Source organism: Streptomyces sp. NPDC041191, from assembly GCF_055591945.1.
This window is the reverse complement of the sequence record NZ_JBVIZC010000013.1, coordinates 1-56,342: the sequence shown is the minus strand read 5'-3', so window position 1 is coordinate 56,342 and position 56,342 is coordinate 1. Positions and strand designations below refer to the sequence as shown.

The 56,342-nt window shown below is 74.4% G+C and carries 51 protein-coding genes (1 of these 51 running past the window's edge); 26 read left to right on the top strand and 25 right to left on the bottom strand.

The window, feature by feature from the left end:
• Together ACZ6AQ_RS24835 and mltG are read left to right on the top strand one after the other, a co-directional pair.
• On the top strand, positions 1-24 hold the 3' end of the coding sequence (locus ACZ6AQ_RS24835) for an ABC transporter ATP-binding protein (RefSeq protein WP_468762420.1). 1,836 nt of this gene lie to the left of the window's left edge; the window shows 24 of its 1,860 coding nt (coding positions 1,837-1,860); the start codon falls outside the window, past its left edge; it ends in the stop codon at positions 22-24.
• 78 nt (positions 25-102) lie between these two features.
• A complete protein-coding gene (mltG, locus tag ACZ6AQ_RS24830) occupies positions 103-978 on the top strand; it encodes an endolytic transglycosylase MltG (protein WP_468762418.1) in 876 nt (291 codons plus the stop codon).
• A gap of 197 nt (positions 979-1,175) precedes the next feature.
• On the opposite strand, the gene ACZ6AQ_RS24825 is transcribed toward mltG, so the two are convergent.
• Together ACZ6AQ_RS24825 and ACZ6AQ_RS24820 are read right to left on the bottom strand one after the other, a co-directional pair.
• Positions 1,176-2,303 carry an NAD(P)-binding domain-containing protein gene (locus ACZ6AQ_RS24825; protein ID WP_468762416.1) on the bottom strand — a complete coding sequence of 376 codons (1,128 nt, stop codon included), beginning with the start codon at positions 2,301-2,303 and terminating at the stop codon, positions 1,176-1,178.
• A 78-nt stretch (positions 2,304-2,381) separates the two neighbouring features.
• The gene (locus ACZ6AQ_RS24820) at positions 2,382-3,350 is read right to left on the bottom strand and encodes a dimethylarginine dimethylaminohydrolase family protein (protein WP_468762414.1); all 969 of its coding nucleotides are present in this window, start codon (positions 3,348-3,350) and stop codon (positions 2,382-2,384) included.
• A gap of 169 nt (positions 3,351-3,519) precedes the next feature.
• On the opposite strand from ACZ6AQ_RS24820, the gene ACZ6AQ_RS24815 reads away from it, so the two are divergent.
• Positions 3,520-5,652, top strand: coding sequence for a prolyl oligopeptidase family serine peptidase (locus ACZ6AQ_RS24815; RefSeq protein ID WP_468762412.1), 2,133 nt, complete (start codon positions 3,520-3,522; stop codon positions 5,650-5,652).
• Here the strand turns inward: ACZ6AQ_RS24815 and ACZ6AQ_RS24810 are convergent.
• Positions 5,546-6,529, bottom strand: a complete 984-nt coding sequence (locus ACZ6AQ_RS24810) for a LuxR family transcriptional regulator (RefSeq protein ID WP_468762410.1) — start codon at positions 6,527-6,529, stop codon at positions 5,546-5,548. The genes ACZ6AQ_RS24815 and ACZ6AQ_RS24810 overlap by 107 nt on opposite strands.
• Before the next feature lie 196 nt (positions 6,530-6,725).
• Here ACZ6AQ_RS24810 and ACZ6AQ_RS24805 point away from each other — a divergent pair, with 196 nt between their 5' ends.
• The 3 genes from ACZ6AQ_RS24805 (at position 6,726) to ACZ6AQ_RS24795 (ending at position 9,396) form a co-directional block, all read left to right on the top strand.
• Positions 6,726-8,138: an aminopeptidase P family protein gene (locus ACZ6AQ_RS24805; RefSeq protein WP_468762408.1), complete on the top strand. Its 1,413-nt coding sequence runs from the start codon at positions 6,726-6,728 to the stop codon at positions 8,136-8,138.
• Positions 8,139-8,306: 168 nt separating this feature from the next.
• Entirely contained in the window at positions 8,307-8,717 is a 411-nt protein-coding gene (locus ACZ6AQ_RS24800) for a nuclear transport factor 2 family protein (protein ID WP_468762406.1), read from the top strand.
• Between the two features lie 100 nt (positions 8,718-8,817).
• Positions 8,818-9,396 (top strand): isochorismatase family protein, encoded by a 579-nt coding sequence (locus ACZ6AQ_RS24795; protein WP_468762404.1) that lies wholly within the window; start codon positions 8,818-8,820, stop codon positions 9,394-9,396.
• Between the two features lie 95 nt (positions 9,397-9,491).
• Here the strand turns inward: ACZ6AQ_RS24795 and ACZ6AQ_RS24790 are convergent, their stop codons facing one another.
• Positions 9,492-11,198: a serine/threonine-protein kinase gene (locus ACZ6AQ_RS24790; RefSeq protein WP_468762402.1), complete on the bottom strand. Its 1,707-nt coding sequence runs from the start codon at positions 11,196-11,198 to the stop codon at positions 9,492-9,494.
• 364 nt (positions 11,199-11,562) lie between these two features.
• On the opposite strand from ACZ6AQ_RS24790, the gene ACZ6AQ_RS24785 reads away from it, so the two are divergent.
• The gene (locus ACZ6AQ_RS24785; protein WP_468762400.1) at positions 11,563-13,572 is read left to right on the top strand and encodes a SpoIIE family protein phosphatase; all 2,010 of its coding nucleotides are present in this window, start codon (positions 11,563-11,565) and stop codon (positions 13,570-13,572) included.
• Positions 13,573-13,781: 209 nt separating this feature from the next.
• Here ACZ6AQ_RS24785 and ACZ6AQ_RS24780 read toward each other — a convergent pair whose 3' ends face one another.
• From ACZ6AQ_RS24780 to ACZ6AQ_RS24770, 3 genes are all read right to left on the bottom strand, one after another.
• Positions 13,782-14,177, bottom strand: a complete 396-nt coding sequence (locus tag ACZ6AQ_RS24780; protein WP_468762398.1) for a TOBE domain-containing protein — start codon at positions 14,175-14,177, stop codon at positions 13,782-13,784.
• Between the two features lie 84 nt (positions 14,178-14,261).
• Positions 14,262-14,741 (bottom strand): Lrp/AsnC family transcriptional regulator, encoded by a 480-nt coding sequence (locus ACZ6AQ_RS24775; protein ID WP_468762396.1) that lies wholly within the window; start codon positions 14,739-14,741, stop codon positions 14,262-14,264.
• Between the two features lie 51 nt (positions 14,742-14,792).
• Positions 14,793-15,194: a DoxX family protein gene (locus tag ACZ6AQ_RS24770; RefSeq protein ID WP_468762394.1), complete on the bottom strand. Its 402-nt coding sequence runs from the start codon at positions 15,192-15,194 to the stop codon at positions 14,793-14,795.
• Between the two features lie 450 nt (positions 15,195-15,644).
• On the opposite strand from ACZ6AQ_RS24770, the gene ACZ6AQ_RS24765 reads away from it, so the two are divergent.
• Both ACZ6AQ_RS24765 and ACZ6AQ_RS24760 read left to right on the top strand, forming a co-directional pair.
• Entirely contained in the window at positions 15,645-17,144 is a 1,500-nt protein-coding gene (locus ACZ6AQ_RS24765; RefSeq protein WP_468762641.1) for an FUSC family protein, read from the top strand.
• Between the two features lie 194 nt (positions 17,145-17,338).
• Complete coding sequence (locus ACZ6AQ_RS24760) at positions 17,339-18,346, top strand: lactonase family protein (protein ID WP_468762639.1); 1,008 nt, start codon at positions 17,339-17,341, stop codon at positions 18,344-18,346.
• 79 nt (positions 18,347-18,425) lie between these two features.
• Here the strand turns inward: ACZ6AQ_RS24760 and ACZ6AQ_RS24755 are convergent, their stop codons facing one another.
• Positions 18,426-19,349, bottom strand: coding sequence for a sirohydrochlorin chelatase (locus ACZ6AQ_RS24755; protein ID WP_468762392.1), 924 nt, complete (start codon positions 19,347-19,349; stop codon positions 18,426-18,428).
• A gap of 151 nt (positions 19,350-19,500) precedes the next feature.
• A complete protein-coding gene (locus ACZ6AQ_RS24750; RefSeq protein ID WP_468762637.1) occupies positions 19,501-20,526 on the bottom strand; it encodes an N-acetylglucosamine kinase in 1,026 nt (341 codons plus the stop codon).
• Positions 20,527-20,691: 165 nt separating this feature from the next.
• On the opposite strand from ACZ6AQ_RS24750, the gene ACZ6AQ_RS24745 reads away from it, so the two are divergent.
• Positions 20,692-21,369 (top strand): uracil-DNA glycosylase, encoded by a 678-nt coding sequence (locus tag ACZ6AQ_RS24745; RefSeq protein ID WP_388692040.1) that lies wholly within the window; start codon positions 20,692-20,694, stop codon positions 21,367-21,369.
• A 25-nt stretch (positions 21,370-21,394) separates the two neighbouring features.
• On the opposite strand, the gene ACZ6AQ_RS24740 is transcribed toward ACZ6AQ_RS24745, so the two are convergent.
• Positions 21,395-22,477: a WD40/YVTN/BNR-like repeat-containing protein gene (locus ACZ6AQ_RS24740; protein ID WP_468762390.1), complete on the bottom strand. Its 1,083-nt coding sequence runs from the start codon at positions 22,475-22,477 to the stop codon at positions 21,395-21,397.
• 109 nt (positions 22,478-22,586) lie between these two features.
• Positions 22,587-23,669 carry an NADH:flavin oxidoreductase/NADH oxidase gene (locus ACZ6AQ_RS24735; protein WP_468762388.1) on the bottom strand — a complete coding sequence of 361 codons (1,083 nt, stop codon included), beginning with the start codon at positions 23,667-23,669 and terminating at the stop codon, positions 22,587-22,589.
• Between the two features lie 120 nt (positions 23,670-23,789).
• On the opposite strand from ACZ6AQ_RS24735, the gene ACZ6AQ_RS24730 reads away from it, so the two are divergent.
• On the top strand, positions 23,790-24,143 hold the full coding sequence (locus ACZ6AQ_RS24730; RefSeq protein ID WP_468762386.1) for an ArsR/SmtB family transcription factor: 354 nt from the start codon (positions 23,790-23,792) through the stop codon (positions 24,141-24,143).
• Between the two features lie 67 nt (positions 24,144-24,210).
• On the opposite strand, the gene ACZ6AQ_RS24725 is transcribed toward ACZ6AQ_RS24730, so the two are convergent.
• Positions 24,211-24,861, bottom strand: a complete 651-nt coding sequence (locus ACZ6AQ_RS24725) for a DUF305 domain-containing protein (RefSeq protein WP_468762635.1) — start codon at positions 24,859-24,861, stop codon at positions 24,211-24,213.
• A 172-nt stretch (positions 24,862-25,033) separates the two neighbouring features.
• Here ACZ6AQ_RS24725 and ACZ6AQ_RS24720 point away from each other — a divergent pair, with 172 nt between their 5' ends.
• On the top strand, positions 25,034-26,560 hold the full coding sequence (locus ACZ6AQ_RS24720; protein ID WP_468762384.1) for an LVIVD repeat-containing protein: 1,527 nt from the start codon (positions 25,034-25,036) through the stop codon (positions 26,558-26,560).
• Here ACZ6AQ_RS24720 and ACZ6AQ_RS24715 read toward each other — a convergent pair.
• The 4 genes from ACZ6AQ_RS24715 to ACZ6AQ_RS24700 all read right to left on the bottom strand — a co-directional run bounded on the left by ACZ6AQ_RS24715 (position 26,526) and on the right by ACZ6AQ_RS24700 (position 29,872).
• Positions 26,526-27,203: a TetR/AcrR family transcriptional regulator gene (locus ACZ6AQ_RS24715; protein ID WP_468762383.1), complete on the bottom strand. Its 678-nt coding sequence runs from the start codon at positions 27,201-27,203 to the stop codon at positions 26,526-26,528. The genes ACZ6AQ_RS24720 and ACZ6AQ_RS24715 overlap by 35 nt on opposite strands.
• Before the next feature lie 129 nt (positions 27,204-27,332).
• Entirely contained in the window at positions 27,333-28,004 is a 672-nt protein-coding gene (locus ACZ6AQ_RS24710; RefSeq protein ID WP_468762381.1) for a phosphatase PAP2 family protein, read from the bottom strand.
• A gap of 132 nt (positions 28,005-28,136) precedes the next feature.
• The gene (locus ACZ6AQ_RS24705; RefSeq protein ID WP_468762379.1) at positions 28,137-29,072 is read right to left on the bottom strand and encodes a M56 family metallopeptidase; all 936 of its coding nucleotides are present in this window, start codon (positions 29,070-29,072) and stop codon (positions 28,137-28,139) included.
• 233 nt (positions 29,073-29,305) lie between these two features.
• Positions 29,306-29,872, bottom strand: a complete 567-nt coding sequence (locus ACZ6AQ_RS24700) for a DUF5134 domain-containing protein (protein WP_468762377.1) — start codon at positions 29,870-29,872, stop codon at positions 29,306-29,308.
• A gap of 166 nt (positions 29,873-30,038) precedes the next feature.
• On the opposite strand from ACZ6AQ_RS24700, the gene ACZ6AQ_RS24695 reads away from it, so the two are divergent.
• The 4 genes from ACZ6AQ_RS24695 (at position 30,039) to ACZ6AQ_RS24680 (ending at position 34,065) form a co-directional block, all read left to right on the top strand.
• Positions 30,039-30,590 carry a GNAT family N-acetyltransferase gene (locus ACZ6AQ_RS24695; RefSeq protein WP_468762375.1) on the top strand — a complete coding sequence of 184 codons (552 nt, stop codon included), beginning with the start codon at positions 30,039-30,041 and terminating at the stop codon, positions 30,588-30,590.
• 168 nt (positions 30,591-30,758) lie between these two features.
• A complete protein-coding gene (locus tag ACZ6AQ_RS24690; protein ID WP_468762373.1) occupies positions 30,759-32,165 on the top strand; it encodes a DUF6421 family protein in 1,407 nt (468 codons plus the stop codon).
• A gap of 53 nt (positions 32,166-32,218) precedes the next feature.
• Positions 32,219-32,980, top strand: coding sequence for an SDR family NAD(P)-dependent oxidoreductase (locus tag ACZ6AQ_RS24685; protein WP_468762371.1), 762 nt, complete (start codon positions 32,219-32,221; stop codon positions 32,978-32,980).
• Entirely contained in the window at positions 32,959-34,065 is a 1,107-nt protein-coding gene (locus ACZ6AQ_RS24680) for a threonine aldolase family protein (RefSeq protein WP_468762369.1), read from the top strand. Before ACZ6AQ_RS24685 ends, ACZ6AQ_RS24680 begins: the two co-directional genes overlap by 22 nt.
• A gap of 968 nt (positions 34,066-35,033) precedes the next feature.
• Here ACZ6AQ_RS24680 and ACZ6AQ_RS24675 read toward each other — a convergent pair.
• Positions 35,034-35,753 (bottom strand): lysophospholipid acyltransferase family protein, encoded by a 720-nt coding sequence (locus ACZ6AQ_RS24675; protein WP_468762367.1) that lies wholly within the window; start codon positions 35,751-35,753, stop codon positions 35,034-35,036.
• Between the two features lie 247 nt (positions 35,754-36,000).
• On the opposite strand from ACZ6AQ_RS24675, the gene ACZ6AQ_RS24670 reads away from it, so the two are divergent.
• The 5 genes from ACZ6AQ_RS24670 (at position 36,001) to ACZ6AQ_RS24650 (ending at position 40,524) form a co-directional block, all read left to right on the top strand.
• Positions 36,001-36,312, top strand: a complete 312-nt coding sequence (locus ACZ6AQ_RS24670) for a TlpA family protein disulfide reductase (protein ID WP_388692006.1) — start codon at positions 36,001-36,003, stop codon at positions 36,310-36,312.
• Positions 36,313-36,510: 198 nt separating this feature from the next.
• Positions 36,511-37,035 (top strand): flavin reductase family protein, encoded by a 525-nt coding sequence (locus ACZ6AQ_RS24665; protein WP_468762365.1) that lies wholly within the window; start codon positions 36,511-36,513, stop codon positions 37,033-37,035.
• A gap of 200 nt (positions 37,036-37,235) precedes the next feature.
• Positions 37,236-38,021, top strand: coding sequence for an electron transfer flavoprotein subunit beta/FixA family protein (locus tag ACZ6AQ_RS24660; RefSeq protein WP_388692002.1), 786 nt, complete (start codon positions 37,236-37,238; stop codon positions 38,019-38,021).
• A gap of 99 nt (positions 38,022-38,120) precedes the next feature.
• Entirely contained in the window at positions 38,121-39,083 is a 963-nt protein-coding gene (locus tag ACZ6AQ_RS24655) for an electron transfer flavoprotein subunit alpha/FixB family protein (protein WP_468762363.1), read from the top strand.
• Between the two features lie 151 nt (positions 39,084-39,234).
• Entirely contained in the window at positions 39,235-40,524 is a 1,290-nt protein-coding gene (locus ACZ6AQ_RS24650) for a DUF6986 family protein (protein ID WP_468762361.1), read from the top strand.
• Positions 40,525-40,616: 92 nt separating this feature from the next.
• Here ACZ6AQ_RS24650 and ACZ6AQ_RS24645 read toward each other — a convergent pair whose 3' ends face one another.
• Positions 40,617-41,651, bottom strand: a complete 1,035-nt coding sequence (locus ACZ6AQ_RS24645) for a LacI family DNA-binding transcriptional regulator (RefSeq protein ID WP_468762359.1) — start codon at positions 41,649-41,651, stop codon at positions 40,617-40,619.
• A gap of 170 nt (positions 41,652-41,821) precedes the next feature.
• On the bottom strand, positions 41,822-42,094 hold the full coding sequence (locus ACZ6AQ_RS24640) for a hypothetical protein (RefSeq protein WP_468762660.1): 273 nt from the start codon (positions 42,092-42,094) through the stop codon (positions 41,822-41,824).
• Between the two features lie 147 nt (positions 42,095-42,241).
• Between ACZ6AQ_RS24640 and ACZ6AQ_RS24635 the strand changes: the two genes are divergently transcribed.
• Complete coding sequence (locus tag ACZ6AQ_RS24635) at positions 42,242-43,276, top strand: NUDIX hydrolase (RefSeq protein ID WP_468762357.1); 1,035 nt, start codon at positions 42,242-42,244, stop codon at positions 43,274-43,276.
• Between the two features lie 26 nt (positions 43,277-43,302).
• On the opposite strand, the gene ACZ6AQ_RS24630 is transcribed toward ACZ6AQ_RS24635, so the two are convergent.
• Both ACZ6AQ_RS24630 and ACZ6AQ_RS24625 read right to left on the bottom strand, forming a co-directional pair.
• Positions 43,303-43,983 carry an MBL fold metallo-hydrolase gene (locus ACZ6AQ_RS24630; protein ID WP_468762355.1) on the bottom strand — a complete coding sequence of 227 codons (681 nt, stop codon included), beginning with the start codon at positions 43,981-43,983 and terminating at the stop codon, positions 43,303-43,305.
• 103 nt (positions 43,984-44,086) lie between these two features.
• The gene (locus ACZ6AQ_RS24625) at positions 44,087-45,451 is read right to left on the bottom strand and encodes a M20/M25/M40 family metallo-hydrolase (protein WP_468762353.1); all 1,365 of its coding nucleotides are present in this window, start codon (positions 45,449-45,451) and stop codon (positions 44,087-44,089) included.
• A gap of 415 nt (positions 45,452-45,866) precedes the next feature.
• Here ACZ6AQ_RS24625 and ACZ6AQ_RS24620 point away from each other — a divergent pair, with 415 nt between their 5' ends.
• Positions 45,867-47,177 carry a geranylgeranyl reductase family protein gene (locus ACZ6AQ_RS24620; RefSeq protein ID WP_468762633.1) on the top strand — a complete coding sequence of 437 codons (1,311 nt, stop codon included), beginning with the start codon at positions 45,867-45,869 and terminating at the stop codon, positions 47,175-47,177.
• Between the two features lie 52 nt (positions 47,178-47,229).
• On the opposite strand, the gene ACZ6AQ_RS24615 is transcribed toward ACZ6AQ_RS24620, so the two are convergent.
• Positions 47,230-47,682, bottom strand: coding sequence for a nitroreductase family deazaflavin-dependent oxidoreductase (locus ACZ6AQ_RS24615; protein WP_468762631.1), 453 nt, complete (start codon positions 47,680-47,682; stop codon positions 47,230-47,232).
• A gap of 304 nt (positions 47,683-47,986) precedes the next feature.
• Between ACZ6AQ_RS24615 and ACZ6AQ_RS24610 the strand changes: the two genes are divergently transcribed.
• The 3 genes from ACZ6AQ_RS24610 (at position 47,987) to ACZ6AQ_RS24600 (ending at position 50,790) form a co-directional block, all read left to right on the top strand.
• Entirely contained in the window at positions 47,987-48,682 is a 696-nt protein-coding gene (locus ACZ6AQ_RS24610) for a TetR/AcrR family transcriptional regulator (RefSeq protein WP_468762351.1), read from the top strand.
• A 90-nt stretch (positions 48,683-48,772) separates the two neighbouring features.
• Positions 48,773-50,050 (top strand): sensor histidine kinase, encoded by a 1,278-nt coding sequence (locus tag ACZ6AQ_RS24605; protein ID WP_468762349.1) that lies wholly within the window; start codon positions 48,773-48,775, stop codon positions 50,048-50,050.
• Positions 50,051-50,127: 77 nt separating this feature from the next.
• Entirely contained in the window at positions 50,128-50,790 is a 663-nt protein-coding gene (locus tag ACZ6AQ_RS24600) for a response regulator transcription factor (RefSeq protein ID WP_468762629.1), read from the top strand.
• A 71-nt stretch (positions 50,791-50,861) separates the two neighbouring features.
• Here the strand turns inward: ACZ6AQ_RS24600 and ACZ6AQ_RS24595 are convergent, their stop codons facing one another.
• From ACZ6AQ_RS24595 to ACZ6AQ_RS24585, 3 genes are all read right to left on the bottom strand, one after another.
• A complete protein-coding gene (locus ACZ6AQ_RS24595; protein WP_468762347.1) occupies positions 50,862-51,617 on the bottom strand; it encodes a maleylpyruvate isomerase family mycothiol-dependent enzyme in 756 nt (251 codons plus the stop codon).
• Between the two features lie 331 nt (positions 51,618-51,948).
• Positions 51,949-52,233 (bottom strand): hypothetical protein, encoded by a 285-nt coding sequence (locus ACZ6AQ_RS24590; RefSeq protein WP_468762345.1) that lies wholly within the window; start codon positions 52,231-52,233, stop codon positions 51,949-51,951.
• 131 nt (positions 52,234-52,364) lie between these two features.
• On the bottom strand, positions 52,365-56,342 hold a 3,978-nt coding region (locus ACZ6AQ_RS24585; RefSeq protein WP_468762344.1), incomplete at its 5' end, for an RHS repeat-associated core domain-containing protein.

Sequence of the window (56,342 nt, the reverse complement as noted above, 5' to 3'; positions counted from 1 at the left end):
GCGGTCGCGCGCCGGAACGGGTGATCGTCCGTCCCGGGGGCCGGTGACCGCCGCGTGCCCGGGTTCCCCCGATTTTCGTACGGGCCGGGTTAGCGTGCGCCCATGACGTACCGGTCGCCGTCCCCGTACGCGCCCCCGCGCCGTCCCTCCCTTCCCCGGCCGCCCCGCCGTCCCCGTCTCACCCGGCGCGGCCGCGTGGCCCTCCTCCTCGGAGCCGTCCTCGCCGCGGCCGTCGCGGTCGCCGTGGCGCTGCTGCTCGCACGCGGCGGACCGGCCGCCGAACGGCCCCGTCCCCTGCTCGTCCCGGAGGGCTGGCGGTCGGCCCAGGTCTACACGGCCGTCGACCGGGCGCTCGGCCTCCCCCGGGGAACCGCCCGGAAGACCGCGACCGCGGCCGCGCTCCCCCTGCCCGCCGAGGCCCGGGGCAACCCCGAGGGGTACCTCTTCCCGGCGACCTACCCGGTCCTGCCCACCACCGACCCCCGGGACCTGCTGCGCTCCATGGTGGCCACGGCGGGCGGACGGTTCGGCACCGCGAAGGTCGCCGAGGGCGCGCGGGCCCACGGACTGAGCGTGTACGAGACGGTGATCGCGGCCAGCATCGTCCAGGCCGAGGCCGACAACCCGGACGACATGGCCAAGGTCGCCCGGGTCGTCCACAACCGCCTCGCCCGGGGCATGGCCCTCCAGATGGACTCGACCCTGAACTACGCGCTGGGCCGCAGCACCGTGGACACCACGTACCGGGAGACCCGGTCGGCCAGTCCGTACAACACCTACGCGCGCAAGGGCCTGCCGCCGGCCCCCATCGGCAACCCGGGGGACCAGGCCCTGGACGCGGTGATCCGCCCGGCGGACGGGGACTGGCTCTACTTCGTCACCGTGGCGCCCGGCGACACCCGCTTCACCGCCGACTACGCGTCCCACCGGGCGAACGTGGCCGAGTTCAACGCCAACCGGAGCGCGGAGAAGGGCTGAGGCGACGGGCCGCCCCGCGGGCCGTTCGCTCCGCCGGACCGGACCGGAACGGACCGGACCGAATCGAACCGAACCGGACCGGACCGAACCGGACTGGATCGAACCGAACCGGACCGAACCGGACCGGACTGGATCGAACCGGACCTGACCGGACCGGACCGCCCTGCCGAGTCCCCGGAAGGAACCGGCGCGGCTCCTCAGCCCGCCGGGGCGGCGGCCGGTTCGCGCTCCAGGAGGCGGCGGACACCGGAGACGGCCGCCCGCCCGGCCCGGTTGGCGCCGATCGTCGAGGCCGAGGGGCCGTACCCCACGAGGTGGACGCGTTCGTCCCGCACCGCGCGCGTCCCCTCCAGCCGGACGCCGCCGCCCGGTTCCCGCAGCCGCAGCGGCGCCAGGTGGTCGATCACGGGCCGGAAACCGGTCGCCCACAGGATCACGTCCACGTCGGCCGTCCGGCCGTCGTCCCAGGCCACCCCGGTCGGGGTGATCCGGTCGAACATCGGGAGCCGGTCCAGGACCCCACGCTCGCGCGCCGCCCGGACCGCGTCGTTCAGGGGCAGGCCGGTGACCGAGACGACGCTCCGCGGGGGCAGCCCGCGCCGCACCCGCTCCTCCACGAGCGCGACGGCCGCCCGCCCCTCCGCCTCCCCGAACGGGCCCTCCCGGAAGACGGGTTCGCGCCGGGTCACCCAGAACGTCTCCGCCGCGACCTCCGCGATCTCCATCAGGTGCTGGGTTCCGGAGGCCCCGCCGCCCACCACGAGCACCCGCCGCCCGGCGAACTCCCGCGGGCCCGGGTAACCGGCGGTGTGCAGCTGACGGCCCCGGAAGGTCTCCTGGCCCGGGTAGCGGGGCCAGAAGGGCCGGTCCCAGGTGCCGGTGGCGTTGATCAGGGCCCGGGTCGCGTACACGCCTTCCGAGCTCTCGACCCGGAGCCTGCCGCCTTCGCCCTCCCGGACGGCGGTGACGTCCACGGGCCGGTGGACCCGCAGGCCGAAGGTCCGCTCGTACGCGTCGAAGTAGGCGCCGATCACCTCCGAGGAGGGGCGCCCGGGGTCCGCGCCGGTCAGCTCCATCCCCGGCAGCGCGTACATCCCGTGGACCTTCCCGTACGTCAGGGACGGCCACCGGAACTGCCACGCGCCGCCCGGGCGCGGCGCGTGGTCGAGGACGACGAAGTCCCGGTCCGGCTCCAGGCCGGCGCGCCGCAGGTGGAAGGCGGCGGAGAGCCCCGCCTGCCCGGCGCCGACCACGACGACGTCCACCGCGCGGACGTCCGCCGGCGCCGCCGTCCCGCCCGTCTTTTCGGCCTCGAAAACGTTCACGCTTCTACCAACTGTGGCGAAGGCGTGGATCTTCCCGCGCCCGCCCCGGCGGGGGACCCGGGCCGGAGGGGCCGGGGCTCAGTACGTCCTCAGGAGGGGCTGGGTGCTGCAGCGGAAGGACCCGCCCAGGGAACGGGTGACGGAGAAGTCCACGTACGCGACGTGGACGCCGTGCTTCTCGATCTCCCGCCCGAGGAACGAGAACTCGGGATCGGTGACGTACGCGTCCGGTCCCAGGGGAAGGCCGTTGACGGCCAGGGAGGAGGCACGGCCGAGCTCGACGGTGATCCTCTCCCACCCCGCGAGCGCGTCGGGGACCCCGTTCGGCAGCGCCTCCTCGCAGACGACGAGAAGCCCCTCCCGCACGAACCCGAGGGCGCAGTCCAGGTGCAGGACGCGTTCGTGCAGACGCACCGTCTCGACCGTGTAGCCGTGGGGCGCCAGGAACTTGGCCAGCCACCGGACGCCCAGCGCGTTCGAGGCGAGTCCCGAGACCCCGACGAAGACCTTCCTGCCGAGGACCAGGACGTCCCCGCCCTCCAGGAACGGTCCCGGGCCGAGGGTGGGGTCGCCGGGGGCGGCGACCTCCGGCACGGGCACCGCGACGTACGCGCAGTCGGCCGGATACACGTGGTCGCGCATCACCTCCCGCAGCGGCAGCACCTCGCGGCGCCGGTGCAGGAGGCGCATGGACCCCTCGACGACCTGGTCGCCGACGGTGAAGAACGGGTCGCGGACGAAGAAGTTGGCGTAACCGTCGCCGTCGGCCGTCTTCTCCGCCGGGGTCAGCGGACGGGGCCGGAGGACCCGGACCCCGTACCGTTCGAGAACCGCGCGGAACGCCTCCCGCTCCTTCTCCCAGCGGGCCTGCCGCTCCGGGGCGAAGTCCCTCATGTCGCCCCCGGCGGAGAGGCTGTCCCGTGCCTCCGGGGGCAGGAAACGGAGACCGTCCGACGACACCGCCGACGAGGGGATCGACACCTCGCTCCGGGCCAGCACCACCGTCCGCAGCGGAGCGAACTCGCTCTCCACGTACACCTCGTCCACGGCGCTCCTCCCGGCGTCGGGCCCGGCCGGCCCGCGGGTCTCCCGTGACGGTAACGCGCGCCCCGGCGGTCCGCCCGGCGAGCCGGTCCGCCGCCCCGCAGGCCGGGGGCGCCGGTCCCGTCCGCCCCGGCCCCTCCGCCCCCGCGCGCCGGTCCCGCACAATACGGGGATGAGCGACGACGACCCGTACCTGTGGCTGGAAGAGGTCTCCGGCGACGCCGCCCTCGCGTGGGTGGCCGAGCGGAACGCCGAGACGGCGGAGGCCCTGGCCGCCGATCCGGGCTTCGCCCCGCTGAAGGAGCGCCTGCGGGAGGTCCTCGACGCCCCGGACCGCATCCCGTACGTGACCCGCCGGGGCCCGCACCTCTACAACTTCTGGCGGGACGCCGGGCACGTCCGCGGGGTGTGGCGGCGCACCACCCCGGAGGAGTACCGCAAGGACGCGCCCGCGTGGGAGGTCCTCCTCGACCTCGACGCGCTCGCCGCCGAGGAGGACGAGAAGTGGGTGTGGGGCGGGGCGGTCGTGCGCCGGCCCGACCGCGACCGGGCCCTGGTGCGCCTCTCGCGGGACGGCGGCGACGCCGTGGTGGTCCGCGAGTTCGACCTCGCCGGCCGCCGGTTCGTCCGGGACGGCTTCCACGTGCCGGAGGCGAAGACGAGCATCGGCTGGATCGACGCCGACACCGTCTTCGTCGGCACGGACACCGGACCCGGTTCGCTGACCGACTCCGGCTACCCCCGCACGGTCCGCCGGTGGCGGCGCGGCACCCCGCTGGAGGAGTCCGAGCAGGTCTTCGAGGGCGAGAGCGGGGACGTGGCGGTCTGGGGGTACCGCGACACCACGCCCGGCTTCGAGCGGGAGTTCGTCGGCCGCTCGCCGGACTTCTTCCGGAGCGAGACGTACCTCCTGGAGCCCGGCGGGACGCCCGTACGGATCGAGGTGCCCGACGACGCCTCCGTCCACGCGCACCGCCGGCACCTGGTCGTCGAGCTCAGGTCCGAGTGGCTCGGCCGTCCCGCCGGCTCCCTCCTCGCGTTCGGCTTCGACGCCTTCCTGGCGGGCGACCGCGCCCACGAGGTCCTGTTCGCCCCCGACGCGCGGACCGCCCTCGCCGGATGCTCCTGGACCCGCCACCACCTGATCCTGCGGACGATGCGCGACGTCAGCACCCGCGTCGAGGTCCTCACCCCGGCCGCCGAAGGCCCCTGGAAGCGCGCGCCCCTCGCCGGCGTCCCGCCGTTCTCCGAGGCCGACGTCGTCGGCACGGATCCGGACGTCTCCGACGAGTACTTCCTCGACGTGTCCGGCTTCCTCCAGCCCCCCACCCTCCACCGGGGGGACGTCGGCGGCGACACGGAGGTCCTCAAGCAGGCCCCGGACCGCTTCGACACGACCGGCCTGACGGTCGGGCAGCACTTCGCGACCTCCCCGGACGGCACCCGCGTGCCGTACTTCACCGTCGGCCCCGACCACGCCGTCACCGGGCCCGGCCCCACCCTGCTCCACGGCTACGGCGGCTTCGAAATCTCCCTCACCCCCTCCTACGGCGCGGTACGGGGCCGGGCCTGGCTGGAGCGCGGCGGGACGTACGTCGTCGCCAACATCCGGGGCGGCGGCGAGTACGGCCCGGACTGGCACCGGGCCGCGCTGCGGGACGCGCGACCGCGCGCCTTCGAGGACTTCGCGGCCGTCGCCCGGGACCTCGTCGCCCGGGGCGTCACCACCCCCGCCATGCTGGGCGCGACGGGCGGCAGCAACGGCGGCCTGCTCATGGGCGCGATGCTCACCCGGTACCCGGAGCTGTTCGGCGCGATCGTCGCCCAGGTGCCGCTCCTCGACATGACCCGCTTCCACAAGCTCCTCGCGGGCGCGTCCTGGATCGCCGAGTACGGCGACCCGGACGACGGGGCCGACCTGCCGCACCTGCGCGACCTCTCCCCGTACCACCGGATCGAGGCGGACCGGACCTACCCGCCCGTCCTCCTGACGACCTCGACCCGCGACGACCGCGTCCACCCCGGCCACGCCCGCAAGACGGCCGCGCGGCTCCGGGAGCTGGGTCACCCCGTCCTGTTCCACGAGAACACCGGCGGAGGCCACGCGGGCGCCGGGGACAACGAACAGGCCGCCCACAACAGCGCCCTCGTCCACACCTTCCTGTGGCGGCACCTCGCCCGAGCAGAGGCCACCGGGGTCACAGCCACCCCGCGCGCTGCGCCTGGAGCGCCATCTGGAAGCGGCTCCCGGCACCGAGCCGGGCCATCAGGACCTGGATCCGGCGGAAGAGCGTACGGCGGCTGACCCCGATCTCCCGGGCGATGGCGTCGTCGCTCGCCCCGGCCGCGAGCAGCCGCAACAGCCTGCGGTCGGCGGGCGCCAGCCCGGCCGGCCGCACCGAACGGCCGTGCAGGGGCAGCGCGCTCCGCCACGCCTGCTCGAAGAGCGCCACGAGCGCCGAGAGCAGGCCGCAGGGCTGCACGACGAGCATGCTGTTGTGGACGTCGGCCTCCTTGATGGAGAGCGAGACCAGCGCGTACGAATCGTCGATGATCACCAGCTTCACCGGCACCGAGGGCAGCACCCGCGCCTGCTCGCCCGCCTCCACGCACGGCTCGATCGACTCCTCCAGCTGCCCCGGGTACTCCAGGGACGCCCGCGAGTAGACGACGCGCTGCGTCACCCCGCGCGCCAGGGTCGCCAGGGCGTCGTCGGTGGCGCCCGGCAGCGGGAAGTACGGCGGCGAGTCCAGCTGCCGGATCTGCTCGCGCGCCCCGGCCCAGGCGTGCCGCATGCGGAGGCCGACCGCCTCGCCGGTCACCACCTCGACCAGACCGTCGTGGTACGCGGTCAGCCGCTGCCGCCGGAAGGACTCGAACGCTCCGCCGACCGTGATCCGGGACTCGTCCAGTTCGGCCGTCCGGTGCCGCCCCAGGATCTCCAGCCCCGCCGCCGGCGGCACGGGCGCCACCGGCTCCCCGTCGTCCCCGCCGGGGCTCGCGAGCCCCGCGTCGGCCAGTTCGCCGTAGGCCGCCGCCAGCTCGGCGCCCTCCAGACCGGCCGCCGCGCCGATCGCGGACAGCGGCGCGGGACCGAGCTCCAGGAGGTGCGGATAGATCCGCCGGGCCCGTTCACCGATCCCCAGGAGCCGCAGGGCCTCACCGAGCTTCGCGTTCGCCATGGACCGCATTATCGGCCCCCGCGCCGGCCCGGACGGCCGATCCGTGCCAGTGGCACTCCCCGGCCACCGGCGGGCACCGGACGCAGTACCGTCCGGGAACCGCCGACGACCGACGACCGACGACCGACGACCGACGACCGGCGGCCGGGGGACGACGTCCCACAGGAAACGGAAGAAACGGAAGAGGGTGCGGGACATGGCGAAGGGCCGCAAGAACGGTCTCTACGAAGGCGTCTCCGAGGAGCTTTCCGCCCTGATGAGGACGGGATGGGCGGACACGGAACAGCACGGCCTCGAACCCGACGAGCAGGCCCCGTACGCGGCCCGCCGCCGTGCCGCGCTCTCCGCCCGCTTCCCCGGCGAGCGCCTGGTGATCCCCTCGGGGAACCTCAAGACCCGCTCCAACGACGACACCTACCCGTTCCGCCCGTACTCGGGCTACGTGCACATGACCGGCGACCGGGCCCGCGACAGCGCCCTCGTCCTCGAACCCCGCGCGGACGGCGGCCACGACGCCCACTGCTACCAGCTGCCCCGCGACAGCCGGAAGGACGACGAGTTCTGGACCGGCTACACGGCCGAGCTGTGGACGGGGCGGCGCCGGTCCCTCGCGGAGGCCGAGGCCGTCCTCGGCCTGCCCTGCCGCGACGTCCGCACCGCCGCCGGGGACCTGGCCGCCGGCTCCGGTGCGCCGACCCGGATCGTCCGGGGGATCGACCCGGCCCTCGAAGCCGCCGTCACCACCGACGAGGAGCGCGACGGGGAACTGGAGGAGGCGCTGAGCGAACTCCGGCTCGTGAAGGACGCCTGGGAGATCGGGGAGATGCGCAAGGCGGTCGACTCCACCGTGCGCGGCTTCACCGACTGCGTCGGGGAGCTCTCGCGGGCGGTCGCCTCGTCCGAGCGCTGGATCGAGGGCACCTTCTTCCGCCGGGCCCGCCTGGAGGGCAACTCCGTCGGCTACGGCTCGATCTGCGCCGCGGGCGAACACGCCACGATCATGCACTGGACGGAGAACGACGGACCGGTGCGGCCCGGGGACCTGCTCCTCCTCGACGCGGGCGTGGAGACCCGTTCCCTCTACACCGCCGACGTGACCCGCACCCTTCCGGTGAGCGGGACCTTCACCCCCGTCCAGCGCCGGGTGTACGAAGCCGTGTACGAGGCCCAGGAGGCCGGGATGGCGGCGGTGCGGCCGGGTGCCCCGTACCGCGCCTTCCACGAGGCGGCGCAGCGCCACCTGGCGGCCCGCCTGGTGGAGTGGGGGTTCGTCGAGGGCCCGGCGGACCGCGCGTACGCCCTCGGTCTCCAGCGCCGCTTCACCATGGCCGGGACCGGCCACATGCTCGGCCTGGACGTCCACGACTGCGCGGCCGCGCGCACCGGGGAGTACGTCGACGGCGTCCTCGTCCCGGGCATGGTCCTGACCGTCGAGCCGGGCCTGTACTTCCAGCCCGACGACCTGACCGTGCCCGAGGAGTGGCGCGGCATCGGCGTGCGGATCGAGGACGACCTGCTCGTCACCGACGACGGCCACGAGAACCTGTCGGCGGGGCTGCCGCGCTCCCCGGACGAGGTCGAGGCGTGGATGGCGAGGGTGGGGGGCTGACCGCACCGCCGCCCGCGCGCCCGCACCGCCCCCCGCGCGGGCGGCCACCGTGCCCCCGGCGGGAGGGCGGCGCGGTACGACGCGCGGCGGCCGGCCACTGGACGGGCCCCGCGTCATGCGGTTGGGTGAGGGCACGCCTATTCAACTAGTTGCCCATGGAGCCGCCCCGTGCACCCGTTCCGCACCGCCGTGGAGAACCGCGACTCCGCGGCCGTCGAGGCCCTGCTCGCCGAGGACGTCGTCTTCACCAGCCCGGTCGTCTTCCGGCCCTACTCCGGCAGGGCCGTCACCGCCACGATCCTGCGCGCGGCCCTCCGCGTCTTCTCCGACTTCCGCTACGTCCGCGAGATCGGGAGCGCGGACGGCCGCGACCACGCCTTCGTCTTCACCGCGAAGGTCGGGGACAAGGAGATCCAGGGCTGCGACTTCCTCCACTTCGACGAGGAGGGGAGGATCGACGAGTTCACCGTCATGGTCCGCCCCCTCTCCGCCGCCCAGGCGCTCTCCGCCGCCATGGGCGCCCAGTTCGACCGCATCCGGGAGGAGGCCGCCGCGACCCCCGCGGAGGGCGGACGGTGAGCACGCCCGGCTCCGGGGCCGTCGCCGCCCCGGGGCCCGCGCCCGGCGGGGCGGCCGAAAACCCGTGGTGGACGCGGGCCCGCCGGGCGAGGATGGCGGGATGACCCAGCGCGCGCGCCCCGTGGAAGCACTGATCGTCGTGGACGTGCAGTCGGCGTTCGTCACCGGGGACGGGGCCGTGCCCGCGGCGGCACGCCTCGTCGACCGCACGGCGGACCTGATCGCCCGGGCCCGCAGGAGCGGGGCGCTCGTCGTCCACCTCCAGAACGACGGGCCGCCCGGAGCGGAGGATGAACCCCACACCCCCGGCTGGGAGTTGCACCACCCCGTGGAGCCGGGCCCCGCGGAGCTGGTGATCCGCAAGTCCCACGACGACGGCTTCCGGGACACACCGCTGGGCGGTGTGCTCGCCGAAGCGGGGGTGCGGGCGGTCGCCGTCTGCGGCGTGATGTCGGAGATGTGCGTCCAGGCGACGGCCCGCACGGCCCTGGAGCGCGGTCACCGGGTCGTCGTGCCGCACGACGCCCACGCCACCCAGGACGTCCCGGCCGTGCCGGGCGTCAGCGGGGTGATCCCGGCCGCGACGGCCTCGCGGGTGGCCGCGTACGCCCTCGGGAGCGACGCGGAGGTCACCGTACCGGCCGCCGAGGTCGCCTTCACGGCCCCCGGAAGGGGCTGAGTCCGGCCCCGGCCCCGGCGCCGGCCCTGTGCCTGTTCGCCCGGCCGCCCCGGGCCCGTGCCGGGGCGGCCGGGCGGCCCGGCGGTCCGCGCGGATCAGTCCTCGCGGGGGTTGACGGTGATCACCCGGCCCCGGGCGTCGGCCGTCAGGTGGGCGGAGCCGTACGCGTCGGACAGGTAGACGCTCAGGCCGGCGTCGCCGCCCGTGAGCGTCGAGGCCGGGGTGACGACCAGATAGCGGCTGGTCGGACTGGTGATCCCCAGCTCCGTGTCGGCGCGCTTCATGAGCGCCGGCAGGGCGTCCCACGAGAAGGAGTCCAGGTCGGCCGGGACCGAGCCGGGGAAGACGGTGCCCCCGGGCCCCTCCCGGACTGCCACGTCCCCGCCCCGGTACATGTAGCGGTCGTACCGCTTCGTGCTGCCCTTGACCATCACCTGGGCCACGGCGTACTCCGGGTACACGACGAAGCTGGTGACCTTGGCGCCCCCCGAGGCCGCCTTGACGGCCGCGACGGCGGTCCGCGCCCCGGCGGGCGTCAGCAGGTCGGTCTTCCCGGAGCCCGTCTCCTTCGCGGAGCCCGTCTCCCCGGCGGGTGTCCCCGACACCGTGGGGCGCCGGGCCGCGGGACCCTGCCGCGAGGGAGCGGCGGTCGGCCCACCGTTCGGCTCGGCCGTTCCCCAGTCCCGGTTCACGGCGACGGGCACGCCCACCGCGAGGACCGCCACCACGGCCGCCGCCCCGAAGACCCGGCGCCCGCGCCGCCCGGGGGTGCCCGCCGCCGGGGCGGCCGGGGGAGAGGGGGGCGGAGGGCCGGCCGGGACCCCGGCCGGCCCTGCCCACGCCCCCGCCGGTCCCGCCGGCGCTCCCGCCGGGACCGCCGGCACCGACCGGAGCGGCATCGTCCCCGCGTCCCCGCCCCCGGCCCGCCCGTCCCCGGCGTCCGGCACCCGGTCCCGTACGGCGTCGCCGCCCCCGGGGGCCCCCGCCGCGACGGCGGCCAGTACGCGGTCCAGCTCCTCCGCGTCCGGGCGCGCGGCCGGGTCCCGCACGAGGAGGCGCGTCAGCACGCCGGTCAGCGCGCCCGCCCGGACCGGAGGGGGCACGTCGTCGGAGAGGACCGCCGCGAGGGTCGCGAGGGTGTTCTCCCGGCGCAGCGGGTGGTGGCCCTCCACCGCCACGTACAGCAGCATGGCCAGCGACCACAGGTCGGCCGCCGGGCCGCTCGCGCCGCCCCGGACGCGCTCGGGCGCCATGTAGTCGGGCGAGCCGATGATCGAGCCCGAGGCCGTCAGGGCCGTGGACTCCCGGATCGCCGCGATGCCGAAGTCGGTGAGGACCGGCCGCCCGTCGGGCCGCAGCAGGACGTTGGCGGGCTTCACGTCACGGTGTTCGATGCCCCGTTCGTGAGCGGCGCGCAGGGCCGCGAGCAGCCCGAGGCCGAGCCCGGCGGCCTCGGCGGGGGTCATCGTGCCCCGGTCGAGCCGCCCCTGGAGGGTGCCGCCGGTGACCAGCTCCATCACGAGCCACGGGTAGGTCCCCTCGCCCGCGTCCACGATGTGGTGGATCGTCACCACGTTGGGGTGGTCGATCCGGGCCAGGGCGCGGGCCTCCCGCAGCACCCTGGCGCGCAGGGTCCGGGCGCCCTCGGGGTCGTACTCGGCCATCGCGGGGTCCGGCGGGCGCACCTCCTTGAGCGCCACGTCGCGGTGGAGGGACAGGTCGCGGGCGCGCCACACCGTCCCCATGCCGCCGCCGCCCAGCCGCTCCAGCAGTTCGAAACGGCCGTCGATCACTCTGCTCACGCGCGCACCCCTGTAGTCGGATCTCTCCCGGTCCCCGAGCCGGTACCGCCCGGCGGGGCGGTCGCCCGCCGCCGTGCGCGCCCGTTCGCGGCCGCCCCCGGACGGGCCGGGGCCCGGAGGTCCTCCCGGAGCGGCCCCGCGTCCGTCCGCGTCCAGATCTTCGTCGCTCCCGGCCGTACTGTCACGCCCCGTTCCCGACCGGCCGGGGCCATCGATCGGCCGTATCGCGCAGCGCCCGCCACCGATGTCTCGGATAGGGTGATTCGGTAGGTATCGCGCCCCCCGGGGCGGGGTCGAGGCGTAGGGCGATGCGTTGGAGACACACCGGTCGTCGAACAGGGTTCCCCCACCGCCCAGGGCGGCCATGGGCGATGCCGGGGTGCTCCGCGAGCTGCTGCCGATCGCCCTGTGGCGCGAGGACGCCGAGGGCCGCGTCGTCGAGTGGTCCCTCGCCGCCCAGGACCTCCTCGGCCACCGGCCCGAGCACGTGCTGGGGCGTTTCGCCGGGCCGCTCCTCGTCCCCGACGCCAACCGCGGACTCGCCGACCGGCTCACCCGCCGCGTCCAGGCGGGCGAGACCATGGTCGGCACGCTGCCCGTCCGCCACCGCGACGGCCACACGGTCGTCATGGAGATGTGGATCGTGCCGGCCACCGATCCCGAGGGGCGGCCGGGGGCGATGCTCATCGCCGTGGAGACCTCCGAGGTCCTGCGCATGCGGGAGAGCCTGGCGGCGATGGAGAGCCTCTTCACCCAGTCGCCCATCGGCCTCGCCCTGCTCGGGCCCGACCTGCGCTTCCTGCGGGTCAACGACGCCCTGGCCCGGATGAACGGCGTCCCGGCGGCCGGACACGTGGGCCGCCGCCTCACCGAGGTCGTGCCCGGCGTCAACGCCGAATCGCTCGAATCCCTCATGCGCCGGGTCCTGCACGGCGGCACCGCCGTCGTCGACGCGCACCGGATCGGCCGCACCCCCGCCGACCCGGACCGCGACCACGTCTGGTCCTGCTCGTACGCCCCGCTCGTCGACCGCGCCGAACAGCGGCCCCTGGGGATCATCGCCTCCCTGGTCGACATCACCGAGAGCCACGAGGCGCACGCCGAGGTCGAACGGGCCCGCCGGCGCTTCGCCCTGCTCGCGGAGGCCGGCGCCCGGATCGGCACCACCCTGGACCTGGAACGGACCGCCGAGGAGACCGTCCGCTTCCTCGTGCCGCAGCTCGCCGACTCGGCCGACGTGCAGATGCTGGAGACGGTCTTCGCGCCGGACGACCCGGCCGCCTCCACCCGGGGCGTACTGCGGCGGCTCGCGGCCCGGCTCCCCGACCCGGCCGCCCCACCGTCCCTGCTCCTCCCGGGCCGGACCTTCCAGGTCCCCTTCGACTCCGTGTACGAGCGGGTCGTCGTCCAGGGCCGGCCCGTGGACCTGCGCGCGTCCGATCTCCCGGTCCTGCTCGGCGACCCGCACGCGGAGACGCTCCGCGCCTACTTCACCGGCCGCGTCGGCTCGGTGCGGCTCGTGCCCCTGGTGGCGCGGGGGAAGGTCCTCGGCGCCGTCATGGTGACCCGGCTGCGGACCCGCGAGCCCTTCGACGCCCAGGACCGGGTCCTCGTCGACGAGGTCGTCGCCCGCGCCGCCCTCAACATCGACAACGCCCGTCTCTACACCACCCAGCGGGAAGCCGCCCTCACCCTCCAGCGTTCCCTCACCAACAGCGCGCTCCCCGCCGTCACCGGTCTCGAACTCACCGGCCGCTACCTGCCCGCCAGCGCCCACGACGTCGGCGGGGACTGGTTCGACGCCATCGCCCTGCCGGGCGGCCGGACCGGTCTCGTCATCGGCGACGTCATGGGCCACGGCATCCACGCGGCGGCCGTCATGGGCCAGCTGCGCACCGCCGTGAGGACCCTGGCCCGCCACGACATCCCGCCGGCCCGGATGCTCAGCTCCCTCGACGCCGTCGTGGCCGACCTGGGCGAGGACGAGATGGCGACCTGCGTCTACGCGGTCCACGACCCCGCCACCGGCCGCTGGGTGATCGCCCGCGCGGGACACCCGCCGCCGGCCGTCGCCGCCCCGGACGGGACCGTCACCTTCCTCGACGGCCCGCCGGGGACCCCGCTGGGCACGGGGGCCCACGACTTCGGCACGGAGGAGGTCGTCCTGCCCGACGGCGGACTCCTCGTCCTCTACACCGACGGCCTCGTCGAAGCCCGCGACCGGGACCTCGACGAGGGACTGGGCCGGCTCGCGCGGGCGCTCGTCCCTCACGACCGGCCCCTGGACCGGCTGTGCGACGAGGTCCTCGCCGGGCTCCTCGCGGACTCCGCCCAGGACGACGTGGCGATGCTCGTCGCCCGCAGCACCCGCTGACACCCCCGTACGGCCCCGGCTCCCGCCCGGTGGCCGGGGCGGCTCCGCGGCCGTGGCGGCCGGATCCGGGTGGTCATGGACGGTCCGAGGGCGACGGGTTCGACGTCCCGCGCACACCGGCACCGACCGCCCGCCCCACCGCCCGACCGCCCGGGTCCGCGTCCCCGTACCGCGACGGCGCCCGGCGGTCGCGGGGCGCGTCCGCCGCGTCAGGCCACGTCGATGTGGACGCTGGTCGACTTCACGCGGGCGGTGGCCCGCATGCCGACCTCGATCCCCAGCTCCTCCACGGCCTCCCGGGTGAGGAGCGAGACGAGGCGGTGGGGTCCCGCCTGGATCTCGACCTGGGCCGCGACGTCACCGAGCTTGACCGCCGTCACGATCCCCGGGAACGCGTTGCGCGCCGAGGTGTACGGCTGGTCCTCGTCGCCGGTGGCGCCCTGCCCGGCCTCGACGGAGAAGGCGGCCAGATCGCGTCCGTCGATGAGCCGCCGGCCGTTCTCGTCGCGGTGGGTGGTGATCCGGCCCGCATCGGCCCAGCGGCGTGCGGTGTCGGGGCTCACGCCCAGGAGGCGCGCCGCCTGCCCGATGGTGTAGGACTGCATGTGCGCAAGATTAAGGTCCACAGCCTCGCATGCGCAAAGCTCATGCCCTTTTCCAGCCGCGTCTGCGAGGCCGGACGGAAGGGGTCACGTGGTTTCCTCTCCCCGCCCGACCGCCTCGACCAGCGGCAGCAGCCGGTGGGGCACCCGCTCGCGCAGGGCGATCTCGGTCCGGGTGCGGACCACTCCGGGCAGCCGGATCAGGCGCTGGATGACGTCCTCCAGGTGACCGGCGTCCCGCGCCACCACCCGGGTCAGCAGGTCGCCGCCGCCGGTGATGGAGAACGCCTCCACGATCTCCGGGACGGCCGCGAGCGCGTCCCCGACCTCGTCCAGACGGCCCTGGGTCACCTCGACGTGCACGAAGGCGAGCACCGGATGGCCCAGGGCGGTGGGGGAGAGGACCGGCCCGGTCGCCGTGATCACCCCGTCCCGCTCCATCCGGTCGATCCGGGCCTGCACGGTGCCCCGCGCGACCCCCAGGAGGCGCGCGTACTCGCGCACGCTCGTCCTCGGCCGCTCGATCAGCAGCCGCAGGATCCGGGTGTCGAGCCCGTCCACCGCCATGACCCGCCCGCCTTCTCCGCTTCCGTGCCGTGCGCGTTCCCGGTGCCGACTCTATCCGCGCGCCGGGGACCGGTCCCGCGGGCCCTGCGCGCCGCGGGCCGCGTGCCCGGCCCAGAGGATCAGGGGGAGCTGGAGGGGGACGCGGGCGCGGGCGACGGCCCTGGCGACCGGGGAGCGGTGGCGCCAGTCGTGCGCCATCTGTACGTTGGCGGGGAGGACGGCGATCAGGAAGACGGCGGTCGCGCGGGCGGCCTCCCGGCGTGTCCCCGGCACCGCGAGGCCGGCCGCGAGCGCCAGTTCGGCGGCCCCGCTGAGCCGGGTCCACGTCCTCGGGCGCCCCGGAAGGACGCGCGGCACGAGCGCGTCGAACGGCTTCGGGACGAGGAAGTGGGCGGTGCCCGCGGCGGCCATCAGGCCGGCGAGGGCGAGGGCGGAACGTGCGGACCGTGGCATGGCGCTCCTCCGGGGGTGGCGGTACGGGACCGGTGCCGGCCGGTGAGCACTGTTACCGGCCGGTAAGTACGGAGTGAGGGTGGCACGCGCGGGGGCGGGTCGTCGAGACCTGCGGCCGTTTCGGGGAGGCCGGACCGCGTTCCCCGCCGTCCCGGCGGGGAACGCGGCCCGCCGGTCTCGCCCGCGGTGGTCCGTTGGCCCACGGCCGGAGCGGTTCCGCCGCCGGAAGGTGGGCCAATGGCCCAGTCGATCGGCGATGAGTTGAGCCAATGGGGTGCGGATGCTTTCCTGTGTCACATCCACGTACTTTCGGCGCCGCGCAGCGCCGGGGCGGCGACGAGGCCGGTCCGGACCGCGGCGCCTTCGTCGTGTCCGCACGGCCCCACCACCCCCGGGCGCCGCGCGGCCGGCGAGAGGCAAGACAAGGGGGCGGCCGAAGCCGTGAAGAAGATGTTCGTGGCCCCGGATCCGGGGCTCGTCCGACTGCGCGTCTCCCTGCGGGCGGTCCTCGGCATCGGCCTCGCCGTCGCGCTGGCCGAACTCGCCGGGCTCTCGCTCACCGCCTCCGTCACCGCCGGTCTGGCCGCGCTGCTCGCCCTCTTCACCGTGGGCGATCCGACCGTGCGCCGCCAGGCCGTCACCACCGCCCTGCTCCCGGCCGCCGGCTTTCCCGTCCTCGCCCTGGCGACCGCCCTCCACGGCGTTCCCCCGCTCCGCGACGCCGTCTGGCTCCTCGTCGTCTTCGCCGGCGTGTACGCCCGCCGCTGGGGGCCGCGCGGGCACGCCCTCGGCATCTTCGCCTTCATGCAGTTCTTCGTGACCCAGTTCCTGCACGCGCTCCCCGCGCAGCTGCCCGAGCTGTACGCGGCCGTCGCCCTCGCCCTGCTCGCGGCGGGGACCGTCCGCTTCGGCGTCTGGTGCGTCGAACGGCGCGTCCCGCCGCCCGCCGCGCCCGCCCCGCCGCCCGGCACCGGTCTGGCCCGCCCCACCACCCGCCAGGCGTTCCAGGCCACCGCCGCCTGCGCCGTCGCCCTCGCGGCGGGCCAGCTGATCTCCCACGAGCGCTGGTACTGGGCCGTCGGCACCGCCTGGTGGATCTTCGTCAACACCGCCTCGCGCGGCGAGACCCTCGTCCGGGGCTTCCGCCGGGTCCTCGGCACCGTCACCGGCATCGCCGCCGGGCTCCTGATCGCCGTCCCCGTGGGCGGCGCGCCCGCCCCGACCGCCCTCCTCGTCGCCGTGTGCGTCTTCGGGATCTTCTACACCGCCCCCCTCTCGTACAGCTGGATGATGTTCTTCGTGACCGTCATGGCCGGACTGCTGTACGGCCTCCTCGGCGTCCTGCACCCCGGACTGCTGCTCCTGCGCCTCCAGGAGACCGCCGTCGGCGCGGCCGGTGCCGCGATCGGCGTGCTGCTGCTGCCCGTGACCACGCACGCGGCCACCAACGCCTGGATCGAACGGGCCGTGACCTGCGTGCACACCTGCACCACGGCCGCCGCCCGCCGGCTCGCCGGCGACCCGGACGCCGACCCGGCGCCGCACGCCGCCGAACTGGAACTCCTGCTCGGCCGGGTCCGGCTCTCCCTCGCGCCGCTCGTGCACCCGCTCAGCCCGCTGCGCGCCCGCAAGGCCCGCGCCCGCCGGGTGCTCGCGCTCCTGGACGACTGCGCCCGCGAGATCAGGGGCCTCGCCGCCGTCGCCGCCGACCCGGCCGCCTCGCACGACGCCCGGCTCGCCGCCGCCGCCTGGCGCGTCGAGGCCGCCGTCCACGCCCTCGTGCCCCCGGCGGAGCCCGTACGGTCCCCGGCCGCCGAAGTGGGCGGAGCCCCGCACCACCCCGGCGCCGAGGCGGCCCTCGGCCATCTGCACGGCCTGGAGCAGGCCCTCGTGGAACTCGCGGCGCCCCTGCGCACCTCCCCCCGCGCGCCCCTGGTCCCGGCCGCCTGAGAACGGGCCCGGCCGACCGCCCCGTCTTCCCCTCCTCTGGTCTAGACCCCTGCTACCGTCGGCGCGGAACGACCGGCCGAACACGGCCGGCGCCGGGAAGGAGAGACGACGTGGGCGGCACAGGGACGGCTCGGGACGCGGGCGGCCGGAACGGCGGGAACGGCGGAGGGGGTGCCGGCGCCGTACGGGCGTACATCGGCTCCTTCACCTCGGAGGGCGGGCGCGGGGTCCTCGCCGCCGAGGTGGACGGGGAGACGGGCGCCCTCACGGTCACCGGCTCCAGCGACGCCGTCGCCGACCCCTCCTTCCTGGCCCTCGCCGGCCCCGTGCTCCACGCCGTCTCCGAGACCGACGCCGGCGCCGTGGCCGCCTTCGACGTCACCGGACCCGTGCCCCGGCCGCTCGGCGCGCCCGTACCCGTCGACGGCGCGGGCCCCACGCACCTCTCCCTGGCCGCCGGGCACGTCCTCACCGCCAACTACACCTCCGGCAGCGTCAGCGTCCTGCCCCTGGCCGGGGACGGCACCGCCCGCCCCGTCACGGCGGTCCTGCGCCACGAGGGGAGCGGCCCCGTCGCCGACCGCCAGAGCGGTCCGCACGCCCACCAGGTGCTCCCCGACCCCAGCGGCCGGTGGGCCGTCGGCGTGGACCTCGGCACCGACTCCGTATGGGTCTACGCCCTCGACCCCGCGACCGGGGTGCCCGCCCTCCACGGCGAGACCGCGCTGCGTCCCGGCACCGGCCCGCGCCACCTCGCCTTCCACCCGTCCGGCACCCACGCGTACGTCCTGCACGAGCTGGAACCCGTCCTCACCGTCTGCCGGTGGGACGCCGCGACGGGCACCCTCGAACCGCTCGGCGAGACCCCCGTCGTCCCCGCGGGCACCCCCGGCCCCAGCTACCCCTCCGAGGTGGTCGTCGCCCCCGACGGGCGCTTCCTCTGGGCCGCCGTCCGGGGCGACGACACCCTCGCCGTCCTCGCGCTCGACCCGGACGGCGCCGGGGCCGCCCTGACCGCCACCGTGCCCTGCGGCGGCACCTGGCCGCGCGACCTGACCCTCGCCCCCTCCGGGCGGCACCTGTACGCGGCGAACGAGCGCTCCGGCGACGTCACCTGGTTCACCCTCGACCCCGAGACCGGCGTACCCGCCCGCGCGGGCGCGATCGAGGCCCCGGCGGCCTCCTGCGTCGTCTTCGGCTGAGCCGCGCCGGCCCCGGCGGACACGCCGAAGGGCCCGCACCGCCCGGTGCGGGCCCTTCCACGGACGGCGACCGTGACCCTCAGAGCGAGGGCACGCCCTGCGGCTGCTGCGGCGAGATGCCCAGCGCGGCCGTGTACTGCGAGAGCACCAGCTTGCCGATCGCCGGGTAGGCGCCCAGCGGCTCGGCGGCGGCGCACCCCGCCTCCTTCGCGGCCTCGTCGAGGAGGCCGTCGGCCAGCTCGGGACCGATCAGGTACGGGGCGAGGGCCAGCTGCTCCGAGCCGGCGGCGCGCAGCTGCTCGGCGACGGAGGCGATCGAGCCCTCCTGGTCGAGCGCGGCGGCGATCACCGGCACGGCGAGGCGCGCGGCGAGCAGCATGCCGGTGATCCCGGCGGCCCGCACGGCCTCCTCGCCGCCGACCGTCGCCAGGATGATGCCGTCGGCGGCCGTGGTGACCGTGAACAGCCGGGCGCGGTCGGCGCGGGCCAGCCCCACCTCCGACAGGCGCACGTGCAGCGCCTCGGCGAGGAGCGGGTGCGGTCCGAGGACGTCGGTCAGCTCGGCGTTGTTGCCGCCGTCCATCAGTGCCTGGCGGACCCGGCGCATCTGGGCGCTGTCCGGGCCGGCGAGCAGCGGGACGACGACCGCGGCCGGGCCCGTCGGGGCGGGGACCTCGCGGCCGGCGGCCAGGGCCAGCTCGTAGCGGTCGTCGCGCAGCGCGGCGGCGGCCGTCAGGACGCTCGCCAGGGAGGGGTACTCGGCGTCGTCGCCCTCCAGGAAGCCGATCACGGCCTCCAGGCCGGGCAGCTCGGAACGGGCGATGCTCACGACCTCTTCGGCCAGCGAGCGTATGGCGGCGGAAGGCACGCCGGGTACGGCGAGAACCAGCGCGGGAGCGCCCTCGGGCGCCGCCGCGGGTTCGGGGCGACGGTGCCGCCCGGACTGGCGGGGTCGAGGCATTCGTACAGGCAGGCCGGAAGCAGGCCCAGTGGGGGAGCTCATGGCGCCGCATGCTACTGGTTTCGCCCCCGGCGCCGTTCGCTGAGGTGCGACCACGCGTCTTCTGTCCCTCTATGTCCGGCCCGAAACTCCGCTTCCGTTCTGTTTCCGCCCGCCTCTGCCCTTTTCCTGCGGTTCCTGTGTTCTTTTCGTTTCAGGACACCGGCTTCCGCCCGGACGGACGCTCCGGTGGCGTCGCCTCGCCGAAGAGTCGCAGCAGCGCCGCGTCCACCGGCAGCCGCAGCGTGCCGGTGGCGAGCGCCGAGGCGAGGGCGACCGCTCCCGCCAGCGGGTCTCCCTCCGGAGCCGTCGTACGGGCGTGCGGAAGCAGCTCCTCCAGCGCGGCCCGCAGGGGCGCGAGCAGGGGCTCGCCCATTCCGAACAGGCCCCCGGTCAGGGCCACCACGGCCCCGGGCCCGGCCGGGCACACCGCCTCCGCGGCCTCCGCGACGTGCGCGCCGGCCCGGACGAGGATGTCCGCCGCCACCGGGTCCTCCGGGGCGCAGTGCCCCACCTCCGGCGCGAAGGAGGCGAGCACCGCGGGCCGGTCCGTGCGCGGGTAGAGCAGGCCGGGCAGGCCCGCCGCCGGTCCGAACCGCTTCTCCGCCCGGTCCAGGAGCGCCGCCGAGCCTCCCCGCCGCCCGTCGTGCGCCCGCATCGCCGCCTCCAGGCCGGCCCGGCCGATCCAGGCGCCGCCGCCGCAGTCGCCCAGGAGGTGCCCCCAGCCGTCGGCCCGCCGCCAGGTCACCAGGTCCGTGCCGAGCGCGACCATCCCCGTCCCGCCCGCGACGACCGCGCCCGGCCGCTGGCCGAGCGCTCCCGCGTACGCGGTGACCGCGTCGGCCGCGAGCGCGAGCCGCCGCACCCCCCACGCCTCCGCGAGCGCGCCCGGCAGCCCGGCCCGCAGCTCGTCCCCGAGGGTCGCCATCCCGGCGGCTCCCACGGCCGCGGCGAGCACCGGCCGTGCGCCGAACGGCTCCCTCAGGGCGCGGACCGCCGGCAGGACCTGCTCCAGGAAGTGGGCGGCGGAGATCCCGCCGGGACCGGTCCGTACGGGTTCGCGCGACGTGCGGCTGCCGAGGACCGTGCCGGTCGCGGCATCCGCCAGGGCGATCCGGAGGCCCGAACCGCCGGAGTCGACCCCGACGACCAGGCCGTCCGGGGCGTCCGGGCCGTCCATGCCGTCCGATCCGCCGGGATCGCAGGGAGCGCCGGGTTCGGGGGAAGGGGCGTTCACGGAAACCACGGTGCACCGTCCTCGGGGGAGTGGGCGGATCCTGCGGGGGAGGCGCCCCGCCGGGCGGTCGGGGCCGGTTGTCACTGTAGGCCGGTAGAGTGACGGACCGTGACAGCGCGACCTTTGAACGAACTGGTGGAGCCCGGCTGGGCGGAGGCCCTGAGCCCCGTCGCGGGACGGGTGGCGGCGATGGGCGACTTCCTGCGCGCCGAGATCGCCGCGGGCCGGACCTATCTGCCCTCCGGACAGAACGTGCTGCGGGCCTTCCAGCAGCCCTTCGACGACGTGCGGGTCCTGATCGTGGGTCAGGACCCCTACCCGACGCCGGGGATGGCGATCGGGCTGAGCTTCGCGGTCGCGCCCGAGGTCCGTTCGCTGCCCGGGAGCCTGGAGAACATCTTCCGGGAGCTGCACACCGACCTGGGCCTGCCCCGCCCGTCGAACGGCGACCTGACCCCCTGGACCCGCCAGGGCGTCCTGCTCCTCAACAGGGCGCTCACCACCGCCCCGCGCAAGCCGGCCGCCCACCGGGGCAAGGGCTGGGAGGAGGTCACCGAGCAGGCGATCCGCGCCCTGGCCGCCCGGGGCAAGCCCCTGGTGTCGATCCTGTGGGGCCGCGACGCCCGCAACGCCCGCCCGCTCCTGGGCGACCTGCCCGCGATCGAGTCCGCGCACCCCTCCCCGATGTCGGCGGACCGGGGCTTCTTCGGCTCCCGGCCCTTCAGCCGCGCCAACGAGCTCCTGCTCGGCCTGGGCGCCCAGCCGGTGGACTGGCGCCTGCCCTGACCCGGCGCGCGGGCCGCGGCGCGCCTCAGACCACCGCCGCCCGCACGCACAGCACGTCCGGCAGGTGCTCGGCGAGGAGGTGCCAGGTGTCCCCGTCGTCGGCGCTCGCGTACACCTCGCCGTTCCGGTTGCCGAAGTAGACGCCCGCCGGGTCCGCGTCGTCCGTGCACAGGGCGTCCCGGAGCACCGTGCCGTAGTGGTCGCCCCCGGGGAGTCCGGCGGTCAGCGGCTCCCAGGTGCTCCCGGCGTCGGTCGTGCGGTAGACCCGGCACCGCCGGCCCGCCGGGACCCGGTCGGTGTCCGCCGTGATGGGGAAGAGGTAGGCGGTGTCCGGGCGGTGGGGGTGGGCCGCGACCGCGAACCCGAAGTCGGAGGGGAGGCCCGCGCCGATGTCGGACCAGACGGCCCCCGCGTCGTCGCTGCGGAAGACGCCCCAGTGGTTCTGGAGGTAGAGCCGGTCGGGATCGCCCGCGTCCTGGGCGATCTTGTGGACGCACTGCCCGAACTCGGGGTACGGGTCCGGCAGGAACACCGCGGACACGCCCGCGTTGGAGGGTTCCCACGCGCCCCCGCCGTCCCGCGACCTGAACACCCCGGCGGTCGAGACCGCGACCGTGAGCGCGTCCGGGTCGCGGGGGTCGGTGACCACGGTGTGCACGGCCTCGCCGCCCCCGCCGGGCACCCACCGCGAACGGGTCGGGTGCTCCCACAGCGGCCGTACCAGCTCGAAGGACTCGCCGCCGTCCGCCGACCGGAAGAGGGCGGCCGGTTCCGTCCCCGCGTACACCACGCCGGGGGAGTGCTCCGGTGCCGGGTGCAGCTGCCAGACGCGCTCCAGGGAGGCCCCGGTGTCCTCGGGGAACCGCACCGCCGGCCGGGCCGGCTCGGTCCAGCTCCGGCCCAGGTCGTCGGAGTGGAAGACGGACGGCCCCCAGTGGGCGCTGTCCCCGCCGGCGAGCAGGCGCGGGGTCGCCCCCCGGGTGTCGACGGCGACCGAGTACACCGCCTGGGCGGGGAACACCGGATCGCCGAACTCCCACCGCCCCCCGTGCCTGCGGCCGATGAAGAGCCCCTTGCGGGTGCCCACGGTCAGGAGTACGTCGGGCATGGCTGCCACCTCCAGGACGTCCTTGTCACGGATGCGGCCAGTCTGCACCCGCCCGCCGATCGTGCTCCCCGGACGCGCCCCGGAGCCCTCCCGGGATGTGCGGCCCGGTTCAGATCGCCCAGGCGTACGGGGCCGGCGCGGGGAGTTCGGCGCCGAGTTCGCGGGCGGCGCGGCGGGGCCAGGAGGCGTCCCGCAGCAGCTCGCGGCCGAGGAGGACCGCGTCGGCCTCGCCGTTGGCGAGGATCTTCTCGGCCTGCCCGCTCTCGGTGATGAGGCCGACGGCGGCCACGGGCAGCCCGGTCTCCGCCTTGACGCGGGCGGCGAAGGGGACCTGGTAGCCGGGGCCCACCGGGATGCGGGCCGGTCCGCCGTTCCCGCCGCTGGAGACGTCGAGCAGGTCCACGCCGTGCTCGCGCAGCAGCGCGGCGAACCGTACGGTCTCGTCCGCCGTCCAGCCCCCCTCCTCCAGCCAGTCGGTGGCGGAGATCCGGAAGAAGACGGGCAGCTCCTCGGGCCACACGGCCCGCACCGCGTCCACGACCTCCAGGGCGAAACGGGTCCGGTTCTCGAAGGAGCCGCCGTACGCGTCCGTGCGGTGGTTGCTGTGCGGGGACAGGAACTCTCCGACCAGGTAGCCGTGGGCGCCGTGCACCTCGACGACCCGGAACCCGGCCTCCAGGGCGCGGCGGGCCGCGTCCGCGAACTGTCCGGTGATCTCCCGGATGCGCTCCGGGGTCAGCTCGTCCGGGACCGGGTGGTCCTCGGCGAAGGCGACCGGGCTGGGGCCGACGGGCTGCCAGCCGTTCCCGCCCGGGGCGACGGGGCCGCGGCCCTCCCAGGGGCGGTTGGTCGACGCCTTGCGCCCCGCGTGTCCGATCTGGATCCCGGGCACGGTGCCGTGCTCCTCCAGGAAGCCGGCGATCCGGCGCAGCCCCTCGGTCTGGGCGTCGTTCCAGAGGCCGAGGTCCGCCGGGCTGATGCGGCCCTCGGGGGCGACGGCGGTCGCCTCGACCAGGATCAGCCCGGCGCCGCCGGTGGCGCGGGCGGCGTAGTGGGCGAAGTGCCAGTCGCGGGCGACGCCCGCGTCCGGGCCGGTCGCCTCGGCGGAGTACTGGCACATGGGAGCCATCCAGACCCGGTGGGGAATGGTCAGGGACCGCAGGGTGAGGGGCTCGAAGAGGGCGACGCTCATGACGGACTCCGTTTCGGGATGCCGGGAAGGACGCTCATACGATAGGCATCGTAGTACGACGCATGTCAAACTACGAGAGGTCTCGTACAATGGGGCCGTCCCGGATGAAGTGGAGCCGCCATGACGACCACCGCCGACCCGCGCGCGCTCGAACACCCCCCGCGCGACCGGATCCGCCTCGAAGACGTGCTGCACGCGCTCGCGGACGCCGTGCGCCTGCGGATCGTGCGGGACCTGGCGGGCGAGGGCACCGAGCTGAGCTGCTCGGACTTCGACCTGCCGGTGACCAAGTCCACCACGACGCACCACTTCCGGGTGCTGCGCGAAAGCGGCGTCGTCCGGCAGGTGTACCGGGGGACGGCCAAGCTCAACACCCTGCGCAGGGACGACCTCGACACGCTCTTCCCCGGCCTCCTCGACGCCGTCCTCGCGGCGTCGGCGGCCCAGGCCGGCCGCGGGGGCGCGGCCGTCTGACGGCCGCCCCCCGTGGCGGGAGCGCGACCGTCTGACGGCCGTCCCCTTCGCGGCGGGGGCGCGTGCCCTACAGCGAGCGCATCCGGTTGATCTCCGAGGTCTGCTGGGCGATCACGTCGTTCGCCATCTCCTCCACCAGCACGTTGTTGCCCTCGCTCAACAGCTCGGCCGCCATCGTCACGGCGCCCTGGTGATGGGCGATCATGAGCTTCAGGAAGAGCTCGTCGAAGGCCCGGCCCCCGGCCTTCCCCAGCTCCGCCAGCTGGGCCCCGGTCGCCATGCCGGGCATCGCGTGGTGGTCGTGGCCGCTCTGTTCGCGCGGTCCGCCGTTGCTCTTCAGCCAGCCCTCCATCGCCGCGATCTCCGGCTTCTGCGCGGCCGCGATCCGCTCGGCGACCTTCTTGACCGCCGGGGACTCCGCCCGCTGCGGCACCAGCTCCGTCATCGTCAGGGCCTGGCGGTGGTGCGCGATCATCATCTGCACGTACCGGAAGTCCGCGCCGTTCGGGCTCTCGTCGGGGAGCAGCCGGGCGGCCTCCTCGGGGGACACCCGCCTGGTCGGCTCGCCCGGCCGCCCCGGCGCCACCACGGTGACCCCCGTCGGGGACGCGGCCTCCGGCCCTCTCCCGTCCGGCTCCGAGTCGCAGGCGCCCAGGGCGAGTACGGCGACGGCGGACAGGAGCGCGGCCACGACGGCGCGCTGACGGCGGATCAACAACGTGACCTCCAGGTGTTCTTGCGGGACGGGGACGTCCTCACACTTTCCGCGGGGCACCGGCCGGAATCCTTCATGACGTCCGTGTTGCCATCTGTTGAGATGTGCACGGCAAGGAACATACTGCCGGGGTCCCACACCCGTTCACGACCGAACGGACCCCAGGGAGGACGGAGTGACTTCGTTGCGTACCCCGCTTACCACGTCCACCGCGCGAGTTCCGCGCGGACGGACCAGACGACTGGGCGTGGCATCCGCCGCGGCCGGCCTGCTGGCCACACTGCTCGCCGCCGGACCCGCCGCCGCCACACCGGACCCCGGAGACGCCCCCGTGCGGAGCGGAATCTCCCGGGAGCAGGCGGCCGACACGCGCGCCGCCCTCCGGAGCGGCGAGATACCCGGGGTGGACCAGATCGTCCACACCCCGAACATCGAGCACCTCGCGAACATCCCCAAGGACGCCCTTCCGGGCCTCAACACCGACCTCGCCTTCCAGGGCAAGTACGCCTTCGCGGGGAACTACGACGGCTTCCGGATCTTCGACATCAGCAGGCCGAGCGCGCCCGAGACCGTCGCCCAGGTCCTCTGCCCCGGTTCCCAGAACGACATCTCGGTCTCCGGGAACCTGCTCTTCCTCTCCACCGACTCCTCCCGCAGCGACGACTCCTGCGCGAGCACCACGCAGCCCGCCACGGTCAAGGAATCCTGGGAGGGCATGAAGATCTTCGACATCAGCGACGTCCGCAACCCGAAGTACGTCGCCTCCGTCGAGACCGCGTGCGGCTCCCACACCCACACGCTGGTGCCGAAGCGCAAGGACGTGTACGTCTACGTCTCGTCGTACAGCCCCAGCGCCGCCTTCCCGGACTGCCGGCCCCCGCACGACGGCATCTCGGTCATCAAGGTGCCGCGCAAGGCGCCCCAGAAGGCCGAGGTCGTCGCCTTCCCGGTCCTCTTCCCGGGCGAGGGCCCGGACGGCGGCGGCAACCCCGGCGCCCCCACCAACCCGGGCGTCTCCAAGACCACCGGTTGCCACGACATCACCGTGCTGCCCGGCGAGGACCTCGCGGCCGGCGCCTGCATGGGCGACGGCATCCTCTTCGACATCTCGGACCCCGAGCGGCCCCGGGTGATCGACCGCGTCCAGGACAACGTCAACTTCGCGTTCTGGCACTCCGCGACCTTCAACCAGGATGCGGACAAGGTCGTCTTCACCGACGAGCTGGGCGGCGGCGGTGCGGCCACCTGCAACGCCGAGGTCGGCCCGAACCGGGGTGCGAACGGCATCTACGACATCGTCGGCAAGGGGAAGAAGCGCAAGCTCGTCTTCCGCAGCTACTTCAAGATCCCGCGCCACCAGGCCGCCACCGAGAACTGCGTCGCCCACAACGGCTCGCTGATCCCGGTCCGCGGCAAGGACATCATGGTCCAGGCCTGGTACCAGGGCGGCGTCTCCGTCTGGGACTTCACCGACTCCGCCCGGCCGAAGGAGATCGCCCACTTCGACCGGGGCCCGCTCTCCGACACCACCCTCTCGGTCGGCGGCTCCTGGTCCGCGTACTACTACAACGGCCACATCTACTCGAACGACATCGCCAAGGGCTTCGACGTCCTCAAGATCTCCGACCGCCGCACCGATCCCGCGAAGCGGGTCCGGCTCGACGAGTTCAACGCCCAGACCCAGCCGGACTACTTCGACTGATCCCCGGGCCGCCCGGCATCCCGGGCGACGGCGTGCCGCCGGACGGGCCCCCGTCCGGCGGCACGCCCGCCTCCCGGTCCAGGCCGTACCGGTGGAACAGCTCCGAACGCAGCCGTGTCCACGGCATCGGCGCACCCGGCAGCAGCACCGCCACCACCGCGCCCATCAGCAGCGCCCGCAGCAGCGGGTAGTCCGTGTCCACGTCCTCGGAGCCGTACCGCGCGAGCGTGTCGCGCAGCAGGAGGGCGAGGCGCTGCTGCTCCTCGCACCGCACGAAGCCCTCGGCCTGCAGGATGCCCGCCATGTGGGTCCGCATCAGGGTGGGGTGCTCCACCGCCAGCCCCAGGATCGCGTCGATCGCGCGGGCCAGCCGCTCCCGGCCGTCCTCCGTGCGCGGCTCGCGCTCCAGGGCGGCCTCCAGGGTGAGGTGCATCAGCCGGTGCACCGCCGACTGGAGCAGTTGCCGCTTGCCCGGGAAGTAGTACGAGATCAGCCCCCGCGCCGTACCGGCCCGCTCCGCGATGTCGCCGAGCGTGGTCGCCTCGTAGCCCCTGGTGTCGACCAGCTCCACGGCGGCCCGCAGGATGCGCTCCCGCGACCGGCGCCGGAGCTCTTCATTGACCGATGCGCTACGCGGGGACATGCTGGACTCCTGCGTTGACTGGCTGACGGCCAGTATACTCGGCGCGTCCTGTCGGTACGCCCTCGTGGCGGACCGCCGGGGACGCCGTCTGTTCTGGGCGACACGGGGGATCGTCCAGAACAGACGGCTTCATCGCGCCCCTCCCGCCCGGCCCGCGCCGTTCCCGCCCGGCGACGCGGCCCGCGCCTCCCTCCTCCGGTACGTGAGCACGGCCACGGCCACGCAGCACCACCCCAGGAGCCACCCCCCGAGGACGTCCGAGGGCCAGTGGACGCCCAGGTAGACCCGCGTCCACCCCACTCCGAGCACCGACACGACGGCGGCGCCCGTGAGCGCGCCCCAGCCCCGCCACCCGTCCCGCCAGTACAGGGCCAGGACCCACAGCAGCAGCCCGCAGGTGACCGTCGCCGTCATCGCGTGCCCGGACGGGAAGGCCGCGTACCGCGCCGAGTCGACCGGATCGGGCCAGTGGGGCCGGTCCCGTCCGACCAGTGCCTTGAGGCCCTGCTGGAGCCCCGCGGTCAGCAGGCTCGTCCCGGCCACCCACACGGCGAGCCACCGTTCTCCCCGCCACCACAGCAGCCCCACGGCGACGGCGGCCAGCAGCCGCATCGTCACGGGGTCCCACACCCAGTCGCTCAGGACGCGGTTCGCCCGGGTGAACCCGGGATGGGCGACGGCGCTGCGGTGCAGCTCCCCGGCGACCGACCGGTCGAAGGAGAGCAGCGGGGACCAGCCCGCGGCGACGCAGACGAGCAGGAGGACGGCCAGGACACCGGTGGCCACGGCGGAGGAGCGCATGGGCCGATCCTGCCGCACGGACGGCCCCGCGCCGCCCTCCCCACGCCTCGCGCGGTCTTCTCCCGGGTTCGTACGCCTCCCCGCGCGCGCCGTCTGCCGCACCCCGGTCGCGGTCCGGCGCCGCGACGGCCGTCAGCCCAGCGCGCCGAAGGCGGGGAGGAAGGCCACGAGCACCGGGACCACGGGGACCAGGGAGGCGGTCGCCGTCAGGCGCAGCCGGCGGCCGGCCGTGAGCCGGGGCGCCGCGGCCAGGAGGCGGTCCACCCGCTGCGGCAGGCCCGCGTCCGGCCCCGGCCCGGGGCCGAACACCCCGCGCTCCTCGTTCAGTCCGACCAGGGCGAGGGCCACCGTCAGACGGCCGAACCGACGCGAGGCCACGTCGTCGGCGGCCAGCTCCACCAGCCGGTGCATCTCCTCGCGGAAGGCCGCGAAGACGGGGACGCCCGGGAACCCGGCGGCCAGCGCCGCCGAGCAGTGCAGCAGCCAGTCGTGCCGGGCACGGGCGTGGCCCTGTTCGTGCGCCAGGACCGCGTCCAGCTGTCGCCCCTTCAGGCGGCGCAGCGCCGCCGTGGTGACGACCAGCCGGGGAGTGGGCCCCGGCATCCACCAGGCGCCCGCCCGTTCGCCCTCCAGGACCACCAGGCGCTCGCCGTCCGGCTCCTCCCCGGGCAGCAGGGGCACGCGGGCGAGCAGGTCGTGGCGGCGCCGCCGGCGCCGGGCGCGGGCCAGGCCGATCTCCCGGCCCAGCATCGCCCCGGACCACACCCCGCCGGCCGCGAGGGCCACGGCGAGCACCGCCGACCAGGGCCCGGTCGTGCCGAGTTCGTACGCGTCGACCACGGCGCGCGGCGCGGGCGCGAAGAGCCGGCCCCGTACGGCCTGCCAGGCGGCCGAGGCGCTGAACGTCATGGAGAGCGCGAAGCTCAGCAGGACGGCGGCCACCACGCACTGCCACACCCACAGGGCCACCACGGGTTCTCGCTCCACCCAGTCGGCCCGGGACAGCGGCCGGGGGGCCGCGAGGGCGGTCAGGAGGCCGAGCAGGAACAGCGCGAGGGAGACCCACATGGCGGCAGCCTATGAGCGCGGTACCGGCCGGGGGTACGGGCGCGAACGGCAAGTGACGTACGCCACGGACGGGTTGGCCGGGCCGTCTCCCCGGCGGGCCGGGGGAGCGGGCCCGGGGCGCGCCGGACCGACGCGCGCCGGACCCGTCCCACCGGCCCGCCGGAACCACGCGGCCGGTCCCGTGCGACGCACCCCGCGAAGGACCCGCGCACCCCGCGAGGGGCCCGCGCGCCTCACAGCGTCACCAGCATCGCCACCATGGCCAGCGCCATCGAGACCCGGCACGCGAGCGTCAGCTCCGGTCCGGGGGCCCGGGGCGCCGGTGCCGGACGGCCCGCGGGCGCCGCCACCGGGACGAGCCGCGCCCCCGCGCGCAGGACGTACACCGCGTAGTAGAGGAGGAGGAGGAGGCCCGTGAGTACGGGCACGCCGCCCGCGCCGGCCGTCGTGTGCCCCGCGTGCGCCCCCGGCGTGCCGGGGGCCGCCATCGCCACCGCCATGTAGACCATGGCGAGCGAACCCACCAGGTGGTGCGAGTGGTGACCGCCGTGCCGGACGGTGGGCAGCCCGCGCAGCGCCGCCGCGCCGAACACCGCCGCGTACACCCCCCAGCTCCACCCCGGCGGGGCGAGGACGCCGGCGGGTAGCGCCATGAACGCCATCCCGAACCCCATCAGCGCCTCACCGCCCGCGGCCCGCCGCTCCTCCCCGGCGCACCTCCGCGTCCGCAGCAGGCAGTACGCGCCGGTCGCCCCGCACAGCGCGACCAGCAGCCATCCGGACAGGGCCGGTCCGTGCACGGCACACCCCCTCGACGCGGTCGTGATCCCCGGGGAGGGATGCCCGGCCCCCGGGGAGGTCACGCGGGCGCACGGTTGCGCGGAGGCGTACGAGGGGGAGTGAAGGGCGCGCGTTAGGCTCGGTGCGCTTGCGCACCCGATCACCGATGCCCGAGGGGGACCGCAGATGGACGCCACCACGTCCCGGGAGACCGGATGGATCCACTACCGCGAGGCGGTCCCGGAGGACGTCCCCGTCCTCGTCCCGCTGGTCGAGTCGGCCTACCGGGGCGACGCCAGCCGGGCGGGCTGGACCACGGAGGCGGACATCCTCCGGGGGCAGCGCGTCGACGCCGAGGGCGTGACCGCCGTCATCGCCGCTCCCGGCAGCCGGGTCCTGGTGGTGGAGCGGGACGGGGAGGTCGTCGCCTGCTGCCAGCTGGAGCACCGGGGCGAGGCCGCCTACTTCGGCATGTTCGCCGTCCGCCCGCAATTCCAGGGCGCGGGCCTCGGCAAGCGGATCATCGCCGAGGCCGAACGCCGGGTGCGCGAGCTGTGGGACGTGCGCGAGATGCACATGACGGTGATCTCCGTGCGCGAGGAGCTGATCGCCTGGTACGAGCGGCGCGGTTACCGGCGCACGGGCCGGAGGACTCCCTTCCCCTACGGCGACGAGCGTTTCGGGGTGCCCCAGCGCGACGACCTGGAGTTCGAGCTCCTGGTCAAGCCGCTGGTGTGACCCCAGGGGGAACCCGGAGGGCGGAAGCGTGGCCTCCACGCTGAACGGCAGGAAAAACTTCTGTCACCAGGGGGGTCGCGCAGGACGATTTCCCTTGATCCTCTTGTGGGGAAGAAGCGTCGGTGGTTACCGTGTCCTGACGCAAGGTTCTCCTGTGGAGGAAGAGGCATGACGGAAGTTCTTGTGCAGGACGCGACCGGCAGGGGCATATCCACCGACGCCCGGGTGATCGACCACCCGGCCTGGCCCGAGCTCAAGGGGGCCGTGGAGGAGATCCGCGCCTGGCAGGGCGCGGACGGCTCCATCGACTTCGATGCCGAGGGCGCGCCCTCCCGCTCCCTCGTCGAGCTGACCGTCGACCGTGTCGTCTCCGCCGTCGAGCAGCTCTCACCGCTCCTGCCGCACGACGCCGCCTACCACCGCGCCCTCGTCTCCGACCTGCGCAAGTGGGCCGAGAGCGGCTTCGCGGTCCCGGACTTCCTGGACGCGCTGCTCGCCTTCCAGCCGGCCGCCGACCGCGTCGACGGGCTCCAGCACCTCGTCCTCTTCCCCATGTACACGCAGAACGGCAATCCGGACCGCAACCTGGAGGCCGTCGTCCTCCGCATGGTCTGGCCCGAGTGGCTCGCCGAGCTGGAGCGCACCCGCTACGACAACCCGCTCTTCTGCGGCATCACCTTCGAGGACTTCACCGCCGGGTACGACACCAACTCGGCCGTCCTCTTCCCTGAGACCATCGCCGTCCGCGAGGCCCCCGAGCGCTTCACCTGGGGCGGCATCTTCTGCGACCGCGAGGCCGCTCGCTTCCGCAAGGTCACCGAGGCCGCCGTCGACACCCTCGGCATCGAGCTGCCCGCCGACATCGCCGCGATGATCGGCGACCAGGAGCGCTGCGAGAAGGCGTTCGTGCTCTGGGACATGGTCCACGACCGCACCCACAGCCACGGCGACCTGCCCTTCGACCCCTTCATGATCAAGCAGCGCCAGCCGTTCTGGATGTACGGCCTGGAGGAGCTGCGCTGCGACCTCACCGCCTTCAAGGAGGCCGTGAAGCTGGAGGCCGAGGGCAACGCGCACGGCCGTGACGTGCAGTACGCCGTCCTCTTCGACCGCATGTTCCGCTTCCCGCTCACCGGCGACCGGAACCGCAACTACGACGGCCTCGGCGGCCAGCTCCTCTTCGCGTACCTCCACAAGCACGACGTGGTGCGCTGGACGGACAACACGCTCAGGATCGACTGGAAGCGGGCCCCCGAGGTCACCAACCAGCTCTGCGCCGAGATCGAGAAGCTCTACCGCGACGGCATCGACCGCCCCAAGCTCGTCCACTGGTTCAAGGCGTACGAGCTGGTCTCCGCCTACCTCGCCCCCCACCCGGGGTCGAAGTGGGCCAAGGGCCCCGACGCCCTCGACCTGTCCCTGCCGCCGCGCAAGCTCGTCGACGACGTGCTTCCGGACGAGTTTCCGCTCAGCATGTTCTTCGAGGCCCTCGCCAAGAAGCTGAAGGGCGTGATCGCCGACACCAAGGGGATCACCGCCGCCGACGTCCCGTCCACCGGTCGGGCCGCCGCGTGAGCGCTCCCGCCGGAGAACCCGGGAACGCCGAACACACGGAGGAGACGGTGCCCATGAACGCCGAAGGAAACGGCGGCCCGCTCGACGGCGCCGTCGTCGCGGTCGCCGGCGCGGCCGGTCCCGCGGGCCGCGCCGCCCTGCTGCGGCTCGCCGAGGCGGGCGCGACCGTGGTCGCGTCCGACGCCGACCCGGCCCGCCTCGCGGAGGCCGTCGACGCCGCCCGCTACGCGCACGGCGGCGCCACGGTCGTCGGTGACACCGTCGACCTGCTCGACCTCGCCGCCACCCGCGACTGGGCCGCCAAGACCGAGAAGGAGTTCGGCCGGATCGACGGCCTGGTCCACCTCGTCGGCGGCTGGCGCGGCAGCGCCTCCTTCACGGAGACCGACCTCAAGGACTGGGACTTCCTGGAGAAGCTCCTGATCCGCACGGTCCAGCACACCTCGCTCGCCTTCCACGACCCCCTGCTCCGGGCGGGCGGCCGCGGTCGCTACGCCCTGATCAGCCAGGTCGGCGCCCACCGGCCGGTCGCCGGGAACGCCGCGTACAACGCGGGCAAGGCCGCCGCCGAGGCGTGGACCCTGGCCATGGCGGACTCCTTCCGCAAGCTCGGGGGCGACGACGGCCCGCAGGCGGCGGCTGCGATCCTGGTGATCAAGGCATTGGTGCACGAGGCGATGCGCGCCGAGCGCCCCCATGCGAAGTTCGCGGGCTTCACCGACGTCGACGACCTGGCCGGAGAGATCGTCGGCCTGTGGGGCAAGTCCGCCCGGGAAGTGAATGGACAGCGCCTGTGGCTGACCCCCGAACCGTGACCGCGGTTCCCCCCCTCCGGACCGACGCGCGCCGTCGCCACGACCCGTCGGTCCGGGGCTTCGCCAGCGACAACTACGCCGGCGCCCACCCCGAGGTCCTCGCCGCCCTGGCCCTCGCCAACGAGGGCCACCAGGTGGCCTACGGCGAGGACGAGTACACCGACCACCTCCAGCGGATCGTGCACAGCCACTTCGGCTCCCGGGCCGAGGCGTTCCCGGTCTTCAACGGGACCGGCGCCAACGTGACCGCCCTCCAGGCGCTCACCGACCGCTGGGGCGCCGTCATCTGCGCCGAGTCCGCCCACATCAACGTGGACGAGGGCGGCGCGCCGGAGCGGATGGGCGGCCTCAAGCTGCTCACCGTGCCGACCCCGGACGGCAAGCTCACCCCCGAGCTGATCGACCGGCAGGCGTGGGGCTGGGAGGACGAGCACCGGGCCATGCCCCAGGTCGTCTCGATCACCCAGAACACCGAACTGGGCACCGTCTACACGGTGGACGAGATCCGCGCGATCGTCGAGCACGCCCACTCCAAGGGCATGAAGGTCCACCTCGACGGGGCCCGGATAGCCAACGCCGCCGCCTCGCTCGACGTGCCCATGCGCGCCTTCACCAACGCGGTGGGCGTGGACGTGCTCTCGTACGGCGGCACCAAGAACGGCATGGTCTTCGGCGAGGCCGTGATCGTCCTCAACCCGGACGCGGTCAGCCACATGAAGCACCTGCGCAAGCTGTCCATGCAGCTCGCGTCGAAGATGCGGTTCGTGTCCGTGCAGCTGGAGGCGCTGCTCGCGAAGGACCTCTGGCTGCGCAACGCCCGCCACTCCAACGCGATGGCCCAGCGCCTCGCGGCCGGGGTGCGCGCGCTCGACGGGGTGGAGATCCTCTACCCGGTCCAGGCCAACGCGGTCTTCGCCCGTCTCCCGCACGAGGTGAGCCGCCGTCTCCAGAAGCGCTTCCGCTTCTACTTCTGGGACGAGACCGCCGGCGACGTGCGCTGGATGTGCGCCTTCGACACCACGGAGGACGACGTGGACGCCTTCCTCCAGGCCCTGAAGGAAGAGCTGGCCCGCCAGGCGTACTGACCACGAGCGTCGTCGACACCGGCCTGCTCCTGATCATGGCGAAGACCTCCGGTGTGGTGGGTTGCCGGACGGCTCCCATCACACCGGAGGTCTTCGTGTCCCACCGTCACGACCGGCCGGCCGTCCGAGGGGCCCCTCGGACGGCCGGCCGCACCCGGTACCCACCAGAACCGGCCGTCCCCGGGGCACGGACCTGGAGAACCCGCCGCATTCCGTGCCCGTGGCGCCGGCGCTTGCCCTGGTTTGGTGCGCCGACCGATCAACGGGGATCGTCACATGCCCAAGGACGAGAGCGCGCATCCGGACCGAACGACCGGCCCCGGCCCTCGCGGCGCCCGCCGTCGAACGCGGCCCGGACGACCGGGTCGACACGCTCGCGACGACACGGGGCTCCGCGGGGAAGAAGCCGCGGAACTCGCGGCTCCGGCGACGATCGCGCGCACCGGGCGGGGCGAACCGCCGGCCTTCGGTCCGCACGCCGTCGACCGGCGGGGCGCCTCCGGCAAGAAGCACACGGCCGCACGGACGGAGACCGCCGGGATCGGCTCCACCGCGGACGCCCTCCTGCTCGACGGACACCGGCGCAGGTCCACGGCCCCGGAGCCCGCGCAGGCGCACAGGACTCCGGCGGCAGGGCCGCGCTGGTCCTGGTGGGCCGGCACGTGGGCACCGCACTGGGACTCGTCCTGCTCTCCGGGATGTTCCCGGTACTCGGCCCGCGCGAGCCGTCGAACCAGTACCTGGCGGCCGGAGCCCCGTCGGCAGCCGCGCTGATCGGCGGACCGACGGTCGGGGCGAGGCCCTCGGACGGGGAGACGGGCAGCACACCTCCGGATCTTGCCGGGCTCGCGGGCCCCGGCCCGATCCGGAAGGAACGGCCCGGGCGACGGTGAACAGGCGTACGGCCGGACGGAAGGTCATCGACCCCGTCCGGCCGGGAGCGGGCCCGTCGGCCGCGGGCGTCCGCGTCAGGCTTCCTTGACCTGGGCCGGGGTCGGGGCCGTGCCGCCGAGGTGCGCGGGCACCCACCAGGTGTCGCCCGCGTCCCTGGGGCGGACCGGGTAGGCGCGCTGCGCGGCTTCCAGGAGCTCCTGCACCCGTTCGCGCAGCCGTCGGGTGATGGCGCCCGCGTACTGGTCGGCGGGGGCCTCGACCGCCTCGCCGACGCGGATCGTCACCGGGATGTGGCTCCGTCTGAAGTTGCGCGGACGCCCCTTCGTCCACACCCGCTGGGTGCCCCACAGCGCCATCGGGATCAGCGGGACGCCGGCCTCCTGGGCGAGGCGCGCCGCACCCGTCTTGAAGCCCTTGAGCGTGAAGGACTGGGAGATGGTCGCCTCGGGGAAGACGCCGACGATCTCCCCGGACCGCAGCGACTCCAGCGCGTGCTTGTAGGCGTGCTCTCCCTGCGACCGGTCCACCGGGATGTGCTTCATGCCGCGCATGAGCGGCCCCGAGACCTTGTGCCGGAAGACCGAGTCCTTCGCCATGAAGCGGACCAGCCGCTTCTGCGGCAGCGCGGCGAGGCCGGTGAAGATGAAGTCCAGGTAGCTGATGTGGTTGCTGACGAGGACGGCCCCACCGGTCCGAGGGATGTGCTCCGAACCCTGTGTGTCGATCTTGAGGTCCAGCGCCTTGAACATGGTCAGTGCGGCGCCGATGACCGGCCGATAGACGAGTTCTGCCATCGGAGAGGAACCCCTTCTTCCTGCTGTGTCCGGGGAGGGTTCTCCCGGCGAAGTTACGGAGCCGTAGGTTTTCGGCTTCGGGCAGATCGTGCCCCATGCGGAGCGCCGTGACCAGCCCGAGCGTCTCCGTACGGGGAGATTCTCGTCACTCGCGGTGGCCGGAACGGGAATCGAACACCCTTCTCCGATGCTGTACCCGGTAAAACGCGGAACAGACCCGGGCGCGGGAGAAGGAGACGGAAACGGGATGGACGACGTCCTCGGGCCGGAGGCGCTGGGCGCCGAACTGGGGGAGCGGGCCACCCTCGTGCAGTTCTCGACCGCCTTCTGCCAGCCCTGCCGGGCCACCCGCCGCACCCTCGCCGAGGTCGCCGCGATGGTTCCCGGCGTGGGCCACGTCGAGATCGACGCCGAGGAGCGGCTCGATCTCGTCCGCGCGCTCGGCGTCGAGCGCACCCCCACCGTCCTCGTCCTCGACCGGGCCGGCCGCGTCGTCCGGCGGGCCTCCGGACAGCCCCGCAGGGCGGACGTCATCGCCGCCCTGGGGCGGGCGGTCTGACGCGGTGACGCTCCTCCCACATCGCGGGGCGTACTTGACTGCACCCGCCATCGATCGTCACGCTGGCGGAATGCCCGGAGAACCCCTTCTCCACGGCCGGACGCGCCGGGAGCCGGCCCCGCGCCACGGGTGCGCGCCGTCCGGGTCTCCGACCGCCCCGGGACCCCTCTCGTGCCGTTCCCGCAGAAGGACCACTCCATGACGGTTTCGCCCGAACTCCGCACCGTTCCCACGGTCGGCGCGCCCCGGCACGCCTCTCCCGATCTGCTCCGCTCCGTCTTCCGCCGGCACGCGGCCGGCGTCGCGGTGGTCACCGCCCACGGCGAGCGCCCCGTCGGGTTCACCGCGACCTCACTCAGTTCCGTCGCCGCCGACCCGCCGCTGGTCTCCTTCGGCGTGGGCACCGCGTCCTCCTCCTGGCCGGTGCTCTCCGAGGCCGAGTTCGTCGGTGTGCACATACTCGGCGAGCACCAGGAGGGGCTGGCCGCCACCTTCGCCCGCAGCGGCGCCGACCGGTTCGGCGGGGCGACCCGCTGGAGCCGCGGTCCCGAGGGCGTGCCCGTGCTCGACGGGGTCCTGGCCTGGCTGGTGTGCCGCGTCGTGGCCCGGGTGCCCGCCGGGGACCACCGGATCGTGATCGCGCAGGCGGTCGCCGGCGACCCGGACGGGGCGGGCCGGCCGCTCCTCTACCACCACGGCGGCTTCAACGCGCTGCGCGACTGAGAGTTCCCGTGCGCGCCGCTCTCCGCGCGTTGGGAAGGTCACACGGCTGAGCGCTTGCTCAGTGGTGCCCGGCTGGGTGTACTGACGAGTAATATTTCCGGTGGGAGCCTCCGGTGCCCCGACCGGAAACCCGCCCTTCAGGCGCCTATGCTGCGAGCAACAAGGCAGCCCAGTTATGACGATGCAGTAGGAGAGCCGGCGTGAGCTTGAGGATCGTTGTCTGTGTGAAGTACGTGCCCGACGCCACCGGCGACCGGCACTTCGCCGATGACCTGACGGTGGACCGCGACGACGTCGACGGCCTGCTGTCGGAACTCGACGAGTACGCGGTCGAGCAGGCCCTGCAGATCGCCGAAGAGGCCGACGACGCCGAGGTCACCGTGCTCACGGTCGGTCCCGAGGACGCCAAGGACGCGCTCCGCAAGGCCCTGTCCATGGGCGCCGACAAGGCGGTCCACGTCGAGGACGACGACCTGCACGGCAGCGACGTCATGGGCACCTCGCTGGTGCTCGCCAAGGCCGTCGAGAAGACCGGCTACGACGTCGTCATCACCGGTATGGCCTCCACCGACGGCGTCATGGGCGTCCTGCCCGCGATCCTCGCCGAGCGCCTGGGCGTCCCGCAGGTCACCCTGCTCTCCGAGGTGAAGATCGAGGACGGCAAGGTCACCGGCCGCCGCGACGGCGACGCCGCCTCCGAGCAGCTGGAGGCGTCCCTGCCGGCCGTCGTCTCCGTGACGGACCAGTCGGGCGAGGCGCGCTACCCGTCCTTCAAGGGCATCATGGCCGCCAAGAAGAAGCCGGTGGAGTCCCTGGACCTCTCCGACCTCGGCCTGGAGGCCGAGGAGGTGGGCCTGGAGGGCGCGTGGACCGCGGTCGACTCCGCCACCGAGCGTCCGGCCCGCACCGCCGGCACGATCGTCAAGGACGAGGGCGAGGGCGGCAAGCAGCTGGCCGAGTTCCTCGCGAGCCAGAAGTTCATCTAGTCGGCGGCGGTCCGGGGAGCCCCCGGACCGGACCGGCGACCGAGGCTCGCGCGAGCCCCTTTGACCAGCCCCTTTTCGTTCGCAGGAGATGGAATCCCCATGGCTGAGATCCTCGTCTACGTCGACCACGTCGACGGTGCCGTACGCAAGCCCACCCTGGAGCTGCTGACGCTCGCCCGCCGCCTCGGCGACCCGGTCGCCGTCGCGCTCGGCAACGGCGCCGCCGACACCGCCGCCGTCCTCGGCGAGCACGGTGCCACCCGCGTTCTGACGGCCGACGCGCCCGAGTTCGCCGAGTACCTCGTCGTCCCCAAGGTCGACGCCCTCCAGGCCGCCCACGACGCGGTCTCCCCGGCCGCCGTCCTGGTCCCCTCCTCGGCCGAGGCCAAGGAGATCGCGGCCCGTCTCGCGGTCCGCATCGGCTCCGGCGTCATCACCGACGCCGTGGACGTGGAGGCCGGCGCGGAGGGCCCGGTGGCGACGCAGTCCGTGTTCGCCGCCTCCTTCACCACCAAGTCCCGCGTCTCCAGGGGCACGCCGGTCATCACGGTCAAGCCGAACTCGGCCCCCGTCGAGCCGGCCCCGGCCGCCGGCACCGTCGAGGCCCTCACGGTCTCCTTCGGCCCGCTGGCCACCGGCACCAAGGTCACCTCGCGCACCCCGCGCGAGTCGACCGGCCGCCCGGAGCTGACCGAGGCCGCGATCGTGGTCTCCGGCGGCCGCGGCGTCAACGGCGCCGAGAACTTCGCGATCATCGAGGCCCTCGCCGACTCGCTCGGCGCGGCCGTGGGCGCCTCGCGCGCCGCGGTGGACGCCGGCTGGTACCCGCACGCCAACCAGGTCGGCCAGACCGGCAAGTCGGTCTCGCCGCAGCTGTACATCGCCTCCGGCATCTCCGGCGCGATCCAGCACCGCGCGGGCATGCAGACCTCGAAGACGATCGTCGCGATCAACAAGGACGCCGAGGCGCCGATCTTCGAGCTCGTCGACTACGGCGTGGTGGGCGACCTCTTCGAGGTCGTCCCGCAGCTGACCGACGAGGTCAAGACCCGCAAGGGCTGACCTGCGCTTCTGTCGGCCGGGGGCCGCACGGTGACCTCTCACCGTGCGGCCCCCGGCCTTTTCGGACACCCATTGACTCAGGTCGACACCGCCCATTAACTTCGCCATACGGATTGTTGATTCCGTTCAGCGGAAAACAGGAGGGTGTGGGATGGGTCAGCAGGAGAAGGTGTCGACGAGCCTCGCGGGCGCGGTCGGCGAGGGCATCAGCGCCTCCCTCGCCGCGGTGGACGCCGAACTGGACCGCCGCTACCCGGGAGACCCCGGCACCCGCCAGCCCGTCCACACCGTCTACGTCCCCGGCAACCTCTTCGACGCCGGAACCGTCCGCTCCTGGGGCGACCGGGCCCTCGCCGCCCTCGACGAACACGCGCCCGACGCAGCCTCCTTCGCCGCCGTGCTCGGCCTCGGGGACGACCTCGCCGAGGACGTGTACGGACGCGTGCGGGCGAAGCTGGAGCGCGAACCGGTCGAGGACCTGCGGATCGACTTCGAGGACGGGTACGGGGGCGAGGACGAGGACGCCGACGCGGCCCGCGCCGCCCGGCTGGTCTCCGAGGCCCACCGGAACGGCACCGCCACCCCGTACGCGGGCATCCGGATGAAGTGCATGGAGGCCGCCGTGCGCGACCGGGGCATCCGCACCACCGACGTCTTCCTCACCGGCCTCCTGGAGAACGGCGGCCTTCCCGACGGCCTCGCCCTCACCCTCCCCAAGGTCACCTACCCCGAGCAGGTCTCCGCCTTCGTCCGCCTCCTGGAGGCGTTCGAGAAGACCCACGGCCTCGACGCCGGCCGCCTCGGCTTCGAGATCCAGATCGAGACCAGCCAGGCCATCCTGGCCGCCGACGGCACCGCCACCGTCGCCCGCATGATCGGCGCCGCCGAGGGACGCGCCACCGGGCTGCACTACGGCACCTTCGACTACAGCGCCTGCCTCGGCGTCTCCGCCGCCCACCAGGCCGGCGACCACCCGGCCGCCGACCACGCCAAGGCGGTCATGCAGGTCGCCGCCGCGGGCACCGGGGTCCGCGTCTCCGACGGCTCCACCAACGTCCTGCCGGTCGGCACGACCCGGCAGGTCCACGAGGCGTGGCGCCTGCACTTCGGCCTCACCCGCCGCGCCCTCGCCCGCGCCTACTACCAGGGCTGGGACATGCACCCCGGTCACCTCCCCACCCGGTACGCCGCCGTCTTCGCCTTCTACCGCGAGGGCTTCGAGGCCGCCGCCAAGCGCCTCGCGGCCTACGCCGGTCACCTGGGCGGCGACGTCATGGACGAGCCCGCCACCGCCAAGGCCCTCGGCTCCTACCTGCTGCGCGGCATCGACTGCGGCGCCCTCGACGCCGCCGAGGTCGGTGCCCTCACCGGCATGACCCGCGCCGACCTCGACCGCTTCGCCGCCCCGCGCCGAGGAGACCTCACCGCCTCCGCCGAGTAGGCGTACGGGGCGGCCCGGCCGGTACGGGGAACGGCCGGGCCGCCCCGGGGGCCGCTCCCGCCGGAACCTCGTCCCCGGTGCCGGTGCCGGTGTCAGCCGGCCGGTGGCGGGACCTCGCCCGTCCCACGCGCGAGGAGCCTCGTACCGAGCACCACCCGCTCCGGCGGCCCCTCCCCTCCGTCCAGGCGCCGGAACAACCGCTCCGCCGCCGTCCGGCCGAGCGCGGCGGCGTCCTGGGCGACGACCGTGATGCCGAGCAGGTCGGCCAGTTCGATGTCGTCGAAGCCGACCAGGGCCACCGGCCGGGGGTGCCCGGCGAGTGCCCGGACGGCCGTGACGGTGATCCGGTTGTTCCCCGCGAACAGCGCCGTCACCGGTTCCGGCGCGGCCAGCATCCCCCGTACCGCCGCGCCCACCCGCTCCGGGTCGGTCGGCCCCAGCGAGACCCACTCGTCCCGCACCGCGAGGCCCGCGTCCTCCATCGCCGCGCGGTAGCCGCGCAGCCGCTCGGCCGCCGTGTGGACGTGCGGGCGGTCGCCGATGAAACCGATCCCGCGGTGGCCGTGCGCGATCAGGTGCGCCACGCCGTCGCGCGCCCCGCCGAAGCTGTCGGAGAGGACCGCGTCGGCGTCGATCCGCCCGGCGGGACGATCGACGAACACCGTGGCGACGCCGGCCCGCATCTCGGGCTCCAGGTACCGGTGGTCGTCGCCCGCCGGGACGATGACGAGGCCGTCGACCCGGCGCGCGCACAGCGCGAGCGCCAGCTCCTGCTCCCGGCCCGGGTCCTCCGCGCTCGATCCGTTGATCAGAAGGGCGCCGTGCGCCCGGGCGACCTCTTCGACCGCCCGGCTCAGCGGCCCGTAGAAGGGGTCGGCGAGGTCCTCAAGGACCAGGCCGACGGTCGCGGTCCGGCCCTTGCGCAGGACCCGCGCGCTGTCGTTGCGGCGGAAGCCGAGGACGTCGACGGCCTCCCGGACGCGCCGCTCGGTGTCGGGGGTGACGCCCGGCTCGCCGTTCACGACCCGGGACACCGTCTTCAGGCCGACACCCGCCAGGGCCGCGACGTCCTTCATCGTGGGCCGATTGCCGTAGCGGTGAGCGGGGCGGCGGGCGAGATCGGCCACGGTGTCCGGTTCCTCCGTCGTGTCGGGGCCCGCCGGGGACGGGACGCGGCGCGGGCCCGGGTCGAGCATAGGACCCGGGCCGCGGCGACGCTCCGGGTCCCGGCTTCCGGGGGCCGGGCCACGTGGCCCGGCCCCCGGAAGCCGGGACCCACCGGTCGCGCGGACCGCCCTCACTCCCGTACGGACCCGACCGGTTCCCGGTCGGCGGCCCTCTGCTCCGGCGGTCTGCGCCCGGCCGCCCTCGGGGACGGCGCCCTCTGCCCGGAAGCCGTCCTCTGCTCCGGCGGCCTCTGCTCCACGACCACCAGGAACGCGTCGGACTCCAGGTCCATCACGACCCTGGCCGGCACGCCCTCGTCGCGCCGCGCTCCGGCGAACTCCTCCGCGGGCCAGCTGCCCCGGGGGCCACCGGCCGGAAAACGTTCGAGAACTGTACGCGTCATCTCCACACCCCTTGTGCTCGCCGTTCTCCACGACGAATTCCCGCAAGTCGCACGCACATGCCGATAACGACGTCGATCCATACGTTCGTGGTTTCCGTGGCAGGGTGTTGCGGGCAAGCCACAGGGGGCTACCGAAGAGGGGGAATCGTGATCGTCTGGATCAACGGTGCGTATGGCGCGGGAAAGTCCAGCACCGCGCGCGAACTGGTCGATCTGATTCCGCACAGCACGTTGTACGACCCCGAGCTGACCGGCGGGGCGATGAGCCGGCTCCTCCCGGCCGAGCGGCTCGCCGAGGTCGGGGACTACCAGGACCTGCCCATATGGCGGCGCCTCGTCGTCGACACCGCCGCCGCCCTGCTCGCCGAGGTGGGCGGCGTCCTGGTCGTCCCCATGACCCTGCTCCGCCAGGAGTACCGGGACGAGATCTTCGGTGGCCTCGCCGCCCGCCGCATCGAGGTGCGCCACATCCTGCTCGCACCGGAGGAAACGATCCTGCGTCAGCGGATCGACGCCCGGACGGAGTACGGCGACCCCGAGGCCGACGCCCGCGTCCGGGAGTGGTGCCACGCCCACGTCGCCCCGTACCGCGCGGCCCTCGGCTGGCTGGCCGGCGACGCGTACGCCGTCGACACCTCGGCGCTCACCGCGGCCGGGGCCGCCCGTACCGTCGCCGACGCGGTCCGCTCCGGCCTCGCCGCCCCCTGCGGGATCGTCCAGACGCCCGAGCCGACCGGCGAGACCCTCGCCGCCGGTGTGCTCCTCTTCGACGAGCAGGACCGCTTCCTGCTCGTGGACCCCACCTACAAACCCGGCTGGGAGTTCCCCGGCGGCGTGGTCGAACCGGGCGAACCCCCGGCCCGCGCCGGGATGCGCGAGGTCGCCGAGGAGATAGGCATCGAACTCGACGCCGTGCCCCGGTTGCTGCTCGTCGACTGGGAGCGCCCGCAGCCCCCCGGCTACGGCGGACTGCGCCTCCTCTTCGACGGCGGGACCCTCCGCACCGCCGACGCCGCACGCCTCCGCCTCCCCGGTTCCGAACTGCGCGGCTGGCGCTTCGTCACCGAGGAGGAGGCCGCGGACCTCCTGCCCCCCGTCCGTTACCACCGCCTCCACTGGGCCCTGCGCGCCCGCGAGCGCGGCACGGTGCTCAACCTGGAGGCCGGGGCCCCGGTGGGATGACCCCGAGGGACGAACGGACGGGCGGGTCAGGCGGCCGCGGCGGACAGCCGGGCCGCCGCGTCCGTGACCACCGGCGCGCCGTGACCGCAGCACAGGACCGAGGGGGCCAGCTCCGCCAGCGCCCGCATCGACTCCCTCGCGAGGGCGCGGTCCACGTGGAACACGCCGAAGGTCACGTCACCGACCGAGGCCACCGTGTCCCCGGTGAACAGCACGCCGTGGCGGGGGAGGTGCACCGCCATCGAACCCGGGGTGTGGCCGGGGGTGTGGACCACCACCGCCCCGTCGCCGAAACCGAGGTCCTCGCCGTCCCCGACCTCGCGGTCCACCCGGGTCGGCGGCGCCTCCGGCACGGTCAGGCCGTGCTCGTACAGCGGGATCTCCCAGTCCAGGAGGTCCGGTTCGGGGACCGGAGCCGCGCCCCGGACCACCGGCGCGTCCAGGTGGTGGGCGACGATCTCGGCCCCGTGACGGTCCGCCAGTTCCTGCGCCGCGCCCACGTGGTCCCGGTGGCAGTGGGTCAGCACGACACGGCGCAGCCGGTCCGGGTCCAGGCCGGCCGCCCGTACGGCCGCCGCCGTCGTGTCCGCCGTCCCCGCCCAGCCGGCGTCGATCAGGGTCAGCTCCCCCTCGTCCTGCCAGAGGTACGCCTGACCCACGGAGAAGTCGAGCAGATGCAGCCGCGGAGCGATCCCGATGAGTTCCATGCGGCGAACCTACGCACACGCGTCCGTCCGCCGCACGGCTCTACGCTCTCGGCGAGTTCCGCCGAACGCCGAAGGGCGGGCTCCGTGTCGGGGCGGCCGGCCGTCAGGCCCGCTTCGAGCGGGCGTAGCCGACGAGGAAGTGCGCCTCGGCCACCGACAGGCGCTCCAGCTCCTCGGGGGACACCGACTCGTTGGGCGCGTGGATCTGCGCCTCCGGCTCGCTCAGGCCGATCAGCAGGATCTCCGCCTCCGGGTACAGCGAGGCCAGCGTGTTGCACAGCGGGATCGAGCCGCCCATGCCGGCCGTCTGCATCTCCTGGCCGGGGTACGCGACGGCCATCGCCTCGGCCATCGAGGCGTACGCCGGGCTCGACGTGTCCGCCTGGAACGCCTGGCCCTGACCGACCTGCTCCAGGGACACCCGGGCGTTCCACGGCGTGTGGTTCTCGATGTGCGCGAAGAGCAGCTTCGTCGCCTCGGCCGCGTCCTGGCCCGGCGGCACCCGCAGGCTGATCTGCGCGCGGGCCGTCTTCGGGATGGACGGGGTGGCGCCGGCCACCGGGTGGCAGTCGATGCCCATGACGGTGACGGCGGGACGCGCCCAGATGCGGTCCGCGACCGTGCCGGAGCCCGGGAGGTCCACGCCCGGAAGCACCTTGGCGTCCTTGCGGAAGTCCTCCTCCGGGTACTGGAGGCCCTCCCAGACCTCACCGCCCGGCAGGCCGTCGATGACGGTCGAGCCGTCCGGGCCGCGCAGCGAGTCCAGGACGCGGATCAGCGCGGCCAGCGCGTCCGGGGCGGCGCCGCCGAACTGGCCGGAGTGCAGGTTGCCCTCCAGGGTGTCGATCCGCACCCGGACCATCGTCATGCCGCGCAGGGTCGCGGTCACGGTCGGCAGGCCCACCCGGAAGTTGCCCGCGTCACCGATCACGATCGCGTCGGCGGCCAGCAGCTCGGGGTGCTCCTCCGCGTACCGCTCCAGGCCGCCGGTGCCCTGCTCCTCGGAGCCCTCGACGATCACCTTGACCGTCACCGGGACGCCGCCGTTCGCCTTCAGGGCGCGCAGCGCGAGGAGGTGCAGGACGACGCCGCCCTTGCAGTCGGCCGCGCCGCGCCCGTACCAGCGCCCGTCGCGCTCGGTCAGCTCGAACGGCGGGGAGAGCCACGCGGACTCGTCCAGCTTCGGCTGCACGTCGTAGTGCGCGTAGAGGAGGACGGTCGGCGCGCCGGCCGGGCCGGGCAGCACGCCGTACACCGCCTGCGAACCGTCCGGGGTGTCGAGCAGCGCCACGTCCCGGAAGTCCTCGGCGCGCAGCGCGTCCGCGACCCAGTTCGCCGCCGCCTCGCACTCGCTGCGCGGCGCCACGTTCTCGTCCGCCACCGACTCGAAGGCCACCAGCTCCGCGAGCTCGGCCTTGGCACGGGGCATCAGGGACCGTACGGTCTCGGCGATCGGGTTCGGGGTCATGGGCACGCTCCTGATGGGTGCGACGTTACGGGGAGGACGGCTTCCGCCGAGGGTCGTGGCGCGGCGGACGCACCGTCGATCCTACGGGCGGGGCTCCGGCTACCGAGCCGTAGGATGCGTCAGGAGCAGACCCCGGTCGGATCAGGAGCAGAAGCACATCGTGAGCAGCGAGCACGCAGGGAACGCCGGTCCGGAGAACACCGAGCCCGAAGGCGCGGCTCCTGAGGGCAGCGGTGCGGAGGCGACGAGGGACCACGGTCCGGACGCGGCGGCGGCCGGGGGCGCGGAGGGCGACGGGGACGCGGGCACGGACGCGGGCACGGGTACGGACGCGGTGGCGCTCCCGGAGGAGACCGGGGCGGCGGACGCGGACGGAGCGGCGGACGCGGACGGTTCGGCCGACGTCTGGGACGTCGTGGTCGTCGGCGCCGGACCGGCCGGCGCGTCCGCCGCCTACGCGGCGGCGGTGGCCGGACGCCGGGTGCTCCTCCTGGAGAAGTCCGAGCTGCCCCGGTACAAGACCTGCGGCGGCGGCATCATCGGCCCCTCCCGCGACTCGCTCCCGCCGGGCTTCGAACTGCCCCTCCGGGACCGGGTGCACGCCGTCACCTTCTCCCTCGACGGGCGCTTCGCCCGCACCCGCCGCTCGCGCAGGATGCTCTTCGGTCTCATCAACCGCCCCGAGTTCGACGCGCGGCTCGTCGAGCACGCGCAGAAGGCCGGTGCCGAGCTGCGGACCGGGGCCACGGTGTCCCGGGTGGAGCAGCACGGTCCGGCGGTGCCGGACCGGCGGACCGCGGCCGTCGTCCTGGCGGACGGCGAAACGATCCTGGCGCGCGCGGTCGTCGGCGCCGACGGCAGTGCCAGCCGGATAGGCGCTCACGTCGGGGTGAGGATGGGCCAGGTCGACCTGGGCCTGGAGGCGGAGATCCCCGTGCCGCCGTCCGTGGCCGAGGACTGGAAGGGGCGGGTCCTCATCGACTGGGGTCCGATGCCCGGCAGTTACGGCTGGGTGTTCCCCAAGGGCGACACGCTGACCGTCGGCGTCATCTCGGCGCGCGGCGAGGGGGCGGCCACCAAGCGGTACATGGAGGACTTCGTCGCCCGGCTCGGTCTGGCCGGCTTCGAGCCCGCGCTCTCCTCCGGCCACCTCACCCGCTGCCGCACCGACGACTCGCCGCTCTCCCGGGGCCGGGTCCTGGTCTGCGGCGACGCGGCCGGTCTCCTGGAGCCGTGGACGCGCGAGGGGATCTCGTACGCGCTGCGCTCGGGCCGGCTCGCGGGCGAGTGGGCCGTACGGGTCGCCGAGGCGAACGACGCGGTCGACGCCCGCCGCCAGGCCCTGAACTACGCCTTCGCCATCAAGGCGGGCCTCGGTGTGGAGATGGCCGTCGGCCGGCGGATGCTCGCCGTCTTCGAGCGGCGTCCGGGACTGCTGCACGCCACCCTCACGGGACTGCGGCCGGCCTGGAACGCGTTCGCCGACATCACCCGGGGCGCGGCCACGCTCGGCGGCATGGTCCGTTCGAACGGCGTGGCCCGGCGGGCCCTCGAAGTCCTGGACCGGAGGATGGACACCGCGTCCGGGGTCGGCCCGGCGGGCCGGGGCGTCACCGCGAAGGAGCGGAACGCGCCGGGACCCGAAGGTGCGGAGAGTGCGAAGAGTACGGAGAGCGCCGGGGGCACGGGGGCGGACGGGGACCGGGGGGAGCCGGAGCGGTCCTGATCCGGGGGACCCGGAAGGTTCGACGCGCACGGGCTTCGCCGCCCCGGCCCGCTCACGCGGCCGGGGCGGCGGGGCCCGTCGTCGTAATGCGGAAGACGGGGTGCTTCGGCGCGACGGCGCGCAGCTCGGCGTCGGAGGAGCCGGGGCCGACCCCGCCGAAGAAGACGCCGACCTCGGCCTTCCAGCGCTTGAGGTAGGCGCGGAGCAGGACGGGCTTGTCGTCGTCGGCCACCTCGACGGCGGTGAACTCCCACATGCGCCTGCCGAGGTGCAGTCGTCCACCGCCGGCGGCCCGCATGTTGTGGGTCCACTGGACGTGTCCGCGCGGAGCCACGAGGTACTGGGCGCCGTCCACCGTCAGGAGGTTGACGGGGGTGCGGCGCCATGCGCCGCTCTTGCGGCCGCGGACGGCGAGCACGCGGGACCCCAGGACGCTGATGCCGCGGCGAGTCGCCCAGGCGACCAGGCGGTTGAGGACGTTCACGGTGAACCAGCCGGGCTTGATGACGTGGGCGGCGGGGGAGGGGCTGGTGGGGCTGGCGGGGCCGGTGGGGCTGGCGGGTCCGGTGGGGTCAATAGGGTTGGTAGAGCTGATGGGGCCGGTGGGGCCGGTGGGGCCGGCAGGCTGAGCGGGGCGGGCGGACACGGCTGCCTCCTGCGGGTTGCGGAGCGGGGCTACGACTCTTCCGGCGGCGAGCAGATAGTGAGCAGTGCTCTCGCTTGAGATCAGTGTGCACAGTCCGGTGTTCGCAATCAAGAGCAGTGCTCTCGAAACGTTGCGGTGCTCCGGAAATGGCACACTGCTCTCCATGACGACCGTTCGAGGGGCCCGCGCCCGCGCCCGCATCGAGATCACCGCCGCCATCAAGGACGAGGCCCGCCGGCAGCTCGCGGCCGAGGGAGCCGCCAAGCTGTCCCTGCGGGCCGTCGCCCGTGAGCTGGGCATGGTGTCCTCCGCGCTCTACCGCTACTTCCCCAGCCGCGACGACCTGCTCACCGCCCTGATCGTCGACGCCTACGACGCGGTCGGAGCCGCCGCCGAAGAGGCCGCCGCAGGTTCCGCCGACCGGCGACCGCTGGACCGCTGGACCGCCGTCTGCCGGGCGGTCCGCGCCTGGGCGCTCGCCCACCCCCACGAGTACGCCCTGATCTACGGCTCCCCGGTCCCCGGCTACGCCGCGCCCCAGGACACCGTCGTCCCCGCCGCCCGCGTCGGTCTCGTCCTCGTCGGCATCGTCCGCCGGGCCCACACCGGCGAGGGCGTCGCGCTCCCCCCGCTCCCGGAGTCCCTGCGCCCCGAGGCCGCCCGCATCGCCGCCGACATCGCCCCGGACCTCCCCCCGGCCCTCGCCGTCGCGCTCGTCGCCGCCTGGGCGCAGCTCTTCGGTCTGGTCTCCTTCGAGGTCTTCGGCCAGTTCCACCGCGTCGTCGAGGACCGGGACGCCTTCTTCGCCGAGGCCGCCCGCCGACTGGGCCGGGAGGCCGGCCTGCTGCCGCGCGGCTGAGGCGCCCCGGGCGCGTACTCCGCGGGGAGTACGGGCGGCCACCCCGCCGGGCCGATGCTCCCGCCGACGGGTGCGACTAGCGTGGCGGACATGGACGAGGAGAGGGCGGACCGGCCCCCGCGCGACCGCCGGAAGCGGCGGGAGGGACGGGAGCTGTGGGACGGAGGGAAGCGGGGAGAACGGGGAGAGCGGGGAGAACGGGAGGAGGGGGAGGGGCGGGACCGGGACGACGGCCGGCTGCCCTGGCGCTCGACGCTGCTGATCGCCCTGGTGGCGGTGGCGGGGAGCGGGTTCGCCGCGCGCAACCAGGAGGGCCGGGAGGCGCTCGACGCCCTCGGGAGGGTCCTGCTGCTGCTCGGGGCGGCCCCGCTGGTGTTCCGCCACCGCCGGCCCGTGCCCGTGGTGTTCGCCGTCGCGGCCGTCACCCTCGGCTACCTCGCGGCCGGTTACCCGTACGGCCCGGTCTTCGTCCTGATCGCCGTGGCCTGTTTCGCGGCCGTCGTGCACGGCCACCGCGCCGCCGCCGGAGGGGCCCTCGGCCTGCTCTGGACGGGACATCTGCTCCTCGCGCACCTGTTCTACCGTCACCTGCCCCCGGCTGGCGACGGGCCCGCCCCCTGGGGCCAGGAACTCACCGCGGCCGCCTTCGCCGTCGCCGTGCTCGCCGCCTCCGAGGCGATCCGGGGGAAACGCGAGCAGCGGGCCCGGCGCAGGGCGGACCGGGCCGCCGCCGAACGGCGCCGCGCCGACGCGGAGCGGCTCCGCATCGCCCGTGAACTCCACGACGTGCTCGCCCACTCGATCTCCGTGATCAACGTGCAGGCGGGCGTCGGCCTGGCTCTCCTGGACTCCGATCCCGAACAGGCCCGCACCGCCCTGACCACCATCAAGGCGGCCAGCAAGGAGGCGCTCGGCGAGGTGCGCCAGGTCCTCGGCTCCCTCCGTACCCCCGGCGACGCCCCCCGGGCGCCGGCCCCCGGGCTCGACCGGCTCCCCGAACTCGTCGAACAGGCGGGAGCCGCGGGCCTGACCGTCACCGTCACGACGAGCGGCCCGTCCGGGGGCCTGCCGCCCGGAGCCGGCCTCGCCGCCTTCCGGATCGTGCAGGAGGCGCTCACCAACGTGGTGCGCCACTCCGGTTCCCGCACCGCCCGGGTGCGGATCGCACGCGGCCCCGGACGCCTGGACCTGACGGTCGACGACGACGGCCCCGCCACCGGCACCGAGGCGGGCGGCAGCGGCAACGGCCTCGCCGGCATGCGGGAACGCGCCGCGGCCCTCGGCGGCACCATCGACGCGGGCACCCGCCCGGACGGCGGCTTCCGCGTCCACGCCGTACTCCCGCTCGCCCCCGAGGAGACCCCGTGACCGAAGACGCCCCCGCCCCGAGCCCCGGAGACGCCTCCGCTCCCGGAGACGCTCCCGTCCCCGGTGGAGCCTCCGCGATCCGCGTCCTGCTCGCCGACGACCAGGCGCTGGTACGGGCCGGTTTCCGCGCCCTGCTCGACGCCCAGGCGGACATCGAGGTCGTGGGGGAGGCCGCCGACGGCGACGAGGCCGTGGAACGGGTGCGCGCCCTGCGGCCCGACGTCGTCCTCATGGACATCCGGATGCCCCGCCTCGACGGCCTGGAGGCGACCCGGCGCGTCACGGCCGACCCGGGACTCGCCGGGGTGCGGGTCGTCATGCTGACCACCTTCGAGCTCGACGAGTACGTCTTCGAGGCGATCCGCGCCGGCGCCTCCGGGTTCCTCGTCAAGGACACCGAGCCGGACGAACTGCTGCGGGCGGTGCGTGCCGTCGTCCACGGGGACGCCCTGCTCTCCCCGGGCGTCACCCGCCGTCTGATCGAGGAGTTCGCGGCCCGCTCCAGGGCACCGGCGGCCACGGCCGCGCTCGGTGCCCTCACCGAACGGGAGCGGGAGGTGATGGCCCTCGTGGGCATCGGTCTGTCGAACGCGGAGATCGCCCGCCGGCTGGTCGTCAGCCCGCTCACCGCCAAGACCCACGTGAGCCGTGCCATGGTGAAGCTCGGCGTCCGCGACCGCGCCCAACTCGTGGTGCTCGCGTACGAGTCGGGCCTCGTGCGGCCGGGCTGGCTGGGCTGATCCCCCGGGGGCGCGGCACCGCGCGCCGCGCGACGGGGCGGTGACGTACGGGAGGTCCGGCGCGGAGGGCCTCAGTCCCAGGTGATCGCCGAACCCTCCCGCCACAGGCGTACGAGCGAGGCGTCCCCGGTGACGGTGACCGCCTCCTCGGGCAGCCGGTTCCACAACGCCAGGTACAGCGGCCCGGCGGGTCCGCTCAGCTCCGTGTCCACGGGGCCGGGGCCGGGGGAGCCGGTCGCGCGTTCCGTGCGCGGGGCGTCCGCCGAGAGCCGTACGGTCCAGACGTCCCCGGTGTCCGTCGTCCGCACCCGCAGGGTCCGGGGCGCGGGCGTGCGCACCCGGCTGCGGTCCCGGGTGTGGAAGAGGCTCAGCAGCTCGTCGATCCCGTCGGCGGCCACCCCGGGGTCCACCGGTCCGGGACCGGCCGGAAGCGCCGACTCCGCGTCCGCGCGGTGGACGGCCGTCTCGTGCGCCTGCCGCCGGGCCCAGAAGGCGAGGGGTGAGGGCGCCGGGAGGAACGTCCAGCACTCCAGCGTCTCCGGCGCGGCGCGCAGGGCGGCCACCAGGCCCGCGTGGCCCTCGCGGTAGTGGGCGAGCAACTCGTCGCCGTCGAGAGCCGGTTCGCCGCCGCCCGGACGGTACGCGGTGTGCCCCTCGGCCACGAACGCGGTGGCCCAGCGGTGCACCGTCGTCACGTGCCGGAGGAGGTCGCGGACCCGCCACCCCGGACAGGTCGGCACCTCCGCGTCCGGTCCGGCCCCGGCCGCCGCCTCCGCGAGGCCCCGGCCGGCCTCGTCCAGTGCCTCGACGTACTCCGCGATCTTCATCGTTCCCCCGTCGTCCGTGTCCGTGCGACGGATTCTGGCAGAGGCGGGGGGGGCTCCCCGGTACGGGCCCGGGGGCGCGCCGGAACGGAACGCGCGGGCGAGGCCGCGACAACCTCGGGGGCCGTCTCACGCGATCATTCCCGACGGTGGGGTGACCTTGTGCGGAGGGGAAGCCGTGCACCGGCGTCGGGTGCGTCCGGGACGCGACAGGCAAGGGTACGTCCCGCGAACCGTTCGGCCGCGCGGCCGCGCTCCTCGGCGGTCGGCGGGTCGGTACCCGCCGGCTTCGGGTCCACCGCCCGCTCGGCCTCGATCCACCCGTGACCGGGATTCACGCGGTGGATCGGGGTTCGGATGTCTTGTGGCGCTGCCGGGCGGCACGCATCTCCGCAAGTGCCACGGCAAGGGCCCCGGCGTTCAGCGGGAAGGCCACGGCGTTGGCCACGTCAGGTATGTCGAAGGCGCGAAGCGCGCTGGTGAGGGCGGAGGCGAAGAAGAGGGCGAGCGGGAGGCACCGGCGCCACCGGGGCAGATCCTTGATCCGGGCTACGGTGACGGAACACCACAGGGTGAAGGCGAAGACGGCGATGCCGATGGCGGCGACGGCGAACAGCATGGGGACGGACTTTCGTTCCGGGCGGTCGCGGGGAGGACCGGGGACCGCGAGCGATCGGTCATGGGCGGGGTGGGTGTGTCCAGCGCTCACACGTGGACACACCCACCCCTCATCGGATCAGCACTCCGGCATCAGCCGTTGGTGTAGACGATCCGATAGCTGGACACATATGTCCGTGATGTCCGGGCCCAGCTCCAGCCGCCGGTCCGGGTCCACTTGATGCCCGACCAGGCTATCCGGTAGGTGGTCCGGTCACGGTAGGAGTACTGGTAGCGGGTCTCGTACGAAGCCACGATCTTCTGTCGGCCCCATCCGTACCAGGCTGCGACGCGGCACTTGAAGACGTACTGCTTGCGGTAGCGGTACTGGCGCTTCCACGAGGTGATCGGCAGGGGGCCCCAGTCGCCGCTGACGACGTCCCAGAACCAGTGGTAGTTGTAGTTCTGCCAGCTGCCGTAGCTCCACGCGGTCGTACGCAGGACCGTGGTGAAGGTGCGGCCGGTCCACGCGTGCTTCGGCACCCGGCAGGTGGCGCACCCGGTGACGTCTTCGCTGTTCACCGGGTCGGCGCACGCGTAGTCGTACGCGTTGCAGCTGCCCCCCGGCACGGGGTCGGCCGACAGGAACCGGCCGGTGGCCGGGTTGTACAGGCGTACGCCCATGAGCAGGAGGTTCGTCCGCGTCTCGGAGGAGCGGTGCTGACCACCGTGCCAGCCGTAGCGGACGGTACCGGCGTCGTCGGTGCGGTTGCCGAACTCGTCCGTGCCGAGGACCGTGGCGGACTGGCCGGTCGCGGTGGGCAGCTGCATCACGACGTCGCCGTGCAGGTTGACCAGCTGGAGCACCGTGTCACCGGTCTTGCCGGTCGTGGCCGCCAGTCCGCCGTCGAACCCGTTGACGTTGCGGGTCAGCTCCCCGGTGGCGGTGTCTTCGACAATCCAGCGCGGGGAGTCCGCGTCGGAGCCGTAATGGTTCAGCTTGGACTGGGTCTGCGTCCAGGTGCCGGAAGCGTTCGACTCGGTCGTCCAGCCGCGGAAGCGGAGCTGGGAGTCGAGGGACCAGGTCTGCCGCTGGGAACCGGCCGTCTGCTGGCGTACCAGGTCGTTGGCGTAGTACGCGAGCGTGGTGCCCGGGACCGCGGTGGTGCGTCCGAACGCGTCGTAGGCGTAGCCGGTGTCGACAAGACGGTCGCCGCTGTCGTGGGCGTGCGTGGTGGTGGTCGCGCCACTGGTGGTGCAGTCCAGGCCCGGGGCCGCGGCCGCGATGGAGCGCGTCTTCCGGTTGGAGTTCTTGTCGAAGGTGTAGCTGCGGGTGACGCAGACGGCGTCAACCGTGTCGTCCTGGGCCTTGGTGAGTCGTCCCGCCTTGTCGTAGCCGTAGGTCTGGTTGGCGGTCTGCCCGGCGGAACTGGTGTAGGTGGCCCGCTGGCCGTGGACGGTGGGCAGCAGGTTCTCGGAGAAGAGGATCGCGCCGTCGCTGTCGCGCGTGTACGTGCGCTCCGTCGGCTGTCCGGCGGGGTTGGTGCTCTGACGCATGGTGAAGCCGCCGGGCAGCTTCCTGCTCAGCACCTGGCCGTCGGCGTCGTAGCTGACGGTGAAGGTGCCGGCCACCGAGTCGGTGAGGGAGGACACCAGGCCGCGCGGGTCGTTCGTGGTGTCGTACCCGTACGTGGTGCTCGACGGCACGCTGTCGCTGACCTGGACCGGCTGGCCCTCGGCGTCGTACGTGCTGGTGGTCACACCTCCGTCGGCGTCGGTGTAGGAGATCAGGCGGCCCAGCTTGTCGTAGGACTTCCTGATCGTGCCGCCGTCGGCGGACGTGATCGTGGCCACCTTGCCGCTGGCCGGGTCGTACGCCGTCGTGACCGCGGGGACGGCCGTGCCGAGACCACCGGTGACGGTCACCGTGGAGGCCCGGCCGGCGGGGTCGTACGCCGTCGTCTTGACGCGCGTGCTGCCATTGGCGGTCTCCGTCAGCTTGGCGGTCTCGCCCCAGCGGTCGTACTCGGCGAGCGTGGTGACCAGCTCGGCCGGGTTGCCGCCGCCGCCGGTGACGGCCGCGGCGGGCCGGGTACGGCACACCTCGTCGGCCCACTCGGGACGTCCCCCGCACACGCCGGTTCCGTCACCGGTGTAGTACTCGGTGATCAGGGTTCCGGCGTCCGAACCCGTGGAGGCCGGCAGGCTGCGGCTGATCTGCCGGCCAGTCGCGTCGTACGTCGCCTTCTCGGTGAGGGCGAGGCCGCCCGGGTCCTGGATGGTGCTGGTGGGCTGTCCGTTGCCCCAGTCGAACACGGTCTGGGTCACCCGGGGGTCCGCGGTCAGCGTCGGCCAGTTGCGCGGCTGGCCGCCTTCGGTGGACCTGGTGACCTTGTCGGACACGGTGGCGCTTCCGTCGGTGGGACGGCCACCGTCGTATTCCTTGACCGTGCGGTGCCGGACCATCAGCTGTTCGCCGGCCGCGGCCACGGTGGTCGCACCGTCCTTCAGGTCCGCTTCGAGCACCGCTCGGTGCAGGGGACCCAGAGTCTCCAGCTCGCGTGAGCCGTCGGCGTTGTAGATGCCGCGGTTCGACAGGAGCTCCGCGCGCTCGGCGGCCGGCAACGTGGCGATGCCGAGATCCGCGAGCGTGGCCCTCTCCGCGGCGGTGGTGCCGAGGGCGAGGGCGCGATTGGCCGCGGAAAGCTCGCGGACGCTGTTGCCGAACTGGTCGTACTCGGTCGTGGTGACGTTCTTCGCCGGGTCGAGGGTGTTGACCTCGCGGCCGGACGCGTTGAGGTAGTGCACCATGGCACGCCGGTAGTCGGCGGCCGTCAGCGCGCTGCCGTCGCTGGACGACGGGCGTGCGTCCGTGGGAAAGACCGCGGTGGCGTCGGTGGGCGCGTCGAGTTGGCCCCATGCCTTGACGTCGGCGGCACCCATGGCCTGAGGAGCGCCACCGCCCGTCAGGGGCACGCCGTAGACCACGGTCGTCTGGGCGGTGTTGCCGTCGGTCTCGGCGGCGGAGCCCGGCTTCAGCGTGGGCCGGCTGACGTTGAGGAGCATGCCGTCACCCGTCACCGGATCGCTGCCCACCTTGCCGTAGGAGAAGGTCCACGGCAGCTGGCCGGGCGGGGTCATCCGAGTGACGCGGCCCGCCGAGTCGTACGCGTAGGTGGTCTTCAGCGCCGGGGAGATCCGCGGGTCCCAGGTCTCCCTGAGCCGTCCGGATTCGTCGTAGGTGTACTTGGCGACGGTGGTCGAGGTCGAGGACGCCGCGCCGGGCGAGGTCGCCCAGACGCGGATCTCGGAGACCTGGTCCTTGACGTCCCCGAAGACCGAGGAGGTCGCGGTGGTCGAAGGTGCGTAGACGAACTCCAGGACCCGGCATCCCCTGGTGGACGGGTCGGCCTCGCACGTGCCCACGGTCACGGCACTGGTAGCCGCGATGATCCGCTTGGGGCGGGCAAGCACTTTGCCGTTCACGGTCACGGACTCGGAGACGACATCGGTGGTGGAGTTGGCGTGTCCGTCCAGCAAGGAGCGGCTGACGGTCCAGGCGGTGCCGGCGGTGCCGACCCGGCTGAACGTGGTGATGGTGCCGTCGGTGTCCGACAGCGTGAGATCACCGCTGGTGAGGCTGCCCTTGAGCGTCAGGTTCTCCGCGCCGGGTTCGGGGATCCAAGCCGTCTTGGTCGCGTTGGACGTGAAGGAGATCGTGCCTCCCTCGGCGGTGACGGCGTCCAGTGACGTGGCCGAGGTCTTGCGGATCTCGGAGTAGTCGGACTGCACGGCCTGAGCGGCCGTTCCCGCCACCCACTCCTTGCCGAAGATCGCCGCCTGGCCCTCCTGGCCCGCGCCCGCAGTGGGCGTCCGCGAGGAAGCACTGCGTGTCACGTTCATGTCGAACACGGAGACATCGGTGCCGGACAGCGTGTAGTCACCGGTCAGCAGGTTGACCGAACCGGGCCCGACCTCGGAGGTCGCGGCGCTGTCGGCGTTGTGGTCCACCACGACGGTCAGCGGCTGCGTGGCACCGGTGGCGCTGTTCGCACCGGTGAAGTCGGCCTTGATCTGGACGGTGCCGTCGGGGTTGACGGTGTCGGTCGCGTTCCAGACCAGCGGCGCGTT

Coding starts and splice junctions, on each gene's coding strand:
- mltG (WP_468762418.1), top strand. CDS start 103: ATGACGTACCGGTCGCCGTCCCCGTACGCGCCCCCGCGCCGTCCCTCC.
- ACZ6AQ_RS24815 (WP_468762412.1), top strand. CDS start 3,520: ATGAGCGACGACGACCCGTACCTGTGGCTGGAAGAGGTCTCCGGCGAC.
- ACZ6AQ_RS24810 (WP_468762410.1), bottom strand. CDS start 6,529: ATGGCGAACGCGAAGCTCGGTGAGGCCCTGCGGCTCCTGGGGATCGGT.
- ACZ6AQ_RS24805 (WP_468762408.1), top strand. CDS start 6,726: ATGGCGAAGGGCCGCAAGAACGGTCTCTACGAAGGCGTCTCCGAGGAG.
- ACZ6AQ_RS24795 (WP_468762404.1), top strand. CDS start 8,818: ATGACCCAGCGCGCGCGCCCCGTGGAAGCACTGATCGTCGTGGACGTG.
- ACZ6AQ_RS24785 (WP_468762400.1), top strand. CDS start 11,563: ATGGGCGATGCCGGGGTGCTCCGCGAGCTGCTGCCGATCGCCCTGTGG.
- ACZ6AQ_RS24780 (WP_468762398.1), bottom strand. CDS start 14,177: ATGCAGTCCTACACCATCGGGCAGGCGGCGCGCCTCCTGGGCGTGAGC.
- ACZ6AQ_RS24775 (WP_468762396.1), bottom strand. CDS start 14,741: ATGGCGGTGGACGGGCTCGACACCCGGATCCTGCGGCTGCTGATCGAG.
- ACZ6AQ_RS24770 (WP_468762394.1), bottom strand. CDS start 15,194: ATGCCACGGTCCGCACGTTCCGCCCTCGCCCTCGCCGGCCTGATGGCC.
- ACZ6AQ_RS24765 (WP_468762641.1), top strand. CDS start 15,645: ATGTTCGTGGCCCCGGATCCGGGGCTCGTCCGACTGCGCGTCTCCCTG.
- ACZ6AQ_RS24755 (WP_468762392.1), bottom strand. CDS start 19,349: ATGAGCTCCCCCACTGGGCCTGCTTCCGGCCTGCCTGTACGAATGCCT.
- ACZ6AQ_RS24750 (WP_468762637.1), bottom strand. CDS start 20,526: ATGGACGGCCCGGACGCCCCGGACGGCCTGGTCGTCGGGGTCGACTCC.
- ACZ6AQ_RS24740 (WP_468762390.1), bottom strand. CDS start 22,477: ATGCCCGACGTACTCCTGACCGTGGGCACCCGCAAGGGGCTCTTCATC.
- ACZ6AQ_RS24735 (WP_468762388.1), bottom strand. CDS start 23,669: ATGAGCGTCGCCCTCTTCGAGCCCCTCACCCTGCGGTCCCTGACCATT.
- ACZ6AQ_RS24730 (WP_468762386.1), top strand. CDS start 23,790: ATGACGACCACCGCCGACCCGCGCGCGCTCGAACACCCCCCGCGCGAC.
- ACZ6AQ_RS24715 (WP_468762383.1), bottom strand. CDS start 27,203: ATGTCCCCGCGTAGCGCATCGGTCAATGAAGAGCTCCGGCGCCGGTCG.
- ACZ6AQ_RS24710 (WP_468762381.1), bottom strand. CDS start 28,004: ATGCGCTCCTCCGCCGTGGCCACCGGTGTCCTGGCCGTCCTCCTGCTC.
- ACZ6AQ_RS24705 (WP_468762379.1), bottom strand. CDS start 29,072: ATGTGGGTCTCCCTCGCGCTGTTCCTGCTCGGCCTCCTGACCGCCCTC.
- ACZ6AQ_RS24695 (WP_468762375.1), top strand. CDS start 30,039: ATGGACGCCACCACGTCCCGGGAGACCGGATGGATCCACTACCGCGAG.
- ACZ6AQ_RS24690 (WP_468762373.1), top strand. CDS start 30,759: ATGACGGAAGTTCTTGTGCAGGACGCGACCGGCAGGGGCATATCCACC.
- ACZ6AQ_RS24685 (WP_468762371.1), top strand. CDS start 32,219: ATGAACGCCGAAGGAAACGGCGGCCCGCTCGACGGCGCCGTCGTCGCG.
- ACZ6AQ_RS24675 (WP_468762367.1), bottom strand. CDS start 35,753: ATGGCAGAACTCGTCTATCGGCCGGTCATCGGCGCCGCACTGACCATG.
- ACZ6AQ_RS24670 (WP_388692006.1), top strand. CDS start 36,001: ATGGACGACGTCCTCGGGCCGGAGGCGCTGGGCGCCGAACTGGGGGAG.
- ACZ6AQ_RS24665 (WP_468762365.1), top strand. CDS start 36,511: ATGACGGTTTCGCCCGAACTCCGCACCGTTCCCACGGTCGGCGCGCCC.
- ACZ6AQ_RS24655 (WP_468762363.1), top strand. CDS start 38,121: ATGGCTGAGATCCTCGTCTACGTCGACCACGTCGACGGTGCCGTACGC.
- ACZ6AQ_RS24650 (WP_468762361.1), top strand. CDS start 39,235: ATGGGTCAGCAGGAGAAGGTGTCGACGAGCCTCGCGGGCGCGGTCGGC.
- ACZ6AQ_RS24640 (WP_468762660.1), bottom strand. CDS start 42,094: ATGACGCGTACAGTTCTCGAACGTTTTCCGGCCGGTGGCCCCCGGGGC.
- ACZ6AQ_RS24630 (WP_468762355.1), bottom strand. CDS start 43,983: ATGGAACTCATCGGGATCGCTCCGCGGCTGCATCTGCTCGACTTCTCC.
- ACZ6AQ_RS24625 (WP_468762353.1), bottom strand. CDS start 45,451: ATGACCCCGAACCCGATCGCCGAGACCGTACGGTCCCTGATGCCCCGT.
- ACZ6AQ_RS24610 (WP_468762351.1), top strand. CDS start 47,987: ATGACGACCGTTCGAGGGGCCCGCGCCCGCGCCCGCATCGAGATCACC.
- ACZ6AQ_RS24605 (WP_468762349.1), top strand. CDS start 48,773: ATGGACGAGGAGAGGGCGGACCGGCCCCCGCGCGACCGCCGGAAGCGG.
- ACZ6AQ_RS24595 (WP_468762347.1), bottom strand. CDS start 51,617: ATGAAGATCGCGGAGTACGTCGAGGCACTGGACGAGGCCGGCCGGGGC.
- ACZ6AQ_RS24590 (WP_468762345.1), bottom strand. CDS start 52,233: ATGCTGTTCGCCGTCGCCGCCATCGGCATCGCCGTCTTCGCCTTCACC.